This is a genomic window from Marinobacter fuscus (assembly GCF_003007675.1).
Lineage (GTDB): Bacteria > Pseudomonadota > Gammaproteobacteria > Pseudomonadales > Oleiphilaceae > Marinobacter > Marinobacter fuscus.
In genome coordinates this window covers 1-57,671 of sequence record NZ_PXNP01000053.1, presented here as the reverse complement: position 1 = coordinate 57,671, position 57,671 = coordinate 1, and the positions used below count along the sequence as shown (strand labels likewise).

The window sequence follows — 57,671 nt, the reverse complement described above, 5'->3', positions numbered from 1 at the left end:
TTGTACCCAAACCGGCGAAGTGATCGAGTTTGTGGACGAAATCATTGAAGAGCGGCAGCAGAAAATTGCAGCGGAACACGGCTACGAGATCGTGGATCACAGCCTGACGCTGTATGTGAAACCGCTGAAATCCGACAAGTAAGTTCAGAAAAGAAAAAGGGGCCAGCAGTTTGCTGGCCCGACAACTCGCTCAAGCGAGAGGGGGTTAGTGATGGGTTGCTTGGCCTTTCACAAACATTTCTCTGGCATGGGCGATTGTCTGCTCGGTCATGTCTACGCCGCCCAGCATTCTGGCCACCTCACTGATTCGACCATGGTCATCCAGTGTTTTGATGGTTGAGAAGGTGGCGTCCTCGCGGGTGAACTTGCTGACAAACAGGTGTTGATGGCATTGCGCTGCGACCTGCGGCAAGTGGGTAACGCAGAGGATCTGCCCTTGTTCACCGAGCGCTCGCAACAGTTTGCCCACCACTTCTGCGGTACCGCCTCCGATACCCACATCGACTTCATCGAACACCAGCGTTGGTGTTGTGGAGGTTTGTGCCACCACGACCTGAATAGCCAGACTGATCCGGGAAAGCTCACCACCGGAGGCCACTTTGGCCAGTGAGCGTGCCGGTTGGCCGGGGTTTGCGCTTACCAGAAATTCGATATCTTCCATGCCGTGGGGTGCGGGCTCATCGTTCCTGCCAAGGTGGCTGACAAACTGCACCGAGGGCATGCTCAGCTGGGCCAGTTCCCGGGCCACGCGCTGATCCAGCTCAATGGCGGCGGCCTGGCGTTTGTCGGTCAGTTCGGCGGCCAGTGTGTCGAAACTGGCCCGTAACTCCGCCAGTTCGGCTTCCAACTGTTCGAGGCTGCCAGCGCCGCCATCGAGTTCTGCAAGTTCGGCGCTCAGCTGTTGATGAAGCCCCGGTAGCTCTTCGGGCGAAACCCGATGCTTGCGGGCCATCTGAAAAACAGCGCTCAGTCGTTCCTCAACCTCGGCCAGCCGCGCTGGGTCTGCTTCATAGTCGTCAACGAAACGGCGAAGATTGTCGCCCGCTTCGGAAATCTGGATGTAGGCGTCGTTGAGCATGCCGAGGGTGTCGGACAATGCCGGAACTTCCGTTGGTAACTGCTCCAGTTGCTGCAGTGCCTGGCGCACCAGGCTGGCTGCCGATGTGTCGTCTTCCGTGCATAGCTGTGCCGCCAGGTGGCTGCTGTGCAATACGGTATCGGCCTGGCTCAGCTGTGCCTGTTCGGCTTCCAGTACTTCTTGTTCGCCGTCCGCCAGCCCGAGCTTGTCCAGCTCTTCTACCTGATAGCGCAGAAGTTGCAGGCGCGCTTCGGTTTCGTCGGCGTTCTGCTGGCGTTGCTCCAGCTTCTTCTTTGCCTGGCTCCAAGCGCGCCAAGCCTGAGCGGTCGACTCCGCCAGGGGCAGTGCGCCGGCAAACTCGTCCAGCAGTTTTCTGTGGGTGTCTTTGTGCAATAACGACTGGTGTTGATGTTGGCTGTGAATGTCCATCAGCATGCCGCCCAGTTCTTTCAGTTGGGAAAGCGGGCAGGGCTGGCCGTTAATGAAGGCTTTGGAGCGGCCGTCTTTACGAATAGTGCGGCGCAGAATGCAGTCGGCTTTTTCGTCCAGTTCGCGGGCCTCCAACCAGGCCCTGGCTTCCGGAATGCGGGCAATATCGAAACTGGCGGTAATATCAGCGCGGGGTGCGCCATGGCGAACAGCTCCGGCGTCTGCCCGGCCGCCCATGGCCAAGCCGAGTGCATCAAGAACAATGGACTTTCCGGCGCCGGTCTCACCGGTGAGGGCTGTCATGCCCCGATGGAAGTTAAGCTCAACCCGTTCTGCGATGGCGTAATTGGTAACAATGAGTTGTGTGAGCATGTGTTGACCTCCGCTCCGGTTCAGTGCTGCCGTTGTTCGTGACCTGTTGTTTTATACAGTGGCTGTGAATATATACAGTGTTTTTGTCAGTTGCAAATCTGGATGTAAAAAACACAAAAGAATCTGGGGTTGGTGGTTGAAACCCCCTGAGTGGTCCCCATATTTGTCGGCAAAGTGAGTGATTCGAGCCTTTGAGGAGTTGTCATGAGTGCGGACGATAAGCGCAATGAGCAGGTAGACGAGCGCAACGAAGCTTTCGAAGCGGCGGACGAGGCGATGGCGGGTGACGAGCAGGCCGCGCCGGAACAGCCCGTCGGGGAAGATTCGGAAGCCGATGCCTTGCAGGCGAAGTTGCAGGAGTATCAGGAACAGGCGCTGAGAGCTCAGGCCGAGATGCAGAACGTACGTCGCCGGGCGGAAATCGACGTTGAAAAGGCGCACAAGTTCGCGCTTGAGAAGTTTGTAAAAGAGCTGCTGCCGGTGGCTGACAGTCTGGAAAAAGCGGTTGAGAGCACCGAAGGCCAGGAGCAGGCCGGCGATGTGGTCAAGTCTATCCGTGAAGGCGTGGAAATGACCCTGAGTCTGTTTTTGAGCAGCCTTAAAAAATTCAATGTCGAGCAGTTGAACCCGGTGGGTGAGCCGTTCGATCCCCAGCATCACGAGGCGATGTCAATGGTTCCGGCGCCGGATGCCGAACCCAACAGCGTCGTGGCGGTTATTCAGAAGGGTTACTTGCTGAACAGCCGCGTTGTGCGCCCTGCCATGGTGGTGGTAGCCAAGGCAGAAGATGCACCAAAAATCGACGAGCAGGCTTGAAAAGCTGGCCAAAGCGCCAATATAGCGAGTAAACAGCGACCGCCGGAATAACCGGCTTCCGGAACAGAATTCAGCAAGATTGGAGTGAATCGATGAGCAAAATTATTGGTATCGACCTGGGAACAACAAACTCTTGTGTGGCCATCATGGATGGCGACAAGGTGAAAGTGATCGAGAACGCCGAGGGTGATCGCACCACCCCGTCGATCATCGCGTACACCGACGACAACGAAACTCTGGTTGGCCCCTCGGCCAAGCGCCAGGCGGTCACCAACCCGAGCAACACCCTGTACGCCATCAAGCGTCTGATTGGTCGTCGCTTTGAAGACGATGTTGTTCAGAAAGACATCAAGATGGTGCCCTACAAGATCGCCAAAGCAGATAACGGTGACGCCTGGGTAGAAGTCAAAGGCCAGAAGATGGCACCGCCGCAGGTGTCTGCAGAAGTTCTGAAGAAAATGAAGAAGACTGCAGAAGATTACCTGGGCGAGAAAGTGACCGAAGCGGTTATCACTGTTCCGGCCTACTTCAACGACTCCCAGCGTCAGGCCACCAAGGATGCGGGCCGCATCGCAGGCCTGGAAGTGAAGCGGATCATCAACGAGCCGACCGCCGCTGCCCTGGCTTATGGCCTGGACAAGAAGAGCGGTGACCGCACCGTAGCGGTATACGACTTGGGTGGTGGTACCTTCGACCTGTCCATCATCGAGATTGCTGACGTTGACGGCGAGCACCAGTTTGAAGTTCTGGCCACCAACGGTGACACCTTCCTGGGTGGTGAAGACTTCGACCTGAAAGTGATCGAATACCTGGCGGACCAGTTCAAGAAAGACAGCGGCATCGACCTGCGTGGCGACTCCCTGGCGATGCAGCGTCTGAAAGAGGCCGGAGAGAAGGCCAAGATTGAACTGTCCAGCAGCCAGCAGACCGACGTTAACCTGCCGTACATCACGGCCGACGCGTCTGGCCCCAAGCATATGAACGTGAAGCTGACCCGCGCCAAGCTGGAGTCACTGGTAGAGGATCTGGTTCAGCGCAGCCTCGAGCCCTGTAAAGTGGCGTTGCAGGATGCCGGTATGAAGGCCAGTGAAATCGATGAGGTGATTCTGGTCGGTGGTCAGACCCGTATGCCGCTGGTACAGGAAAAGGTAAAAGAGTTCTTCGGCAAAGAGGCCCGTAAGGACGTAAACCCGGACGAAGCTGTGGCCATGGGTGCGGCTATTCAGGCAGCGGTTCTGTCGGGCGACGTGAAAGACGTTCTGCTGCTGGACGTAACCCCGCTGACCCTGGGTATCGAAACCATGGGTGGCGTGGCAACGCCGCTGATCGAGAAGAACACCACGATTCCGACCAAAAAGTCGCAAACCTTCTCTACCGCGGAAGATAACCAGACAGCGGTCACCATTCACGTGGTGCAGGGTGAGCGCAAACAGGCGACACAGAACAAGTCTCTGGGGCGTTTCGATCTGGCCGATATTCCGCCGGCGCCGCGTGGTGTGCCGCAGGTTGAAGTGACCTTCGACATCGACGCCAACGGTATTCTGAACGTGTCGGCCAAAGACAAGGCGACCGGTAAAGAGCAGTCGATCGTTATCAAGGCGTCTTCCGGCCTGAACGACGATGAAATCGAGAAGATGGTGCGCGACGCCGAGGCTAACGCTGAGGAAGATCGCAAGTTCGAAGAGCTGGTGCAGGCTCGTAACCAGGGCGATGCCATGGTTCACGCGGTACGCAAGACTCTGACTGAGGCCGGTGACAAGGTTACCGACAGCGAGAAAGAGTCCATCGAAGCGGCCATCAAAGACCTGGAAGAGGCGTTGGAAGGTTCCGACAAGGAAGCCATCGAAGCCAAAACCCAGAAGCTGACCGAAGTGTCGTCCGAGCTGGCTCAGAAGATGTATGCCGACCAGGCAGACGCCCAGCAGGCCGGTGGCCAGGACGATGCTCAGGCGCAGAGTGCTGACGACGCCGTTGATGCCGAGTTTGAAGAAGTCAAAGACGACGACAAGAAGTAATTCTCAGTAACTCAAGCAGTTGGGAAAACGCGGGCCGGTCTCGCGTTTTCCTTGTTATACCAACAGGGTTTTGAAGCATGGCCAAGCGCGATTATTACGAAGTGCTCGGGGTATCCCGGGAAGCGGACGAGAAGGAAATAAAGCGAGCTTATCGGAAGCTTGCGATGAAGTACCACCCGGACCGTAACCCGGACGATAAAGACGCCGACAGCAAGTTCAAAGAAGCCACTGAAGCCTACGAGATTCTGGCGGACTCCAGCAAGCGCGCGGCCTACGACCAGTTCGGCCATGCCGGTGTGGATGGCCAGGCCGGTGGTGGCTTTGGCGGTGGAGGCAGCTTCTCCGACATCTTCGGTGACGTGTTTGGCGACATCTTCGGCGGTGGCGGTGGCCGGGGGCGCAATACCCGCGGAGCCGACCTCCGTTATACCCTGGAGCTCGACCTGGAAGAGGCGGTCAAAGGCAAAACCGTCAAGATCAATATCCCTGGCCACAAAGAGTGTGACACCTGCGAAGGCAGCGGCGCTGAAAAAGGCTCCCGGCCCGAAACCTGTGGCACGTGCCAGGGTATGGGCCAGGTGCGCATGCAGCAGGGCTTCTTCACCGTACAGCAGGCCTGCCCGACCTGTCGTGGCTCGGGCCAGATCATCAAGAATCCCTGTAAATCCTGCCACGGCCAGGGCAGGGTAAGGCAGGAAAAAACCCTGTCGGTGAAAGTCCCGCCTGGAGTGGATACCGGCGACCGCATCCGTTTGTCCGGAGAGGGCGAAATGGGCGTCGACGGAGGGCCTCCCGGCGACCTGTACGTGCAGATTGCGGTGCGAGAGCATTCCATCTTCACCCGGGACGGTCGCAACCTGTACTGCGAAGTGCCCATCAGCATCGTTGATGCCACCCTGGGCGGCGAGCTGGAAGTGCCGACCCTCGATGGCCGCGTTAAACTCAAGATCCCGCCGGAAACCCAGACCGGCAAACTGTTCCGACTGCGCAACAAAGGCGTAAGCCCGGTGCGCGGCGGTGCCGCGGGCGATTTATTGTGCCGTGCCATTGTTGAAACGCCGGTTAACCTGACCAAGCGCCAGAAAGAGTTGCTGGAAGAGTTCCAGAAAACCCTCGACGGCAACAACGGCACCCATCACGCCCCCAAGAAAACCTCCTGGTTTGAGGGTGTGAAGAGCTTCTTCGACGAAATGAAATTCTGATCAGCCGCGCCAGACACGGGAATGAGAACATGAGAGTAGCAATCATCGGCGCCGCCGGGCGCATGGGCAAAGTGCTGATCGAAGCCGTCGACGGCACCGAAGGCTTGGAATTGGGCGCCGCCATAGTCGAGCCGGGCAGCAGCCTGATCGGCGCCGATGCCGGAGAAATGAGCTCGGTCGGGAAAACCGGCGTGCTCATGGCTGGCAGTCTGGAGGACGTAACAGATGATTTCGACGTACTCGTCGACTTCACCTTCCCTGATCTCACCCTCGAAAACGCACGCTTTTGCGCCGCCAACGGCAAAATGCTGGTGGTGGGTACCACCGGCCTGACCGACGCCGAAAAAGAGCAGCTGGCACTGGCGGCTGAATCCACGCCCGTCGTGTTTGCGCCCAACATGAGCGTTGGCGTCAACGTCGTCCTCAACCTGCTCCGCACGGCGGCAGCAACCCTGGGTGACGACTACGACGTGGAAATCATCGAAGCCCACCACCGCCACAAAAAAGACGCGCCCTCCGGCACTGCCCTGCGCATGGGCGAGGTTGTCGCCGATGCCCTGGGTCGCGATCTGAAAGAATGCGCGGTCTACGGCCGAGAAGGCTTCACCGGTGAACGTACCCGCAAAGAAATCGGCTTCGAAACCATCCGCGCCGGCGACGTGGTGGGTGACCACACCGTACTGTTCGCCACCGAAGGCGAGCGCATTGAAGTCACCCACAAGGCCAGCAGCCGAATGACCTTCGCCAAAGGCGCGATGCGTGCAGCCTTATGGCTGAAGGGCAAGCCCGCCGGTTTGTATGATATGCAGGATGTGTTAGGGCTGAAAAGCTGATCTTTTTTGTGGAGGGGCGCGGAAAGTCAAAGGGCTGCTTTTTCGTGATGGGTAATTTTGCGGTTAGCTCGTAGGGCGAAGGCATGGGTTCCCCTTCCGAAAATTTTGAAGGCCATGGATGGCCTGAAAGAAGCGCACATGGATGTGCTCGTAGCGGTTTTCGGAAGGGGAACCCATGCCTTCGGCCGGACTATAGGCTTAGCTCAACCTTGAATTCCTCGTGGACAAAAATCGCCGAAATAGTTTACAATATGGCGATTTGACTGCACCAAGCGTACCTTTGAAAAGTTTATAAAAGCGGGACCGGGTTTTACCTCGTCTCGCTTTTTTGCAACCTGAGATTATGCGCTTGCGTTCCTGTTCGTGACGAACTTACGCCACTCGATGAGGATACAAGCCTTGAGCACACCAGCAATCCTTGCACTCGCAGACGGAAGCCTCTTCCACGGCACCGCCATCGGCGCAGACGGAGAAACCAGCGGCGAGGTGGTCTTCAACACCGCCATGACCGGCTATCAGGAAATCCTGACCGACCCGTCCTACTCGCGCCAGATCGTCACCCTGACATACCCGCACATCGGAAACACCGGAATCAACGAAGAAGACATTGAATCCGACCGCGTGCACGCCGCTGGCCTGATCATCCGCGACCTCCCCCTGCTGGCCTCAAACTGGCGAAGCAAAGGTAGTTTGAGTGACTACCTGAAGAACAACAACATCGTTGGCATTGCCGACATTGATACCCGTCGGCTCACCCGCATCTTGCGCGACAAAGGCTCCCAGAACGGCGCCATCGTAACCGGCGAAAACGCAACCCCGGAACGCGCTCTCGAACTGGCAAAAGCCTTTCCCGGCCTGAAGGGCATGGACCTGGCAAAAGTTGTCAGCTGCGAAAAGCCTTACCAGTGGAGCCAGGCCGAGTGGGATCTCGACAGTGGCTACGCGGAGCGCAGCGACGCCCGCTTCAAGGTTGTCGCCTGGGATTACGGCGTCAAGTACAACATCCTTCGGATGCTGGCTGCCCGTGGTTGCGACATCACCGTCGTGCCGGCTCAGACACCGGCTGCCGAGGTGCTGGCGATGAACCCGGATGGCATCTTCCTGTCTAACGGCCCTGGTGATCCCGAGCCCTGTGACTACGCCATCAAAGCCATCCAGGACGTTCTGGAAACCGACATCCCGGTGTTCGGCATCTGCCTCGGCCACCAGTTGCTGGCGCTGGCCAGCGGTGCTAAAACCATGAAAATGGGCCATGGCCACCACGGCGCCAACCATCCGGTGCAGGATATCGGCAAAGGCACCGTGATGATTACCAGTCAGAACCACGGATTTGCCGTGGACGAGGCGACCTTGCCCGCCAATGTTCAGGCCACCCACAAGTCCCTGTTCGATGGCACGCTCCAGGGCCTGCGGCGCACCGACAAATCCGCCTACAGTTTCCAGGGCCACCCTGAAGCCAGCCCGGGCCCGCACGATGTGGCACCACTGTTTGACGAGTTTATCCAGTTGATGGAAGCGCGCTCCGCCTGAAGCAGAGCCCGCCACGGATAACTCACCGGCGCCCAGAGTGCGCTGCCAGAATTCAAAAGTTGCTGACAGGTTTACCAAGACATGCCAAAACGTACAGACATCAAAAGCATCCTGATCCTGGGCGCAGGCCCGATTGTGATCGGGCAGGCGTGCGAATTCGACTACTCCGGCGCCCAGGCCTGTAAAGCCCTGCGCGAAGAGGGTTACCGGGTAATCCTGGTGAACTCGAACCCCGCGACCATCATGACCGACCCGGTGATGGCCGATGCCACCTACATCGAGCCGATCACCTGGAAGACCGTTGAAAAGATCATCGAGAAAGAAAAGCCCGACGCCCTGTTGCCCACCATGGGTGGTCAGACCGCACTGAACTGCGCGTTGGACCTGGAAAAGCACGGCGTGCTGGAAAAGCACGGCGTTGAAATGATCGGCGCGAATGCCGATACCATCGACAAAGCCGAAGACCGTGACCGTTTCGACAAGGCGATGAAGAAAATCGGCCTGGAGTGCCCCCGCGCCGCCATCGCCCATTCCATGGACGAAGCCTGGAAAATCTCCGAAGACATCGGCTTTCCCTGCATCATCCGTCCGTCGTTCACGATGGGCGGCTCCGGTGGCGGTATCGCCTACAACAAGGACGAGTTCGAAGAGATCTGCACCCGGGGGCTGGACCTGTCGCCCACCAACGAGCTGTTGATTGACGAATCTCTGATCGGCTGGAAAGAGTACGAGATGGAAGTGGTGCGCGACAAAGCGGACAACTGCATCATCGTCTGTGCCATCGAAAACTTCGACGCCATGGGCGTGCATACCGGTGACTCCATCACCGTGGCACCGGCCCAGACCCTCACCGACAAGGAATACCAGATCATGCGCAACGCCTCGCTGGCGGTGCTGCGTGAAATCGGTGTGGAAACCGGCGGATCCAACGTCCAGTTCGGCATCAACCCGGACACCGGCCGCATGGTTGTCATCGAAATGAACCCGCGGGTGTCCCGTTCCTCGGCGCTGGCCTCCAAAGCCACCGGCTTCCCGATCGCCAAAGTGGCCGCCAAGCTGGCGGTGGGCTACACGCTGGATGAACTGCAGAACGAAATCACCGGTGGTGTTACCCCGGCCTCGTTCGAGCCTTCCATCGACTACGTGGTCACCAAGATTCCCCGTTTCACCTTCGAGAAGTTCCCCCAGGCTGACGCCCGCCTGACCACCCAGATGAAATCCGTGGGTGAGGTCATGGCCATCGGCCGCACCTTCCAGGAATCGGTGCAGAAAGCGCTGCGCGGCCTGGAAGTGGGTTCCGACGGTTTTGACGAGAAGCTCGAAGAGTTTGAATCGGAGAACGCCCGGGAAACCCTGACCCGCGAGCTCAACGTGCCGGGTGCCGAGCGCATCTGGTACATCGGCGACGCCTTCCGGGCTGGCCTGTCGGTTGAAGACGTGTTCCGGCACACCAAAGTGGACCCCTGGTACCTGGTGCAGATTGAAGACCTGATTCGTGAAGAGCAGGCGCTGAAGTCCGCAGGTAAAGCCGACATCGACAAAGCCACACTGTTCCGCCTCAAGCGCAAAGGCTTCTCGGACACCCGCCTGGCCAAGCTGCTGGGCATCTCTGAAGTCAGCCTGCGCAAACTGCGCCACGACCTGGGCATCCGCCCGGTCTACAAGCGCGTGGACACCTGCGCCGCCGAGTTTGCCTCTGATACCGCCTACATGTACTCCACCTACGAGGAAGAGTGTGAGACCGAGCCGTCGGATCGCGATAAGATTGTGGTGATCGGTGGCGGCCCCAACCGCATCGGGCAGGGCATCGAGTTTGATTACTGCTGTGTGCATGCGGCCCTGGCCATGCGTGAAGACGGCTATGAAACCATCATGATCAACTGCAACCCGGAAACCGTGTCGACCGACTACGACACCTCCGACCGGTTGTACTTCGAACCGATTACCCTGGAAGACGTGCTGGAAATCATCAACGTCGAGAAACCCAAAGGCGTGATTGTTCAGTACGGCGGCCAGACGCCGCTGAAGCTGGCCCGTGGCCTGGAGGCGGCTGGCGTACCCATCATCGGCACCAGCCCGGACGCCATCGACCGCGCCGAAGACCGTGAGCGGTTCCAGCAGATGATCCAGCGCCTGGGCCTGAAACAGCCGGAAAACGCCACCGTGCGCAGCCATGAAGAAGGCATTCTGGCGGCCCGTGACATCGGCTATCCGCTGGTGGTGCGCCCGTCTTATGTGTTGGGTGGTCGGGCCATGGAAATCGTCTATGACGAAACCGAACTGACCCGCTACATGCGCAATGCCGTGCTGGTCTCCAACGACAGCCCGGTGTTGCTGGATCACTTCCTCAACGCCGCCATCGAGGTGGACATTGATGCCATTTGCGACGGCACAGACGTGGTCATCGGCGGCATCATGCAGCACATTGAACAGGCCGGTGTGCATTCCGGTGACTCCGCCTGCTCGCTGCCGCCGTACAGCTTGCCCAGACAGGTGCAGGACGACATGCGCGAGGCGGTCAAGAAAATGGCCATCGAGCTGGATGTGGTCGGCCTGATGAACGTCCAGCTGGCCTACCAGGACGGCGAGATCTACGTGATCGAAGTGAACCCGCGCGCCTCCCGCACGGTGCCGTTCGTGTCCAAGGCCATCGGTGTATCGCTGGCGGCGGTGGCCGCCCGGGTGATGTCGGGCAAGAGCCTTAAGGAGCTTAACTTCCTCGAAGAGATTGTGCCGACTTACTACGCCGTGAAGGAGTCTGTGTTCCCGTTCAACAAGTTCCCGGCGGTAGACCCAATTCTGGGGCCGGAAATGAAATCGACCGGCGAAGTGATGGGCGTGGGTGATAGCTTTGACGAAGCGTTTGCCAAGGCGTCGCTGGCCATTGGTGAGCGTTTGCCAGCCAAGGGTACCGCCTTCATGTCGGTTCGGGATGTTGACAAGCCTGGTGCCGCCAGTGTCGCCCGCGACCTGATTGAAGCCGGTTTCCGCATCATTGCCACCACCGGCACTGCCAAGGCGCTGGAAGCGGAAGGGCTGAAAGTGGAGCTGGTAAATAAGGTGCGTGAGGGGCGTCCACACATTGTCGACGCCATCAAGAACGGACAGGTACAGTTGGTCATCAACACCACAGAAGGCCGCAAGGCCATTTCTGATTCGGCGCAGATTCGTCAGTCGGCGATTCAGACCAAAGTAACCTATACCACCACGCTGGCAGGGGGTGAAGCCTTCTGTCGGGCCATCAAGTTTGGCCCGGAGCGTACCGTTCGCCGTTTACAGGATTTGCACTCAGGAAAATAAGATCATGTCCGAAAGAGTACCAATGACCAAGGTAGGCGAGGAGCGCCTGCGCGAGGAGCTGAAAAAGCTGAAATCGGAAGATCGGCCGCGGGTGATTGCGGCCATTGCCGATGCCCGTGAACATGGCGATCTCAAGGAGAACGCGGAATATCACGCCGCCCGTGAACAGCAGAGCTTCATTGAAGGTCGCATTCAGGAAATTGAAGGCAAGCTGTCTGCGGCTCAGGTGATTGATGTCACCACCATGGAGAACACCGGCAAGGTGATCTTCGGCACCACGGTTCACCTGATCAACGTCGAGACCGACGAAGAAGTCTGTTACCAGATCGTGGGTGAGGATGAGGCAGACATCAAGGCGGGCAAACTGTCGGTGTCGTCTCCGATTGCCCGGGCGTTGGTGGGCAAGCACGTCGACGATGTGGTGGCGGTGCGCATACCATCCGGTACCGTTGAGTACGAAATTGCCGAGGTGGAATACATTTAAGCCGCAGACAAACAAAAAAAGCCAGCCAGGGTTACCCCGGGCCGGCTTTTTTGTCGCCTGGGACTAGCGGTTGCGAAGCAGGTTGGAGAGTTTCGGGTTCGGCTGCTTGGCCCGGCGCAGAATCACGGCAATCTTGCCGATGGTTTGTACCAGTTCCGCGCCAGAGCTCTCGCAAACGGCCTTAATCGCGGCCTGGCGTGCTTCGCGGTCCGGGTTGGCTACCTTGATCTTGATCAGCTCGTGATCGTTCAGCGCTCGCTCAAGCTCGCCCTGTAGGCCCTCGGACAGGCCGTTGTCACCGATAATGACGACGGGCTTCAGGTTGTGGGCGATGGCCCGGAATTCTCGGCGCTGCTCCGCGGAAAGGCTCATGATGCAATCTCTTAATAAGTGCGATTAACAAAAGGTCAGCGGCATAGCGCTGAGAACATCGTATAATCGCGCTAGTGTAACAGATACCTGCTTGCGACGAATGGCTGTATTCACTTACTGGATGGCTGCCGTTGTAATTTCAGATATCGCGCCCATCATAGTGTTAGCGCCCGCATTCTGTGGCTGTTACGGTTAGGCCGTTTCTGGTGGGCAGACGTATATTTGGTGTAAGGTGTCAAGAAAGGGCTGGTGATACGTGGCCAGCACTGCAATTCACAGGTGATGATCCTTGAACGATATGGCAAAAAATCTGGTTCTCTGGCTGATTATAGCCGCCGTGCTGCTGATGGTGTTTCAGAATTTCTCTCCCACCACCACAGGACAGCAAGTTAATTATTCGCAGTTTGTCGAAATGGTCCAGCAGGGTCAGGTGCGGCAAGTAACCATCGATGGTCTGCAGGTTCAGGGTGTTCGCAATGACGGCTCCCAGTTCCAGAGCATCCGGCCTCAGGTGTCCGATAACAAGCTCATGGACGACCTTCTCGCCAACAAGGTTGAGGTGATCGGCAAGGAGCCGGAGCGTCAGAGCCTGTGGACTCAGCTTTTGGTTGCAGCGTTCCCGATTCTGATCATCATAGCGCTGTTTGTGTTCTTCATGCGGCAAATGCAGGGCGGCGGTGGCGGCAAGGGCCCCATGTCGTTCGGCAAGAGCAAAGCCCGACTGATGAGTGAAGATCAGATCAAGACGACGTTTGCTGACGTTGCCGGGGTCGACGAAGCCAAGGAAGATGTAAAGGAGTTGGTGGATTTCCTGCGGGATCCCAGCAAATTTCAGCGCCTGGGCGGCCGCATTCCTCGCGGTGTTCTGATGGTCGGTCCTCCGGGTACGGGTAAAACGCTGCTGGCCAAAGCCATTGCCGGTGAGGCGAAGGTGCCGTTCTTCTCAATCTCGGGTTCCGATTTCGTGGAAATGTTTGTGGGTGTGGGCGCGTCCCGTGTTCGCGATATGTTCGAACAGGCGAAAAAGCAGAGCCCGTGTATTATCTTCATCGACGAAATTGACGCGGTCGGTCGCCATCGTGGCGCTGGCATGGGCGGTGGCCACGACGAGCGGGAGCAGACGCTGAACCAGTTGCTGGTTGAGATGGACGGTTTTGAGGGTAACGAAGGCGTTATCGTCATTGCTGCCACTAACCGGCCCGACGTGTTGGATCCGGCGCTGCTGCGCCCGGGGCGCTTCGACCGTCAGGTGGTCGTCAGCCTGCCGGATATCATTGGCCGGGAGCAGATCCTGAAGGTACATATGAAGAAGGTGCCCCTGGCTGAGGGCATTGATCCGGCCTTGATTGCCCGTGGTACCCCTGGTTTCTCAGGCGCTGATCTGGCGAACCTGGTGAACGAGGCTGCGCTGTTTGCAGCCCGCCGCAACCAGCGCCTGGTCTCTATGGAAGAGTTGGAGTTGGCCAAGGACAAGATCATGATGGGCGCTGAACGCAAATCTATGGTCATGAACGAGAAAGAAAAGCGCAACACGGCGTACCACGAATCCGGGCATGCCATTGTAGGTCGCCTGATGCCGGAGCATGATCCGGTTTACAAGGTGAGTATTATTCCCCGTGGCCGGGCACTGGGCGTGACCATGTTCCTGCCGGAAGAAGATAAGTACAGCCACTCCAAGCGCTACCTGATCAGCTCGATCTGCAGTCTGTTTGGTGGTCGTATTGCTGAAGAGCTGACCCTCGGTTTTGACGGTGTCACCACCGGTGCCTCCAACGACATCGAACGTGCCACCAGCATCGCCCGCAACATGGTGGCGCGCTGGGGTCTCTCCGAGAAGCTGGGGCCTTTGCAGTACGATACCGACAGTGAGGAGCCGTTCCTTGGCCGTTCCGCCGGTCAGTCGCACACGGTGTATTCGCCAGAGACCGCTCAGCGGATTGATGAGGAAGTGCGCAACATCATCGATGAGTGCTACGAGAAGGCCAAGCAGTTGCTGATCGATAATCGCGACAAGCTTGACCTGATGGCTGAAGCACTCATGAAGTATGAGACCATCGATCGCCACCAGATTGACGATATCATGGCGGGTCGCGAGCCACGGGCGCCGAAGAACTGGGGCGACAGCGGGCCGACTGGTGGTGCAACTGTTGGCAATCCGGAATCGGATCCGGAGGCTGGGCGGCCTGATGATGGTCATCAGCCGGATGTAGGCAGGCCAGCAGGCGAGCACTGATCCGGAAACCCGGAACCAGCGTGAACGCCGCCCGATACCGGGCGGCGTTTGTTTTTGTGGAGAATAAATCAGGTTGGGCTGTTGATGAAATTAATGGACTTCGCCGGTCGGCAAGTGGATCTTTCGCGGTGCAGGGTGATGGGGATACTTAACGTTACCCCCGACTCCTTTTCTGATGGCGGGCAGTTCAACTCCCGTGATGCGGCACTGTGGCGCGCGCGGCAAATGGTTGAAGCCGGTGCCGACTTCATTGATGTTGGCGGCGAGTCTACGCGGCCGGGTGCTGTTGCGGTGTCTACCCAGGAAGAGTTGGATCGGGTGTGCCCGGTGGTTGAATCCATTGCCCGTGAGCTTGATGTGGTGATTTCGGTTGATACCAGTAACCCGGTGGTTATGGCAGAAGCGGTAAAGCTGGGGGCGGGCCTGATTAACGATGTCCGAGCCCTGCAGCGTGAAGGCGCGCCGGAAGCAGCTGCCGCCGCGGACGTGCCTGTGTGTCTTATGCACATTCAGGGTGAGCCTGATACCATGCAGAAAGATCCGCGCTACAGTCATCTAGGGCGGGATGTCAGCGCGTTTTTGTCCGGGCGAATGGCCTGTGCGGAGCAGGCCGGTGTCAGCCTGGCCAATATCATTCTCGATCCGGGGTTCGGCTTCGGTAAGACCGTGGCTCACAACTTCCGCTTGCTTGCAGCTCTGGAGCAGTTCCAGTTATTCGGTTGTCCGTTGCTGGTAGGAGTCTCCCGGAAGTCGATGCTCGGTGCGGTCACCGGCCGAGAGGTGAGTGAGCGGTTGCCAGCCAGCCTGGCTGCCGCGACAATAGCAGCCATGAAGGGGGCGGGCATTCTGCGGGTGCACGACGTACAGGAAACAGTAGATGCCGTGAAAGTGGTTGCGGCTGTAAGAGAGGCAATCTGATGGGGCAGCGCAAGTATTTTGGTACAGACGGCATTCGCGGTCGGGTGGGTGATGCTCCGATCACACCGGAATTTATGTTGCACCTTGGCTGGGCTGCAGGTCAGGCGTTCAAAAAGGCGGGGCAGCGTAACAGTGTGCTGATTGGCAAAGACACCCGTCTTTCCGGGTATATGTTTGAATCCGCTCTTGAGGCAGGTTTGTCTGCGGCCGGGGTGGATGTGAAGCTTCTGGGCCCTATGCCCACCCCTGCCATTGCCTATCTGACTCGAACCTTCCGGGCATCTGCAGGTATTGTGATCAGTGCCTCCCACAATCCTCACCATGATAACGGCATCAAGTTTTTCTCTGCGGCAGGCACCAAGCTTGATGATGCCCTGGAGGCAGAGATCGAACGTTGGCTGGATTGTCCGATTAGGGTTTGCGAGCCGGGAGAGCTGGGAAAAGCCAGCCGGGTGGATGATGCGCCAGGCCGTTACATCGAGTTCTGCAAGAGCACGGTTCCCAACGAATTCAGTCTTGAGGGTATGCACCTGGTGCTGGATTGCGCCCATGGCGCCACTTACCATGTCGCCCCCAAGGTATTTCGGGAGCTGGGTGCCCGGGTTACGGTGATTGGTGCCGAGCCTGACGGCCTTAACATCAATCTTGGCGTGGGCTCCACGCATCTGGAGTTGCTCCGGCAGACGGTCGCCGACAAATCGGCCGATCTCGGTATTGCGTTTGATGGCGACGGTGACCGGGTGTTGATGGTTGACCGCGACGGCTCCGAAGTGGATGGCGATGAGTTGCTGTACATTCTTGCCTCCCAGCGCCAGATGGAAGGGCGCCTGAAAGGGGGTGTGGTCGGCACGCTGATGACGAACCTGGGTGTTGAGCTCGCTCTGAAAGAGCTGGATATCAAATTTGAGCGGGCCAAAGTCGGTGACCGGTTCGTTATGGAGCGCCTGGTGTCTAATGGCTGGCTGGTCGGTGGCGAGGGCTCCGGGCACCTGGTCATCCGCGACTGTACCAGCACGGGTGATGGAATCGTTTCGGCGCTGCAGGTGCTGCTGGCGGTTCGTCGTTCCGGCAAGACCATGACTGAGTTGAGAGCCGGTATGAGTAAGCTGCCCCAGGAAATGATCAACGTACGGGTGTCTGAACGCTTTGATCCGCTCTCCCGGGACGATATCGCAGGGGCGGTTGCCCGGGCTGAAGCTGCCTTGGGCAGCGAAGGCCGCATCCTGCTCAGGGCCTCGGGAACCGAGCCTCTGATTCGGGTAATGGCGGAAGGGCATGATGCCGAACGTATTCGTGCAGTGGCCCGGCAGCTGGCTGAAGTGGTTGAGGCTTCGCAGCCCTGAAGCTCTGGTGGCGGGTGGTTGTGTGCCTGCATTGACTGCTGTATAGTTCGCGCTCTCTTTTGTTCAGGGTTGTCGAGAGCAGAGATGCGCCGCAAGATTGTTGCCGGAAACTGGAAAATGCACGGGTCGAAAGGCCTGGTCAGAGATCTTGTTGGTGCAATTTCCGGGCAGGTCGGATCTGGCAGCCTGGATGTTGTTATATTTCCGCCTGCGCCGTATGTTAGCTACGTCGCCAAAATGTCAGGCGGCGCTGTCAGGCTGGGGCTTCAGAATGTGTCCGAGCATGATGCCGGCGCCTACACGGGTGAAGTGTCGGCGTCGATGGCGCGGGATGTCGGTTGTGATTTTGTGCTGGTCGGCCACTCTGAACGTCGCCAGATGTTTGCCGAAACCGACGACCTGGTTGCCCGTAAGGTAGAGAAAGTTATCGCTTCCGGAATGACTGCCGTGCTGTGCGTGGGTGAAGTCGAGTCGGAGCGCGAAAGCGGCGAGGCCGAAGCCGTTGTCGAGAGGCAGGTGCGTCAGGGTTTGGCAGACGTACCCACAGATCGGTGGGGCTCCGTTGTTGTTGCTTATGAGCCGGTTTGGGCCATAGGCACCGGAAAAACTGCCACCGCAGAGGATGCCCAGGCAATGCATGCGGCGATTCGTCGGGTGCTTTCGGAGATGGGCGCGCCAGCCAATTCGATTTCAGTACTTTACGGCGGCAGTGTAAAAGCGGATAATGCTGCCGCGTTGTTTGCAGGGCCTGATGTTGATGGTGGTCTTGTTGGTGGCGCATCCTTGAATGCGGAAGAGTTTCTCAGTATTTGCCGATGCCTTTCGGCAGGTGCTTAATCCGAAACAGTCAGGTTTACGAGAGTTTGTATGGATTGGTTAGAAACACTGGTAGTGGTTGTACACGTCGTGATCGCCGTGGCGCTGGTGGGTCTGGTTCTGATCCAGCAGGGTAAGGGTGCAGACGCCGGAGCGGCTTTTGGTGGTGGTGCATCTCAGACTGTGTTCGGTAGTCAGGGTAGCGGCAGCTTCCTAACCAAGGTGACCACTCTGATGGCGGTCGTCTTTTTTGTAACCAGTTTTTCGTTGGCTGTATTTGCCAAGCAGCGCGCGGAAGTGGCCGGTGAGGCCGGTATTCCGGTGGTTCAGGAGTCCTCGAATGGGGCAGCTGAATCCCAGCAGGTGCCGTCGATTGACGAAGGTGCAGCCAGCAACGAAGCCGAGGGTGGGGAGTCTGGTCTCCCTGAGCTCGAGTAAGAATTGTTGCCCGGGTGGTGAAATTGGTAGACACGCCATCTTGAGGGGGTGGTGACGAAAGTCGTGCCGGTTCGAGTCCGGCCCCGGGCACCATATTGAAAGAACGGCTTGGTATTCCCAGGCCGTTTTTTTTGGTCAGTCCTTGACCAGTCCGTTTGGCGTCTCTATACTGCCGCGGATATTGGAGTTAGCGGTTGTCCGCTGGCTTCCAGGCAGGCCAGGTGTCTGTCGGTAGAGAGCGCGTAAGGGTTGGCTCTCTGCGAATTCTTGCAACAAAAGGCCCCATCATCAGGGGCTTTTTGATTAAGGGGCCTGGCGCAACGGGCCCTGGTGCATAAAAAGGGCTGATATACAGCCCTTTTTTTGTTTTTGTACTTTGAAAATTCCGAACACGGAGGCGGCGACACTTGTCAGCCAAACTGAAACAACTGGAAGACATCCTTCGCCCGGTGGTTGAAGGCCTGGGTTATGAATTCTGGGGCATCGAATATCGCTCCCAGGGGCAACATTCAATGCTCAGGGTATTCATAGATGATGCCGAAAACGGCATTGGTATTGATGACTGTGAAAAAGTCAGCCGCCAGATCAGCGGTGTGATGGATGTGGAAGATCCTATTCAGGTTGAGTACACGCTGGAAGTGTCTTCGCCAGGCATGGATCGGCCGCTGTTTACCCTGGCTCAGTACCAGAGTTTTGTTGGTCACCAGGTTCAGATCCGTTTGCGCATGGCCTTTGAAGGGCGCCGCAAATTCCAAGGGCTGATCAAGGGCGTGGAAGGTGATGAGGTAGTCATCGTGGTGGATGACCACGAGTATCTGTTGCCGTTCGACAGTATCGAGAAAGCCAACATTATGCCGGTTTTCGAATAAGCCATTTTCATATATCTACAGATGTATCTTTTTGAGGGCAGGGCAAACCCATGAGTAAAGAGATCTTGCTGGTAGTGGAATCCGTCTCGAACGAGAAAGGTGTCGAGAAGGATGTGATTTTCGAGGCGATTGAACTCGCGCTCGCCACCGCTGCCAAAAAACGCTACGAAGACGAAGAGGCGGATATCCGGGTTGCCATTGATCGCCGCACCGGAGAATACGAAACCTTCCGCCGCTGGTTGGTGGTCGATAACGATGCGGTTCCTGCTCTGGGTACAGAGCTGACTATGCAGGAAGCGGAAGAAATTGATACCGATCTCAAGCCTGGCGACATGCATGAAGAGAAGGTTGAGTCGGTTGCTTTCGGCCGAATCGGCGCTCAGGCGGCAAAGCAGATTATTTTCCAGAAAGTGCGTGAAGCCGAGCGCACCAAAATCGTCGACAGTTACCGCGATCGTATCAGTGAGTTGGTATCCGGTACGGTTAAAAAAGTGACCCGTGACAACGTTATTGTTGATCTGGGTAGCAACGCTGAAGCCTTGTTGCCGCGCGAGCACCTGATTCCCCGCGAAACCTTCCGTATGGGAGATCGGGTTCGGGCCTTGTTGCTGGAAATTCGCACCGATCATCGTGGGCCTCAGCTTATTCTGAGCCGCACCGATGCGCAGATGCTGGTTGAGCTTTTCCGGATTGAAGTGCCCGAGATTGCGGAAGAGTTGATCGAAATTCGCGGCGCAGCCCGGGATCCGGGTTCCAGAGCAAAGATTGCGGTAAAGACCAATGATCGCCGGATTGATCCGGTAGGTGCCTGTGTTGGTATGCGCGGCTCCCGCGTTCAGGCGGTCTCTAACGAGCTGGGTGGCGAAAGAGTCGATATTGTTCTGTACGACGACAACCCCGCCCAGTTGGTGATTAACGCCATGGCGCCAGCCGAAGTTGCCTCCATTGTAATGGACGAAGATCGCCACACCATGGATGTGGCCGTGGCCGAAGACAACCTGGCCCAGGCCATTGGCCGTAACGGCCAAAACGTGCGCTTGGCGACGGAGCTTACCGGCTGGACCCTGAACGTGATGACCGAGGAAGAAGCCGGTGAGCGTCAGGAGCAGGAATATAACCGCCTGCTTGAGCACTTTACGCAGTACCTTGATGTCGATGAGGAATTTGCCGGTGTGCTCATTGAAGAAGGCTTTACCTCTATCGAAGAGGTGGCCTACGTTCCGATGGAAGAGATGCTGGCAATCGACGGTTTTGATGAAGACACCGTTTCGGAACTGCGTCGCCGGGCCAAGGATGTCTTGCTGAACCAGGCGATCGCCAGTGAAGAAGCTCTGGAAGGTGCAGAACCTGAAGAAGATCTTCTGAATATGGATGGTATGGATCGCGCGCTGGCGTTCAAGCTCGCGGGCCTTGGTGTTCGGACAATGGAAGATCTGGCAGAACAGTCAATCGACGAACTGCTGGAAATTGAAGGTATGGATGAAGAGCGTGCCGGTCAGCTAATCATGACCGCACGTGCCCCCTGGTTTGAAGACCAGGCCTGATTCGGGAGAGGAGGTCCAGTATGACTGAAGTAACGGTAAAACAACTGGCCGCAGATGTAGGCGCTCCCGTGGATCGTTTGCTGAAGCAGATTGTCGAGGCCGGCTTGTCGGCCCGCAGTGAAAACGATGCTGTTACCAGCGATGAGAAGCAGCAGCTGCTGAGTTATCTGAGAAAGACCCACGGTGATGCAGCGGAAGAGCCGCGCAAGATCACACTCAAGCGCAAAACAACGACGACGTTGAAAGCGGGCAAGGCCAAGACGGTCAATGTAGAGGTTCGCAAGCGTCGCACTTACATCAAGCGTGCGGAGCTGCAGCCAGAGGCCGAAGCCGAAGTGCCGCAGGTAGAAGAAACTGTTGCGCAGCCGGTGGCAGAGCAGGCAACGGTAGAAGAGCCGGTGAAGACTGAAGCCGAAGCACCGGTAGCGGAGCCGAAAGCCGAAGAGCAACCGGCTACCGAAGAAGTAAAAGCTGAAGAGCAGCCTGCGGCGGAAACGCCGGAGCCTGTCACCGCGCCGGAGGATATGCCTATGCCTCCGCCGGAAGACGAAGGCCGGGATCGCAAGCCCAAGAAGAAAAAAGAGAAGGTGCGTGAGCGCGGTGATGATAGTGAAGAAGGCAAGCCTAAGAAGAAACAGGCTGGCCATCGCGGCCCACGCAGCCGTCCGGTAGAAGAGCCTCTGGTTATTTCAGAGGATGACGAGGACAAGGCTCCTCGCAAACAGCTGCGGGCCAAAAAGAAACCGAAAGAAAAGCGTCATGCTTTCGAGAGGCCCACAAAGCCAATGGTAAGAGAAGTACAGATTCCCGAAACCATCACTGTTGGTGACCTTGCACAGCGCATGGCCGTCAAGGCAGCGGATGTAATCAAGACCCTGATGGGCATGGGCGTGATGGCTACCATCAACCAGGCTCTGGATCAGGAAACCGCCGTACTGGTCACCGAAGAGTTGGGGCATACCCCCAAAGCCGTGAGCGAGGACGCTTTCGAAGAAGAAGTGTTGAGCGAAATTACCGGTTATGACGAGGGCAAAGAGCGCACCAAGCGGGCGCCTGTTGTCAGCGTGATGGGTCACGTAGACCACGGTAAGACCTCATTGCTGGACTACATTCGCCGTACCAAGGTTGCGTCTGGCGAGTCTGGTGGTATTACCCAGCATATCGGTGCTTACCACGTTCAGACCGATCACGGCATGGTGTCCTTCCTGGATACCCCGGGCCATGCGGCGTTTACTGCCATGCGTGCCCGCGGAGCCCAGTGTACGGATATTGTTATCCTGGTAGTGGCGGCCGACGATGGCGTAATGCCGCAAACCAAGGAAGCGATTCAGCACGCGCGCTCTGCCGGTGTTCCGCTGGTGGTTGCGATCACCAAAATTGACAAGGAAGAAGCCGATCCCGACCGCATCAAGAACGAGCTGTCGGCGCTGGAAGTGATTCCGGAAGACTGGGGCGGCGACGTGCAGTTTGTGCCTGTTTCTGCCAAATCCGGCGCCGGTATCGACGAACTGCTCGAGGCGGTTCTCCTGCAGGCTGAAATTCTGGAATTGGAAGCGTCTCCCGATGCCGCCGCGAAAGGCGTTGTGGTGGAATCCAGTCTGGAACGTGGTCGCGGTTCGGTCGCCACCGTGCTGGTTCAGAACGGTACCCTGCGCCAGGGTGAAATGGTGGTGGCTGGTTCCTTCTTCGGTAAGGTTCGAGCCATGACCGACGAGGCTGGCAACCAGGTTAAAGAAGCTGGCCCATCTATTCCGGTCGAGATTCTTGGTTTGAACGGTACGCCCGATGCAGGCGACGAGTTCCTCGCGGTTGCCAACGAGAAGAAGGCCAAAGAGCTGGCTGAGTTCCGTCAGGTGCGTGAGCGTGAGCAGCGCTTGCAGCGTCAGCAGGCCGCCAAGCTCGAAAACATGTTCGAGAACATGGGCAAAGACGAGGTCAAGACCCTCAACGTGGTGCTCAAGACCGACGTGCGTGGTTCTCTCGAGGCGATCACCAAGTCGTTGCAGGATCTGGGTAACGATGAAGTTCAGGTGAAGATCGTGTCGTCTGGTGTGGGCGGTATCGCTGAAACCGACGTCAGCCTGGCGATGGCAACCAACGCCGTCATCTTTGGCTTCAACGTGCGTGCGGATACAGCGTCCAAGCGCCTGGTTGAGCAGGAAGGCCTGGATCTGCGCTACTACAGCATCATCTACGGCCTGATCGATGATGTGAAGGCGGCCCTTACCGGCATGCTGGCGCCCGAGTTCCGTGAGGATATCGTGGGCATTGCCGATGTGCGCGATGTTTTCCGCTCACCGAAGTTTGGTCAGGTGGCTGGCTGCATGGTGACCGAAGGTACCGTATTCCGTAACAAGCCGATTCGGGTTCTGCGTGACAACGTGGTGATCTTTGAAGGCGAGCTGGAATCCCTGCGTCGTTTCAAAGATGACGTGCAGGAAGTTCGCAACGGCATGGAATGTGGTATCGGTGTTAAAGGCTACGACGTGAAAGTCGGCGACCAGATCGAAGTATTTGATCGCGTTCGCGTTGAGCGCAAGCTTGAGTCTTCGGGGGCCTGATGGCACGTGAATACAGCCGCGTAGATCGCATTGGCGATCAGATGCAGCGGGAGCTGGCGCAACTGATCCAGCGCGAGGTGAAAGATCCTCGCGTTGGTATGGTCACGGTGAACGACGTTAAGGTCAGCCGTGACCTCGGTTATGCCGATATCTATATCTCCCTGCTGTCTACCGACGAGCTGACGGAAGAGTCTCCTGAAGTTCAGGATTCTCTTTCAGTGCTCAACAAGGCCTCGGGCTTTCTGCGTGGCCAGATTGGCCGCGCTATGAAACTGAGAGTAACCCCGCATCTGCGTTTTCACTTCGACACCCTGCTAGGCCAGAGCCGCAAGATGGATCGACTGATCCGCCAGGCGGTGGGCGAACAGCCAGTGGTGCCCCGGGATGATAACGACGATCCGGTATCGGACAATCCGGAGCGTGACGCTTGAGCCGCAGACGCAAGGGCCGTGATGTAAACGGCATCCTGGTGATCGACAAGCCTCAGGGTGTGACCTCCAACGGTATCCTGCAGCAGGTCAAACGCCTGTATGGTGCGGCCAAGGCTGGCCACACAGGCGCACTGGATCCATTGGCCACCGGTGTACTGCCGCTGTGCTTTGGTGAGGCAACGAAGTTCTCCCAGAGCATGCTCGATAGCGACAAGGCCTACATCACCACCGCAAAACTCGGTGTGCGCACCGAAACCGGCGACAGTGAAGGTGCTGTGGTCGCTGAAAAGCCGGTGCCGGAGCTGACTGAGGCCACGGTTGAGGCGGTGCTGGAAGGCTTTCGCGGCAACATCCAGCAGGTGCCGTCGATGTACTCGGCTCTGAAACATCAGGGGCGGCCGCTCTACGAGTATGCTCGTGAGGGCATCGAAATCGAACGGCCAGCCCGGCCGGTCACCATTTATGAGCTTAAACTGCTGGCGGTTCGTGAAACCGAACTGGATCTGGCGGTTACCTGCACCAAAGGTACGTACATCCGCTCATTGGTGGAAGACATTGGTGAGGCGCTTGGCTGTGGGGCGCATGTGTCGGCACTCCGGCGCACGCTGGCTTCTGGCTACACCCTGGCAAATGTCCGTGATGTCAAAGACCTGGAAGCCATGCGCGAGCGTGGTGAAAGCCTGGATGGCCTGTTGCTGCCGCCAGAAACGGCGCTGACGATGTTTCCGGAGCACCGGCTCGCGGGCCCATCGCTGGTGTCGATCTTGAACGGACAACCGGTTAGAATACCGGGCCATCCCTTTGAAGGTTTTGTTCGTGTGTATGGCGAGCAGGCCTTCGTTGGGTTGGCAGAAGCAATTCCGGAAGGCGACGACACCACACTGGTGCCGCGCCGTCTGGTTAAGAGCGGCAAGGGGTAAACCCCGTTGTTGCATAGCCGGGCTGTAGAGATGCGCGGTTCGGCCGGATACTCATGCATCGCAAACAATGAGGTGAAATATGGCACTGTCAGCCAGTGAGAAAGCACAGATCGTTTCTGATTTCCAGCAAGGTGAAAGCGATACCGGTTCCCCTGAAGTTCAGGTGGCCCTGTTGACTGCCAACATCAACAAGCTGCAGGATCACTTCAAGGCCAACAAGCAGGATCACCATTCCCGCCGCGGCCTGATCCGGATGGTAAACCAGCGTCGTAAACTGCTGGACTACCTGAAGCGTAAAAACGCTGACCGTTACCTGGAACTTATCCAGCGTCTGGGTCTGCGTCGCTAATCCGGGTCTGACGATCTGATGGCTGGCCCGGGTGTACCCCGGGTTCAGCCGTGCTTCTCTCCCGCTTTCTGTCTTGTCCGCAGTCAGGGCTTGCAGGTGGCGATTTTGCTGCAGTTGATTTGTCCGTGAAACCGAAGGTTTTTCCCTGTCACAATGGAAAGCCGCTATTGATAGCAGGTTGTTGAAAGCCCGGGGCATGGCCGGGGTTTTACAACAGCCTGTTAGCTTTCAGACGGGTTGCCTTTCGGTTCACAGATCAGACTGCTGCAGTTGTTGGACACCGGCCGGTGAATGGGTCATTGGTCGAATTCGATAATTGATGAAAATGCAGGAGATGATTGTGGATCTGCAACCACGTATTAAGACATTTGAACTGGGTGGTGAAACCTACACTCTGGAAACGGGCCGTATTGCCCGCCAGGCTACTGGTGCTGTTTTGGTCACTTCCGGCGATACCGCGGTACTGGGTACCGTAGTCGGTGCCAAAGAGCCCAAGCCGGGCCAGGGCTTTTTCCCGCTGACCGTGAACTATCAGGAAAAAACCTACGCTGCCGGTAAAATCCCCGGTGGTTTCTTCAAGCGCGAAGGTCGTCCTTCTGAAAAAGAGACTCTGACTTCGCGCCTGATCGACCGGCCGATTCGTCCGTTGTTCCCGAACGGCTACATGAACGAAGTTCAGGTTGTGCTGACGGTTATGTCGGCCAGCAAGAACCACGATCCGGACATCGCGGCCATGTTGGCAGCGTCTGCGGCGCTGGCGATCTCCGGTATTCCGTTCGATGGCCCGATTGGTGCGGCGCGCGTAGCCTACACCAACGAAAAAGGCTACTTCCTGAACCCGACCTTCGAAGAGCTGAAAAGCTCACTGCTCGACATGGTTGTGGCAGGTACCGATGACGCGGTGCTGATGGTTGAGTCCGAGGCCAAAGGCCTGACTGAAGACCAGATGCTGGGCGCCGTGCTGTTTGGTCACCAGGAAATGCAGACCGCGATTACCGCGATCAAGGAATTTGCTGCAGAAAACGGTAAGCCGCGCTGGGAGTGGCAGCCTGAGGCTGAGAATACCGAGCTGCTCAATGTCATCAAGGCCGAGTTTGGTGGCGCCATCGAGGAAGCCTACGCGATCCGCGACAAGATGGCCCGTTACGAGCGCCTGGGTGAAATCAAGTCTGCGGCGGTTGAGAAACTGGCCGGTGACGAGGAAGGCCAGCCTTCCGAAGACGAAGTGAAGAAATACTTCGGCAAGGTTGAGAAATCCGTGGTTCGCCAGCAAGTGATTGACGGCAAGCCCCGTATCGACGGTCGTGACAACAAAACCGTTCGCCCGATCGACGTAAAAGTGGGTGTGCTGCCGTCTGTGCACGGTTCTGCACTGTTCACCCGTGGTGAGACCCAGGCCATTGTTACCGCGACGCTGGGCACCACCCGCGATGTTCAGATCATTGATGCCCTGGAAGGTGAGCGCAAAGACCCGTTCCTGTTCCACTACAACTTCCCTCCGTACTCCGTAGGTGAAGCGGGCCGCATGGGTTCACCGGGCCGTCGTGAAATCGGTCACGGTCGCTTGGCCAAGCGTGGTGTGGCGGCGGTTATGCCCACCATTGAAGAATTCCCGTACGCCATTCGCGCAGTTTCGGAAATCACAGAATCCAACGGTTCCAGCTCCATGGCCTCTGTCTGTGGTTCCTCACTGGCGCTGATGGACGCAGGTGTACCTTTGAAGGCGCCGGTTGCCGGTATTGCCATGGGTCTGGTTAAAGAAGGCGACAAGTTTGCCGTTCTGACCGACATCCTGGGTGACGAAGACCACCTGGGCGATATGGACTTCAAGGTTGCCGGTACCAAAGATGGCGTTACCGCCCTGCAGATGGACATCAAGATTCAGGGCATCACCGACGAGATCATGGAAATCGCCCTGGAGCAGGCCAACGCCGCGCGTTTGCACATTCTGGGTGAGATGAACAAGGTGATCGCTGAGTCCCGTTCAGAGTTGTCTGATCGTGCGCCGAGCATCACCACCATCAAGATCCATCCGGACAAGATCCGTGACGTGATCGGTAAGGGTGGTGCCACCATCCGTGGCATTTGCGACGAGACCGGTGCCTCCATCGACCTGGATGACGACGGCAATGTGAAGATCTACGCCGATAACGCCGCTGCTGCTCAGGCTGCTGTGAATCGTGTGAAGGAAATCACCGCCGAGATCGAGGTGGGCGCTATCTACAAAGGCCGCGTTGAGCGTATCGTCGACTTTGGTGCCTTCGTAAACATCCTGCCGGGTAAGGACGGTCTGGTGCATATCTCCCAGATTTCCGATCGCCGCATCGAGAACGTGACTGACGAGCTGAGCGAAGGTCAGGAAGTTCTGGTGAAGGTTCTGGATGTAGACAACCGTGGCCGCGTAAAGCTGTCCATGAAGGAAGTAAAGGAAGGCGAGCAGCCGACCGATTTTTCTGACTGATTCTTCGGATTTCAGTTGAGCAAAAAAACCGCCGAATGGCGGTTTTTTTGTGCCTTAGAAACAGAACCTGTCCTTGATTGCGACTCTCGGGTTTGGCGATTACACTTAGCGTTGATCGGTTTGGACTGTTCTGCCCATGCTTCGATCAGAAACAGAGGCGGGTGCCTCTTCAACTTGTGTGATCAGGGATTGTGATATGAAATTCGTCAAATTCGCCATTTTGTTTATGGCTACGGCTATTCTGGCGTCGGGCTGTACAACTGTTTCCAGGCAACTGGGCAGTATTACAGCTAATAAGTACGCCGAAGCTCGCAGTGGGACAGTCTGGGTGGTGCCGCCACCCCAGCTTGAGCCGCCTTCAGGAAACGATCGGACAGTCTATATTTCCTATCGGAATATTTCTGATAGCGACATTGACCTTCGCGAACTGCTGAGAGAGTCAGCTCGGGAGCAAGGCTGGACGATTCTGAACAATCCGGATCTTGCCAAGTACCGGCTTAGAGCTTCAACCCGCTTTTTCGGTGAAGTCGAGCCTGAGTCCGGTGGCGCAGGTGCGGCCCGCACTATGGGAGCGATTTCGGGGGCAGCGGTAGGCCTGGGAACAGGGTATGCAATCGCAAACATGACCGATAGCGGCGTGGCAGGTGTTGCTGGTGGTGTCGCCGCAGGCGGCCTGGTTGGAATAGGTATTTCCAATGCTTCGCGGCCCCGGGAATGGGCGTTGATCATCGATGTTGTTCTCGAAGAGCGTCAGAACAAGCAGGTAGAGTTCGAGATGGTAACGGACTCCGGTAGCCGTGCCGCAGACCGCGCGGGCGCTGGTAATGCCAGAATGGCTTCTGGTGGTGGAACCTCCCAGGGTAACACCAGCGTGGCCACCGCCAAGCGCAAGAGTAACTACTTCCCTCACGGCATCCGTTTGTCGGTCTGGGCCAACCAGATGAACATGAAAGAGGAAGAAGCCTTGCCGGAAATCGAGAAACGTACCCGCCGGGTTGTTACGCAGATGTTGCCGATGTAAACCAGGCGGCAGCACAGACAAAAAAGCCGCAGCGTGTTGCTGCGGCTTTTTAGATTCCGGTATTCGCTTGCATCAGAAGAAGAAGGTAACACCGCCAAACAGGCCAAAATCACCGTCTTGCAGATCAACTTCGGCGGTCGCACTCAGATTTTTCTGAATGAAGTAGCGACCCTGACCGGTCAGGCCGAGGTAGTCAGCATCTCCTGTAACGTAACGAGCGCTTGCACCCACTTCGATTTGCTCGTTCAGCTGGTGACGCAGGCCCCCGCGGATGGCTGGAGCGGTGTCATCAAAGGAGCCGGAGGCGCATCCGAAGAAATTGCAGTATTCGATCTCAAATTCCTGGTATTCAAGGTTAACACCTGCCCACACATCTGTTTTCGCATCAATTGGATGCCGGTAGCCAGCGCCGATGTGCCAGTTGGTATAATCATAATCGTCTGACAACAACCGGAAGCCGCCATAGGCGAAGATGTTTTCGGTGGCAAGATATGAACCACGAACGTCAAAGCCCATCAGTGTCTGGCCGCTGGGCATGAGAATAGCAGCGCCACCTTCTGCATAGGTGTAGCTTAGATCGGCGGAAGCAGCAGTAGAAAAGACGGCGGTTGCGAGCACAAGGCTCTTCATTACAGTTTTCATAAGTATTCCCTTACGGTCGTTTAAATATTGTTCTGTGAACGTTTTGTACTTCACATATTCTACGAGCCATGCCAAGCATTGCAAGATGTTAAGGAATTGTTTTCCTGCAACCATTGGCGGCTGTTCGTTGAAAGTGAGCGCGTACTAAGCGTAATCGTCAGTGTGTTTCTGGATTGCTTTTTCTGCTTTCAAGAAACTCCAGCACTGAGTTCCGGTAGGCCGGTATCACGAAAGTCGCCGCGTGGGGCGTATCGGTTTGCAGAAACTGCTTCGGCTCTTCAGCGGCCACGTAAAGCGTTGCTCCGTGCCGGAACGGAATAATGCCATCTCTTTTACTGTGGATGATCATGACCGGAACCGGTGATATTCCGGCAATTTTGTTTTTGCCTTCATATTCATCCGGAATCGTCCAGCTTAACGGAATCTGCAGAGGCCAGGTCAGCCAGAACGCGTCGAGCTTTTCCCGGGCAATTGCGCGAAAGCCGGAAAAGGTTCCGTCCAGTATCACGCCGTCGAGGTGCGGTTGTTCATTCCGCTGTGACCATTCGCTGGCCAGGGCAATACCCAAGGCACCACCAAGGCTCTGGCCCAGCAGATAGAGCGGGGCGTTAGTGCTGTGTTGCTGGTTACCCAGCCAGCGCAAACCGGTTTCTATATCGTGCAGAGCGCCTTCGATATCCGGAGCACCCGTTGACTGCCCGTACCCCCGGTAATCCAGCGTAAATACGTTGTAGCCCTTTTCAGGCAGCCAGGCTACGTTGAGCAGGTGTGCGCTGACGTTCTGTGCGTTGCCATGCAGATAATAGACGGTGCCTTTGGCGGGTTCGGCCGCTGCCGGTAGCCACCAGCCATGGAGCCTTTCGCCATCGGCGGTGTTTAAAAACACGTCTTGGTACGCAAGGTTAAGGCGATCGGGAGTAATGTAGGTTGCTTTATCCGGGTAGAAAAACAGGCTGCTGCACCCGGCTTGTGCCAAGGTAAGAAAACACAGCAGGGTGGCAGATAGCCAACGGGTGTTCAGAAATAGGCGTGGAGACCGGCTTTCCATGTACTTTGATACCTGTCGTAGTGATCTTCCCGCGTGAACCTGGCGAACAGGCTGAACTCGCGGCCAATATGCCAGTTGCCTTCAACATACAGCTGATCCTGGCGATGTTGACTGCTGACAATCCAGGCCTTGGCTTTTACCCCGGCCAGCGCACTGAAGTGATTGTTCTGATGCAACACCCCCAGGTCTGCGCCCGGTGCAAAGTCGTAGCCCCGCCGAATATCATCATCGATTTCCAAATCTGCCGTAGCAACAGCAAAGGCCTGGGTATGTGTGCCGAGGTTCCAGCTGCCGCCAGCGCCGCCTTCCAGGTAGGGGGTGAAGACCCGCCTCGTTGCAGTATCCGTTCGCCGTCCGCCAAAACCGACTTGCCAGGAGATCGGAGAAAAGAAGGCATCGCGGGGGCTTAAAGAGCGAATTTCAACACCAACGACTTGCTCGATCTGAAGTTCATTATTGGGGTGGTAGAGCCGGGCATCCAGGCGCATGAACTGGAGCTGTGCGCCGGGCCTGTAACCCGCGGGTGGGTCCAATAGGTCATGGTAGGCGGCCCGAACGGTCAGTTCGGTAAACTCTGCGCCAGCCAGCTGGCCGGCACCCAGGCTCAGGCGCAAGGTGTCGTGGCCCTGATCATCCCGGATGGTGGGCACCGGTACTTCCGGTACGGGCCCATCGTGATCAAGGGCACTGCGGGCAATCAGCAACTGGTGGGAGAGTGGCGCGGCGTGAGCCCGAGGCCAGTTTTCGGCTTCGCTCTGATAACGTACGTAATCGTAGGTTGCGTCCAGCAGCCGGGCCCTTGCGGCTTCACTTAGGGCGTTGACCTCATCCGAGTCGACTTCAACAAACCCATTGGCCATGGCGGCTGCGATATCGCGGTGCTCGGCGGGCAGGGATTCCAGGCTGTGGGCGACCGAGGTTGCCGCCGATGGCCGGTAGTGTACTTGCTCAATCAGCCCGGCATCCCGCACCCAACGTACCGTGTCTGAGGGAATAGCGTGAGTGCTTACTTCGGCGAGCAGGTCTGTGCCCGGGCGTGCGGCGTCGATAAGGGCCAGCAGGCGATAGGCGCAGTTTTCGTCAAAGAAATAGTAATCGAAATTCTTGTCCTGTATCTCCCAGGTATGGGCGAGCAGTGTATCCACTTCTTCCTGCTTCAGGTTAAGCGTATATTCCCACAAATCCCGATGCTCAATATCGTTATACAGCCGGATCATTTCGTAATAGGGCTGTATCGAGGTAATTCCCGGATAACCACCGAAGATGCCCCGGTAGGCGAACAGCAATTCACTGTCATGCTCTGCTGCATCAGCAGCGTAGGAGATAGTATTGGCCAACAGCAGATCGGTTTCGCCGGTGTTCTGCGGTGGATCTAGCCGAAGGAACGTGTGGCCAAACATCGACGACGGGCTGTTAAGGTAGGAGGCAGCAAAAACAAGTGTGACTTTTTCCGTGTTCAGCGTGCTGAACCAGTCATCGTACTCCGGGCAACTGGGCTTTTCGTCAGGCAGATCAAGCTGCTTTCTCAGCCAGGCGTCACGGGCAGGGAAGCGGCAGCGGGCGTGTTCGTTGCCTTCGCCAGGTTGCAAAATGGCGTTCAGTGTTGCCTGCAGCTCGGCCTCGGGTGATGACTTGCCCTGCTCACTCAGAAAAAATGCAGGATCATCGGCCTGGCTCAGGTAGCCGTTGCCAATGGCTTTCGGATGGTAATGCCCGAGCGTTAACCAGTCAGGGTGTTGGTGCAGGTCTTCGGGTAGCGATGGCACATCAGCCTGCGCCCAGGCGGTGCTGCAAGCAAGCCAGATAGCGGCTTGCCCGATACGAAGGGTGAAGCCCATGAAATTGGAGTTTCCGGTTTGGGTGTGCGGATGGAAATGCGCCGTCCGTGGCGCAATCTCATTCCTTTGAGCGCCTGGATCAGGCGGCGACGTACTTGCTCAGAGACTCGTTCTGCTCCAGCAGCGCAACAATTGCGTCGACTGCTTCGCCAGAAGTGGTTTCGGAGTTGGGGAAGATAGCGGCAAAGTTGTCTTGCAGGGTAGCCCGGAACTCATCGCGGTCTGCTTCGTTGATGCCCAGCAGTACGGCCAGGGTGTCCAGGTTTTCGCCAGTGCCACGGGACATGTCACGGGCAACCTTGTCGATGTTGCTGTCCATGTACATGGCCATTGACTGAACAGCCTGGTTGGTCTGGCAACCCAGAGTACCGGTCGTCATACCAAAGGTCTGGTTACCCAGAGTACCGTTGGTGGTCGCTGCCAGCACGTGAGGAGCCACGCCGGACTGTCCTTTCCAGATCATGGAGCCAACGCCACAGCCCGGTTGAGCAAAGGCCATTGTGGAAGCACCAAGAAGAACTGCACCTGCGATCAATTTTTTCATTGTCCACTCCTTTATGTGGTTTTTAGCATTCGTCGCATACCCTGCAATCATGATGTTCCTGGCGATTGCAGGTAACGGTCAACTATGAGTTACTCAATTAGTGTTGATCGTTAGTGGGAGTATAATGGAAAAAAAGTTACGGTAAACTCTTGACCGGACAATCAATTGATTTGTTAATCCATCACTCGCAACAAATTAGCATGATTAATTTGTCTGGGCTTAACCTCCCAAATAAGCCTCCCGAACCTCCGGGTTCGCCAGCAGATTCGTGCCGGTGTCGTGCAGCCGGATGCGCCCCGTTTCGAGTACATAGCCCCGGTCTGCCAGGCTCAGTGCCTGGTGCGCGTTCTGTTCCACCAGAAACACGGTGATGCCTTCCTCCCGCAACTGGCCGATAATCTCAAAGATTTGCTGGATGATGATGGGGGCAAGGCCCAGTGACGGCTCGTCGAGAATGATCATTCGGGGTTTGCTCATCAGCGCACGGCCGATGGCCAGCATTTGCTGTTCCCCGCCGGACATGGTGCCCGCCCGCTGTTGTTCCCGCTCTTTCAGGCGGGGGAACAACTCGTAAACGTGATCCTGGCTTTTGCGGATTTCGGCTTTGGTGTTGAAAAAACCGCCCATGTGCAGGTTTTCCTCCACCGTGAGGCCGGGAAAGACCCGGCGCCCCTCGGGCACGATGGCGATGCCGGAGCGCATGATGTTGGAGGTTGCTTCGTGAGTGATGTCTCGTCCTTCCAACAGAACACGCCCGGCACTGGCTTGAGGCGTGCCGCAAACCGTCATCAGCAGGGTGGTTTTACCAGCGCCGTTGGCGCCGATGAGTGAGACGATTTCGCCTTTGTTCACTTCCACTGAGACACCGTGCAAAGCCTCGATCTTGCCGTAGTGGGTGTGTACGTCTTCCAGTATCAGCATGATGGTTCCTCAGGCCTCGCCCAGATAAGCTTTGATAACATCGTCGTTGTTGCGCACTTCGTCTGGCGTGCCCGCAGCCAGCGGGCGGCCCTGGTTGATGACGGTGATCCGGTCGGAAATATCCATCACCAGGCTCATGTCGTGTTCAATCAGCAGCACCGAGACGTTGTAGTCTTCTTTCAGGCTGATAATCAGCTGGTTCAGGTCTTTGGTTTCCGCCGGGTTCAAGCCGGCGGCGGGTTCGTCAAGCATCAGCAGTTTGGGTTCGGTAACCATGCAGCGGGCAATTTCCAACCGGCGCTGCTGGCCGTAGGCCAGGTTACCGGCTTCCCGGTTGGCCAGTTCCATCAGGCCGACCCGCTCCAGCCAGTAAGCGGCCCTATCGAGGGATTTCTGCTCCCGCTCCCGGTAATCGGGGGTTTTAATCAGCCCCGCCAGCAGGTTGGTGTTCAGGTGGCGGTGTTGGGCCACCAGCAGGTTCTCCACCACGGTCATCTGCCCGAACAGCCGCACGTGCTGGAAGGTGCGCACCATGCCCAGCCGGGAAATTTTGTGGTCTGGCTTGCCCTGGATCTCGCCACCTTCGAACAGGATTTTACCGCCGGTGGGCTTGTAGAAGCCGCTGATGCAGTTGAATACCGTGGTCTTTCCGGCACCGTTGGGGCCGATAATGGAAACAATTTCGTGTTCCTGTACGTCCAGGGTTACCTGGTCGACAGCCAGCAGGCCACCGAACCGCATGGACAGGTTCTGTACTTCCAGCATGCTGTTACTCCTGCCGTCTGAGTTGGATGTGGGTACGGCGCATGGGCATCAGGCCCTGGGGGCGCCAGACCATCATCAGTACCATCGCAGCACCAAATACCAGCATCCGGAAGTCGGAAAACTCCCGGGCCAGTTCCGGCAGAATGGTGACGGCGATTGCGGCAAGTACCACGCCGAGCTGTGAGCCCATCCCCCCCAGCACAACAATGGCCAGGATGATGGCAGACTCCAGAAAGACAAAGGATTCCGGGCTGATGAAGCCCTGCTTGGAGGCGAATACGGTACCGGCAAAGCCAGCAAAGAAAGCACCAATGGTAAATGCCGATAGCTTTACTGCAGTGCGACTTAGCCCCAGTGAGCGGGCAGCAATCTCGTCTTCACGCAGCGCTTCCCAGGCTCTTCCTACCGGCATCCGCATGAAGCGTCGGATGATCAGTGCAGTAATCACCGCCAGAATCAGTGCGATCAGATACAGGAATATCACCTTGTGTTCGCTGCTGTAGGCAATGCCGAAGGTGTCATGGAACGAGGTATTGCCTTCTTCTTTCACCCGGCGGCCGAACTCCATACCGAACAGGGTCGGGTCGGGAATGCCGCCGATGCCGTTGGGGCCGCCGGTCAGCGCCGTCCAGTTGTTCAGCAGGATGCGGATGATCTCGCCGAACCCGAGGGTGACAATGGCCAGATAGTCGCCCCGCAGCCTGAGCACCGGGAACCCCAGAACCAGCCCGAACAGGGCCGCCAGGCAGGCGCCAATGGGCAGCGCCATCCAGAAGGAAACGCCAGCGTACTGCGAGAGCAGGGCAAAGGTGTAGGCGCCGACGGCGTAGAAGGCCACATAGCCAAGATCCAGCAGCCCGGCCAGACCAACCACCACGTTCAGGCCCAGGGCCAGCATGATGTAGATAAGCACCAGGGTGGCCAGGTCCACCGAGCCCCGGGACACAAAAAATGGCCAGAACAGTGCCAGCACCACGATGCCGGTCAACACCCAGGATTCCAGCCGGGCCCGCTTGCTTTCCGGCATGTGTTCGCGGTCGGCAAAGGGGTTGAGTTTGGGGAGGCCGCCCAACGATGCCATGATCCGGTCGCGGAATAGTTGGAACAGGAAGACGACGAGCGCCGCTGCGAACACCGAAATAACGGTGGTGGTATCGGCTCCTTCCACAATCACCCGGGTGCTTTCGGCCACCAGGTTCAGCCCAAGAATCGGGTAGGCGATCACGATGGTGACGATCGCGCAGAACAGTGCATGTTTGAAGTTGGGAGTCGCCATCAGATCTTCTCAACCTCCGGTTTGCCCAGCAGCCCGGTCGGCTTGAACAACAGAATAAGAATCAGCAGGCTGAACGACACCACGTCTTTGTATTCGCCACTGAGATAGCCCGAGGTCATGCTTTCTGCCACACCCAGAATGAGGCCGCCGAGCATCGCGCCGGGAATGCTGCCAATGCCACCCAGAACGGCAGCGGTAAAAGCTTTCAGGCCGGCAATAAAGCCGAACAGCGGGTCGACCGAGCCGTAATACATGCCCAGTAACAGGCCTGCAACCGCCGCCAGGGAGGCGCCGATCACGAACGTGGCGGAGATAATGCGGTTGGTATCAATTCCCAGCAGGTTGGCCATGCGCAGATCCTGGGATACGGCACGGCAGGCACGGCCAATGCGGGATCGCGAAATAAACAAAGAGAGCAAGGTCATGCAGATCAGGGTGGTAATGAAGATGGTGATCTGCATGTATGACAGCGACATCTGGAAACTGTCTGCAGAGCCGAACTGGAAACCACCATCCATCAGCGCCGGGAAGCCAATGTTTCGTGAGCCCTGGGCCAGGTGCACGTAGTTTTGCAGGAAAATCGACATGCCGATGGCGGAGATCAGGGGGATCAACCGGTGCCGCCCGCGCACCGGGCGATAGGCCACCCGTTCTACCGCCCAGCCCATGGAGCTGGAGACGATCACGGCGCAGATGAGCGCGACAATCAGTACCAGAGGAAGCCAGGCGATGCCGAAGGCGGTCAGCCCGGTGATGGCGATCAGCGCAGTATAAGCGCCAATCATATAAACCTCACCATGGGCAAAGTTGATCATGCCGATGATGCCGTAAACCATCGTGTAGCCGATGGCAATGAGCGCGTAGGCGCTTCCGATGGTCAGCCCGTTGATGAGCTGCTGGAAAAAATACAGGAGGTCTTGCATGGGAGTGGAGCTCCGAAAACCTGCTCCCTCACCATGTCTCTGCCATGAACCGGTATCGCCGGTATCAATGCAGGCAGGGTCGTCAGGAGCTCAGAGACACACCTTCCCCCGGATCGCGGTGGGAAGGTGCTCTTGTTGTTGCCTTTAGTGCTTGCGGCTGGCTCAGTTCATCGGAGTCTTGCTGCCGTCTGAGTGCCACTCGTACACCACAAACTCAAACGACTTCATGTCCCCGGCCTTGTCGTACTGCACGGTGCCGATGGGCGTCTGGAAGCTTCCGGAGCGCAGGGCCTTGGCTACGTCGTACGGGTCTTTGGATTGGGCCTGTTCAATACCGTCCGCCACCAGTTGAACGGCGGCATAGGACGTGAGAACGAAGGGGCCTGAGGGATCTTCACCTTTTTCGTTGAAGGCTTTGATCAGCTGCTGGTTCTCGGCTTTCTGGTCGAAGCTTGGGGGCAGGGTAACCAGCAGGCCTTCCGCGGCTTCACCGGCAATGGTGTTGATGTCTTTGTTGCCCACGCCTTCCGGGCCCATGAACTTGGCATCGACATCAGACTGCCGTGCCTGGCGCAGAATCAGCCCCAGTTCCGGGTGATAACCGCCGTAGTAGACGTAGTCCACATTGGCCTGTTTGATTTTGGTGACCAGCGACGAGAAGTCCTTGTCACCGGCGGTAATGCCCTCAAACATGGCGATGTCCACCCCGGCGTCTTTCAGGGTGTCGCGCACGGCGGTGGCGATGCCTTCACCGTACTGCTGCTTGTCGTGAACAATGGCAACGCGCTCCGGCTTCTGTGCAGCAATGTAGTTGCCAGCCACCGGCCCCTGCATGCTGTCCAGACCGATGGTGCGGAAAACCAGTTCGTAACCGCGACCGGTAACTTCCGGGCTGGTGGATGCTGGCGTGATCATCAGAATGCCTTCGTCTTCATAGATGTCAGACGCAGGCTGGGTGGAACTGGAGCAGAGGTGGCCCACAACATACTGGACGCCCTCGTTCACCATTCGGTTGGCGACAGTGACAGCCTGTTTCGGGTCGCACACGTCGTCCATTTCCACCGCAACGAGCTTTTCGCCCATCACCCCGCCGGCTTTGTTGATCTGGTCGATGGCCATGCGCACGCCGGAAAACTGCATGTCACCGTACTGGGCGACCGGGCCCGTCATGGGGCCGGCAATACCTACCTTGATATCAGCGGCAGCCTGGCCAGCGGACATCAGGGCAACAGATGCACCTACTGCTGTAACTATTTTTTTTACGGAGGTTTTCATCGTGTTTTTCCTGTTTATGTCAGGGTTTTTATTATGCTCTTCCCGACATAAACAAACACCACCGCCCGTTACTTGTCAAGCAGTGCCGAGGTGCCTTTCTGTTGAGGGGGGCGACACATCGGATTCTGGCTCTGTTGTGGCCAGTTTGTTTTGACCCTGGTCAGGCTTCCGGGCTTTCTTCCGAGTCGATGAATACCAGGTTGCGGAAGTTTTCGTGGTCGCGCAATTGCTCGAAACTCGGGTCGACGGAGGCGTCATCACGGTAGGCGGCGGCAATCTCGATGGCTTCTTCCAGATTGCTGATGGCGTCTTCCCAGCGGCCGATTTCGGCGTAGGCACAGGCAAGCTGGTATCGGGCATGGCCGTTGTCCGGTGCGAGTTTCAGCGCACGCTGGCACAAGCTGATGGCCCAAAGGGGCTCCTGCATCTCGAGCACCGCGTCGGCTTTGTAACTCAGCGCCTCCACATCGTCGGGCCGCAAGTCCAGAATCTGGTCGTAGGCGGCAATCTTGTTCTGGTGCGAGGTCTCCTGACTGGCTTTCAGCCACAGCGCATGAACTTCGTTGGTAAGCTCGATTTCCGCCTGGTTCTGGTGGATAATCTCGGACTTCTGCTGCAACTGCTCCTCGATTGATTTCAGCCGCTGTTCATAGACTACCACCAGTTCGTTTACCCGCTTCTCGGCCAGGCTGGTGAGCTGGCTGCGCATATCGCGAATGGAGTTCCAGCCGATGACGACGAGGATCGAGGTGGCGCCTGCGATCAGGTAAAAAAAGTAGGTAACGGTGTCGGTGGCGTACGACATGGTTTTGTCGGCAACCGAAAGTTCTTTGTCGACGACTTTTTCGATCAGTTCCGCGCGGGTGTTTTGCATTTGCTGGCGCAGGGCTTTGGTTTCTTCCAGCAGATACAGTTCGACGAACGGCGTATACATGGGCTTTTCGAGGGTCTTAATGCCGTTTTCAACGTCTTGTGCGGTCAGCTCTTTGTCCGGGCCCAGTTGTTCCTGGGCGAAGGTCTGGGTGCTGAAGGTCAGGGCGAGGATGAAAGCGAGGAAATACCTGATCATTAATCGGATCCGATAGTTAGTGAGTCCGGCTGCGACCTTAGCACAGCGGCTGGCATAAATAATGTTCGAAGGCGGGTTGAAATCAGGTTGGGTGGTGCCGGACCGGCAGTCCCTCGGGTGGTCACTGGCAGTCTGGAAGGTTTAGCGGGTGCTAGGTAAAACTGCCCACTTGCATGAAATGGTATAACGACCTCTAATAATTAGTGGTATAAATAATGGGCATTTTCTTTTCCCGAGGGCAGATGTGAACGGTTACGAACAGGTTTTGGTGGCACTGCGGCGTGTGATCCGGGCAACGGATCTTCATTCCAAGCGTTTGAGCAAGCACGCGGGTTTAACCGGCCCCCAGTTATTGATTATGCGCACCATCCGCGACCTCGGGGAAGTGACGATCGGTACCATCGCCGAAAATGTCAGCCTGAGCCAGGCCACGGTGACGACCATTCTGGATCGGCTGGAATTGCGCAAACTGGTGTACCGGGTGCGCAGTACCCGCGACAAACGCAAGGTGCATGCCCACCTGACCGAAGAAGGCGCAGAGATTCTTGCCCGCGCACCGAATCCGCTGCAGGAGGACTTCATCCAGAAGTTCCAGAGCCTGGCGGAATGGGAACAGACCATGATTCTGGCCGCCTTGCAGCGAGTGGCCAATATGATGGACGCCGATGATATCGATGCCTCACCCGTGCTGACCGTTGGCTCTGTGCTCAAAGACGACGGCTGGAAAGAGAAAGCCTGAGGGCTGTTCAGGGGGATGCCCCCTGCAGCCCCTTCGCTCAGTGGACAGAAGCCTCCTTCCGCGGCTTGTTGCCGAAGCACACCTGAAACACGTCATTAAAGTGTCCGGCAAAGTTCACCGTCAGGCCGGTTTTCAGGTACTCCGGTAGTTCCTCGTAATCTCCCCGGTTGGCCTCCGGCAGAATCAGGTTGCTGATTTTCTGGCGCCGTGCGGCGATCACCTTTTCCCGAATGCCGCCTACCGGCAGCACCTGCCCGGTCAGAGTCAGTTCGCCGGTCATCGCCAGGTTTTGCATTGGGGCTTCTTTGCGGGCGATAGATAGCAGCGCCGTGGCCATGGTGATGCCAGCGCTCGGGCCGTCTTTGGGGGTGGCGCCCTCCGGTACGTGCAGGTGCACAAACGACTTGTCGAAGAAGGTGGGATCGCCTTTGAACCGTTTCAGGTTGGACGACACAAAACTGTAGGCAATTTCTGCCGATTCCCGCATCACATCCCCCAGTTGCCCGGTCAGCTTGAAGCCGCGCTGGCTGCTGTGAATGCGCGACGCCTCGATGCTGAGGGTGGCGCCGCCCATGGCAGTCCAGGCCAGGCCGGTAACCACACCAATGCCCTTCAGAGATTTTTCTTTCTTGAATGCGGGTTGGCCAAGGTACTGCGGAATATCACTCACGCCCACTTTCACCGGCTCATCGGGGTGCTCCAGCAGTTTCACAATGCCCTTGCGAACAATCTTGTGCAGCAGCTTCTCGAGATTCCGAACCCCGGCTTCCCGGGCATAGCCTTCGATTACCTGGCGAATGGCGGCATCGGTGATGTTCAGTTGCTTCTTCAGCAGCCCGGCCCGCTTGAGCAGGCGTGGCAGCAGAAAGTGTTTGGCGATCGCCAGTTTTTCTTCACCGATGTAGCCCGACAACCGAATCACGTCCATGCGATCGAGTAGAGGCCGTGGAATGGTGTCTAACTGGTTGGCGGTGCAGATGAATAGTACCTTGGAGAGGTCCATGCGAACGTCGAGGTAGTGATCGAGAAACTCCCGGTTCTGCTCCGGATCGAGAGTTTCCAGCAAAGCCGATGCCGGGTCGCCCTGGTACGAGCTGCCAATTTTGTCGATTTCATCCAGCATGATCACCGGGTTGGCCACCTTGCTGTCTTTAAGGGCCTGCACGAACTTACCGGGCATGGCGCCAATGTAAGTACGGCGGTGGCCCTTGATTTCGGCCTCGTCGCGCATGCCACCCACGCTGAATCGATAGAACTTCCGGCCCAGGGCATCGGCTACCGAATGCCCGATCGAGGTTTTACCCACCCCCGGCGGGCCCACCAGCAGCAGTATGGAACCACTCACTTCACCCTTGAACGAGCCCTCCGCCAGGAATTCGATAATGCGATCTTTCACATCATCCAGGCCATCATGATCCCGATCCAGAATGCGGCGCGCAGCTGCCAGGTCAAAGTGATCGTCGGAATGAATGCCCCAGGGTACCTGGGTCAGCCAGTCCAGATAGTTGCGGGTAACGCCATACTCCGGCGACCCCTGCTCCAGCACCTGTAACTTCTGTATCTCGTCCCGGAAGCGCTCAAGCACACCCTCAGGCGGATTCAGTTCCGCCATCCGCGACTCGAACCGTTCCACATCGGCAGTTTTGTCGTCTTTGGCGATACCCAGTTCCCGCTGGATAACCTTCAGCTGTTCCCGCAGGAAGAACTCCCGCTGGTGCTTCTGCACCTTCTCGTTCACTTCCTCGTTGATTTCGGATTGCAGGCGGGCAACTTCCTGCTCCTTGCGCATCAGCAACAAGACTTTTTCCATGCGGCGAAGCAGTGGCACGGTATCCAGTACATCCTGGAGTTCGCCCCCGGGAGCGCTGGTCATGGAGGCGCCGAAATCAGCCAGGGGCGAGCTGTCATCCGGGCCAAACCGCGACAGATACTGTTTTACCTCTTCGCCATACAGAGGGTTGGTGCGCAGCAACTCCTTGATGGCGCTGATGATGGCCAGAGTGTAGGCCTTTAGCTCGTCTGCAGGTTCTTCCGGTTCTTGCGGGTATTCCACCTCCACCAGATAGGGTGGTTTGCGGCGAAGCCATTGCACGATCTTGAAGCGCTGCATGCCCTGGGCAATGAACTGAACCTTGCCGCCTTCACTCTGGGCATGATGGACCCGCACCGCGCAGCCCATGGTTTCCAGTTCGGAGCTGGCGGGGATGCCGGTATCGGACTCCGGATCTTCCACAAAGCAGATGCCCAGAATCTTGTGGTCAGTTTCGCCCACTCGTTTCAGGGTTTCCTGCCAGGGGTCCTGATTCACCATCACCGGCTGCACCTGCGCCGGGAAAAAAGGGCGGTTGGACACCGGCAGCACATACATGCGTTGGGGCATCATCTGTTGCGGCAGCGCCAGGCTCTTGCTGTTTTCGTCTTTACCGATGTACTCGGTAATGTCTTCTTCAAATTCTTCCAGGGAGTCTTTGCGGTTTTCGTCATTCATACCGGGCTGCTCTCCATAACGGATGGCCGTCAGGGCGTGTGAGGTTTAAGACCTATGTAACGACGACTCCGGGTATTTCAAGCTGGCTTGTTTTTTTATCTGTAGGCACCATATCCAAAAACAAATCCATTATTTGCCTCAGGTTTGCGACTCATGAGCAATTCGCCGTACATCTTCGACGCCACCGCCGACAATTTTCAGGAAAAAGTTATGGACGCCTCTGCCACCACGCCAATTCTGGTGGACGTGTGGGCAGACTGGTGCGCGCCCTGCAAGCAGCTGATGCCGATTCTGCAGAAGCTGGCGGAGGAGTATCAGGGTGGTTTTCAGCTGGCCAAAGTGAACGCGGATGAGCAGCAGGAGCTGACTGCCTCCCTGGGAGTGCGTAGCCTGCCTACGGTGATCCTGGTGAAAGACGGCCAGGCGGTGGACGGTTTCAACGGTGCCCTGCCCGAGAGTGAGATCCGCAAGGTGCTGGAGAAACATGTGGAAGCCCCGGCGGAAGACCCTTACGAAAAGGCACAGGCGCTGTGGGAAGCGGGCGACATTGAGGGAGCTCTGGCGATTCTCACTGAGATGAACCAGAAAGATCCGGAAAACCTGGACGTGCTGATTGATCTGGCCCAATTGAAAGCGGAGCAGGGTGATCTGGAAACGGCAGAGCAGGTGCTGAACAGCCTGCCGCCGGAAGAAAAGCTGCAACACAAGGCCAGGCAATTGGCAGCGCGGGTGAAATTTCTGAAGCAGTCTGGTGAGTTGCCGCCAGAGGCCGAGTTGGTGGCAAAGCTCGAAGCCAACCCGAAAGACCCGGAAGCGCTTCATCAGCTGTCCTTGCACAAGGTATTGCAGGAGCAGAATGCCGAGGCCATGGACTTGCTGATTCGCTTGATGCAGGCGGATGGCGGCTACAAAGACGGTATCGCCAAGACCACACTGGTAGAACTGTTCGAAAAGCTGGGCAACAACAATCCGGATGTGCGCACCTACCGTAGAAAACTGTATACGCTGATGCACTGAGCCGCCTGAACGGCTTTACAGGAATAACGGGCCAGCCGGTGGTGTCGCCGACTGGCTCCTGTCACTGATTAACGATGCTGAAACTCCCTCCCCAGCCTGAATGCTGTGAACTCTGCGAACGCCCCGTGGTGCAGCTCACCCGGCACCACCTGATACCCAAACACCTGCATCGCAAGAAGCGTTTTCAGAAACTGTTCAGTAAAGAAGACCTGATCACCCGAACCCTCTGGGTGTGCCGCCCCTGCCACAATGCCATTCACAAGGCCCGTTCCGAGCAGGAGCTGGGGCTGTACTACAACACCCGGGAGACGTTGCTGGAGTTGGAGGAATTGAGGGGCTTTGTGGCGTGGATTCGGGAGAAGCCCGCGGAATTTGTGCCGAAGCGGTGATCTGACCCGGTCAAGCGGGCCAGATCCTGTAGGGCGAGGGCTCAGCCATTGCCCTTCTGCATCGCCTCGTACTCTTCTTCAAAGAAGAACTTCTCTTCCCCGAAGGCGGGTTCCAGCTCGTGCAGCCAGGTGGCGGTTTCGCTGTACTTGGCGAAGAAGGGGCGTTGGAACCAGTCCGGGTTGCGACCCTGCAGGAAGCGCAGCACGAAGACCTTCTCGCCGTTGATTTCGGTGATGCCTTGGATCTCGACCTTGCCAGGGCCGGCGCTCATGCTCGGGCCGCGGGCGGTGCGGGCCAGGCCGGACACCTGCTTCATAGCTTCGCGGTAGATGCGGTAGGCCTCGGCCAGGGGCACCTCAAAGTAGTTCTTGGCACCGGTGTCCCGCTCCACAAACATGTAATAGGGGATGATGCCCAGCTTGACTTCGCGCTTCCACAGTTTGGCCCAGTCGTCGGCGTTGTCGTTCACATGCTTGATCAGGGGGCCCTGAGCGCGAATTTCGGCGCCGGTGGCGCGGATGCGGCGGATCGCCTCTTCGGCGATGTCGGTGCTGATTTCCTGCCAGTGGTTGTAGTGGGCCATGATCGCCACATGCTTGCCCGCATCCACCAGTTTGGCGAACAGTTCTATCAGCTCATCGGCGTCCTTATCGGTCACGAACCGGTAGGGCCAGAAGGTCAGGGCCTTGGTGCCGATACGGATAGTCTGGATGTGGTCGAACTCCGGCTCCAGCAGCGGTTCCAGGTACTGCACCAGGTTTCTGGTTTTCATCACCATGGGGTCGCCGCCGGTCACCAGCAGGTCGGTGACCTCGGTGTGCGCCTGCAGGTAGCCGTGCAGCTTCTCGGCATCGGTGCTGGCCATTTTCAGGTCTTTGTCACCAACAAACTGGGCCCATCGGAAGCAGAAGGTGCAGTAGCTGTGGCAGGTTTGGCCCTGGGACGGGAAAAACAGCACGGTTTCGCGGTATTTGTGCTGCACGCCATCCAGCACTTCACCGTCCAGCGTTGGCATGTTCATTTCCATCTGGCCAGCCGGGTGCGGGTTCAGTTCGTCCCGGATCACTTTGGCTGCGGCCTGAATTTCCTTTTTATCGGCACCTTCCCTGTGCAGTTTTGCCATACGCTCGTAATGTTCGTCCTTGAGCATGCCTTTCTGAGGGAAAACCAACTGGTAAATCGGGTCGTTGGGTACCTTGTCCCACTGGATCAGCTCGTTGATCACGTACTCGTTAACCCGGAATGGCAGCACGCTGGCAACCACTTTCATTTCGAACAGGGTGTCTTCCGACAGGTTCTGAATGGCGTCGATCTTGTCGAACTGGCGGTCGGTATACACCTGAAAGCGGCGTTCTTCGAATTCCTGAACAGGAATCCGGTTCGGGAAGGTGACGATGGAATTCATAAATCGCCCTCTGTTAAGTGGCTGGAAAACTAGAGGAAGGCGGAGAGCGCCTCCTCGGCTGGTTAAAAAACGGGCGGCAGAGTATACATAAATCGAAGATTATTTTCAGGTCTAACGATTAAATAAAGTTGGAAATTTCACCATTACGACGAAAACTCGCCGATTTTGGTGCGATTTTTGATCAGGTTTCAGGTTCGGCTATTGTTTTTTCAGGGTTTATTTTTAGTGTCGCAATGTAAATGGGCTGCTGGCTTGCTCAGACCTTGGTCTGAGTCCGCTTGTCGAGGCGTAGGAATCTCGCCACTATTGCGTAACTAGTCGAAATAAACCTGCGTTATTTGCGATTCAAACGGTTGTTTGTTTGTGTTTTGACGTAATTTTGTAGTAAAAGTACGAAAGTTTGAGTGGTTTTCTACGCGGGCACCGCGCCCGGCAGGAAAAACAGAAATGCTGTTCTATGCTTGAAGGAGGTCAGTCTCGCTGTTCAGCCTTTCTTCCAAGCTGATATTTCCAAAAACAAACACTGCATATCGACTATGCACCGTGTATTGGCTGCTGATCGTGGCCCACGTTGCACATTCTGTTGCCAAGGGGAGGGTTTGATGTACCAGGATGATGATCCCATTGAAACCAGCGAATGGCTGGACGCCCTGGAATCTCTGATCGAGAACGAAGGGGTAGACCGGGCCAAGTACATTCTTGAGCGGTTATCGGAGCGCGCCAGTCGCGATGGCACCGAATTGCCGTATTCCATTACCACGCCGTTCCGTAACAGCATTCCGGTAACACAGGAAGCGCGGATGCCGGGTGATCTGTTCATGGAGCGGCGCATTCGTTCGCTGATTCGCTGGAACGCCATGGCGATGGTGGTGCGGGCCAACAAGCGCCCGGGCGACCTGGGTGGGCATATTTCCACATTCTCCTCGGCGGCGACCCTGTACGACGTCGGGTTCAACTATTTCTTCCACGGTGGTGGTGAAGAGCGTGCCTCGGATCTGGTCTATTTCCAGGGCCACGCATCTCCGGGCATCTACGCCCGCTCCTTCCTGGAAGGCCGATTTACTGAAGGGCAGCTGGACAAATACCGCGAAGAAGTCGACGGCGATGGCCTGTCTTCCTACCCGCACCCCTGGCTGATGCCGGATTACTGGCAGTTCCCCACGGTGTCCATGGGGCTTGGGCCTATTCAGTCCATCTATCAGGCTCACGTGATGAAGTATATGCACAGCCGTGAGCTGATCGACATGGATGGCCGTAAGGTCTGGGCTTTTGTCGGTGACGGTGAGTGTGATGAGCCGGAAACCCTGGGCTCCATCTCCAAGGCGGGCCGCGAAAAGCTCGACAACCTGATCTGGGTGGTGAACTGCAACCTGCAGCGTCTGGATGGCCCGGTTCGGGGCAATGGCAAGATCGTCCAGGAACTGGAAGGCGTCTTCCGCGGCGCTGGCTGGAACGTGATCAAGGTCGTCTGGGGCCGCATGTGGGACCCCCTGTTTGAGAAAGACGAAGATGGCGTTATGCAAAGGGCCATGGACGAGCTTTGCGACGGTGAGCTGCAGAACCTGACGTTCAAGGGCCCCGCGTTCACCCGGAAAGAGTTTTTTGAGAAGCATCCGAAGCTGGCCAAGCTGGCTGAGAATCTTTCCGATGAGGATATTAACAAGCTGAACCGTGGTGGCCACGATCCCTATAAAGTGTATGCGGCCTATCATAGAGCTGTGAATCAGGCGAACGGCAAGCCCACGGTTATCCTGGCCCACACTATCAAAGGCTACGGCTTTGGTGCGGCTGGTGAGGCGCAAAACACCACGCACTCCCTGAAAAAGCTCGACATCGACACGTTGAAGTCATTCCGCGATCGCTTCGGCATTCCGCTGAAAGACGAAGAGCTGGAAGAAGTACCATACTATCGCCCGGCGCCGGACAGTCCGGAGCTGGTGTACATGAAGAAGCGCAGACAGGAACTGGGAGGCTTCTATCCCAAGCGCAACAAGGATTGCCAGCCGCTGCAGATTCCGGAACTGGATATCTTCAAGCAGGTGCTGGAAGGCTCCGATGGCCGTGAAATCTCTACCACCATGGCCTTTGTGCGTATTCTGAGTGCATTGGTGAAAGACAAGCGGATTGGCAAGCGGGTTGTGCCGATTGTACCGGACGAAGCGCGTACTTTTGGTATGGAAGGCATGTTCCGTCAGTTGGGTATTTACACGGCCGAAGGCCAGAAGTACGTGCCCCAGGATCGCGACCAGATCATGTACTACCGTGAAGACAAGAAAGGCCAGATCCTGCAGGAAGGTATTAACGAAGCCGGTGCCATGTCTACCTGGATGGCCGCAGCGACTTCGTACAGCACCAACAGCTTTCCGCTGATTCCGTTCTACGTGTTCTACTCCATGTTCGGCTTCCAGCGCGTTGGCGACCTGGCGTGGGCGTCTGGTGACATTCAGGCCCGGGGCTTCCTGATTGGTGGTACCGCTGGCCGCACCACGCTGAACGGTGAAGGCCTGCAGCACCAGGATGGCCACAGCCACATTCTGGCCAATACCATCCCGAACTGTAAGGCCTACGACCCGGCCTTCGGGTACGAGATGGCGGTGGTGATTCGCCAGGGTATGAAGGAAATGTTTGAGGACAACCAGAACGTCTTCTATTACCTGACCATTGAGAATGAAAACTACGCACAGCCTGCGATGCCGAAAGATTGCGAAGAAGGCATCATCAAGGGGATGTACAAGTTTGAATCGGTGGAAGTAAAAGGTAAGAAGAAGAGCCCGCGGGTTCAGTTGCTCGGTGCTGGCGCGATCATGAATGAGGTTCGGGCTGCGGCAGAGATGCTGAGAGATGACTGGGGCGTGGCATCGGATGTTTGGAGTGTCACCAGTTTCAACGAACTGGCCCGTGATGGCCAGCATGTAGAGCGCTGGAACCACCTGCACCCGGATGACAAGCCGCGCAAGGCTTATGTCACCCAGTGCCTGGAAGGTGCTCAGGGGCCGGTGGTGTCGTCGACCGACTACATCAAGCTACACTCCGAGCAGTTGCGGGCATTCATCCCGAAAACCTTTATGACGCTGGGCACCGACGGCTTTGGCCGCAGTGACACCCGCGAGAAGCTGCGTAACTTCTTCGAAGTTGATCGCTACTATGTGGCGGTGACCGCGCTGGCAGCGCTGGCCGCCGATGGCGAGGTCAAGCAGGAACAGGTTCTTGAAGCCATGCGCAAGTACGGAATCGATCGCAACAAACCGAACCCGGTGCTGAGCTAAGGAGACCGCCATGAGTGAACAGGAAATCAAGGTTCCCGATCTCGGCGGCGCTGATGAAGTCGAGATCATCGAAATCATCGCCAGCGAAGGGGACACGGTAGAAGCCGAAGATCCGATTTTGACGCTGGAAACCGACAAGGCGTCCGTGGAGCTCCCCTCTCCCGAGGCCGGGAAAATCACCAAAATTACGGTAAAAGTGGGCGACAAGGTCAAGGAAGGTGACGTTATCGGTATGCTCGATGCGGCTGGCGGCGCCAGCGGCGACGAGGCCCCGAGCGACAGCGCTCCTGAGGCTGAGCCGGAGCCGCAAGAGCAACCGGCGGCGCAAGAGAGCAAGCCTGCCCCGAAAAAGAAATCCGGCGGCTCCCGCACCGAAGTGGTGAAGGTGCCAAGCCTGGACGGCATGGAAAACATCCCGGTGATCGAGCTCAACGTGTCTGAAGGTGACACGGTTGAGCAGGAAGATGCCCTGGTGACGGTTGAATCCGACAAGGCCACCATGGAAATTCCGGCACCGGCCTCCGGCAAGATCGGCAAGCTTCTGGTGAAAGAAGGCGACACCTTGTCTGAAGGCGATGATCTGCTGGAAATGATCATCGAGGATGACGGAGACAGCGCCGACGATGAGCCGGAGGCGGAAACGTCGTCTGGCCAGGCATCCGAAACGCCTGAGGCCAAAGCCGAGAAACCGGCTGCAGAGTCTGCTTCGCAACCTCAGGGTGCTACCTATGAGCCACCTGCGCCTGGCACCAAGGTGCATGCGGGCCCGGCGGTACGCAAGCTGGCCCGTGAGCTGGGGGCGGATCTGACCCGGGTGAAAGGTTCCGGCCCGAAAGGCCGAATCACCAAAGACGACGTTCACGGTTATGTGAAGAGCCAGTTGCAGCAAGCCCAGCAGGGTGGCGGCGTGGCTACCGGTTCGGGTATTCCGGGCGTGAAACTGCCGGACTTCAGCCAGTTTGGTGAGGTTGAGCGTGAAGGCATGTCCCGTATGATGGCGGTAACGGCCGCCAACATGCAGCGCAGCTGGCTGAACGTGCCCCATGTGACCCAGTTCGACGATGCCGATATCACCGAAATGGAAGACTTCCGCAAGGCCCAGAAAGCAGCCGGCGAAAAGCGTGGCGTGAAGATGACCCCGCTGCCGTTCCTGCTCAAGGCCTGCGCCGCCGCGTTGGCGGAACTGCCTCAGTTCAACGTGTCTCTGGACATGGAACGCAAAGAGGTAGTGCGTAAGAAGTACATCCACATCGGCATTGCGGTGGATACGCCCCATGGCCTGATGGTGCCGGTGATCCGGGATGTTGACCAGAAAGGCCTGTGGGAACTGGCCGCTGAGAGCGCCGAACTGGCCCAGAAGGCGAGAGACAAGCAGCTGAAGCCGGCCGAAATGCAGGGCGCCTGCTTTACCATCACCAGCCTGGGGGGCATTGGTGGTACCGCGTTCACTCCGATCGTGAATACGCCGGAAGTGGCGATTCTGGGTGTGTCCAAAGCCTCCATGAAACCGGTGTGGGACGGCAAGGAGTTCCAGCCGCGGCTGATGCTGCCGCTGTCACTGTCTTACGACCACCGCGCGGTGAACGGAGCGGATGCTGCCCGGTTTACCAACCTGCTGACGCAGCTGCTCGGGGATATTCGTACCCTGCTGTTGTGACCTCTCAACACCGCTCCGGTCATCCTTGGCCAGAGCGGTGTTGCTTTTCAGGTTCTATCAGATTCCCAATCACTGAGGCTTCTGCCCTCACTTACCAGTTGCTTCAATAACGGAGCGGGTGCCCAGTGCGCCTCGCCGGTATGTTTCTGAAGCTTCAGAATACTGTCGTAGACATTTTTCAGGCCGCGCTGGCTGGCGTGGAACATCGGGCCACCCCGGTAAGACGGAAATCCATAGCCACACACGTATACCACATCAATATCGCTGGCCCGTTGGGCGATCCCTTCCTCCAGAATCCGGAAACCCTCATTGATCAGTGCCAACAGGTGTCGGTCCAGAATTTCCCCATCCGAAAGCTCCCGTTGCTGAACGCCGTGTTGTGCCGCCTGCGCCTGGATAATCTCCAGCACTTCCGGGTCTGATGTTCGCGCGCGGGTTTGTGGGTCGTAGCGGTAATAGCCGGCACCGGTTTTCTGTCCCAGCCGACCCTGTTCTACCAGGGCATCGGCAATGCAATAGGTTCTGGGGTCGCCCTTCTGTTCAGCTGTCAGTGCCTGGCGGGCCTTATAGCCTATATCCAGGCCTGCCAGGTCGCCAACGGCCAGAGGGCCCATGGCCATGCCAAAGCTGGTCAGTACCCGGTCAATCTGCTCTGGTGCAGCACCTTCAATCATGCACAACTGGGCTTCCCGGCCATATTGTCTGAGCATACGGTTACCAATGAAGCCATAACAGACCCCGGCCAGTACCGGCACCTTGCCAATACGCTTGCCCAGCGCCATGGCAGTGGCCAGAACGTCGTCTGCGGTTTTGTCTGCACGTACCACTTCCAGCAGGCGCATGACGTTGGCGGGGCTGAAAAAGTGCATGCCGACGACATCCTCTGGCCGGGTCGTCGTGGCGGCAATCTCGTTGACGTCCAGGTAGGAGGTGTTGGTGGCCAGGATGGCTCCCGGTTTGCAGACTTCATCCAGTTTGCTGAATACCTGGCGTTTCACATCCATGCTCTCGAACACCGCTTCGATAACCAGGTCGGCATCGGCCAGGGATTCATACTCTGTGCTGCCGGAAATCCGGGCCTGGCGAGCAGCCGCTTCCTGCTCAGACAGCTTGCCTTTGCTGACGGTGATGCCGTAGTTCTTGCCGATCAGGGCCAGGCCGCGTTGCAGCCCCTCGTCGTTCAGTTCAAGCAGGGTCACCGGTATGCCGGCGTTGGCGAAGACCATGGCGATACCGCCACCCATGGTGCCGGCACCGATAATGCCGACCCGATTGATGGGCCTGGGCTGCACGGCTGTGTCCAGGCCACGGATTTTCGGAGCCGTGCGTTCGGCGAAGAAGGTATGGCGGAGGGCTGCGGACTGTTCCGAGGCCATGCATTCGGTAAAGCGTTCACGTTCGAATGCCAGTCCTTCGTCGAAAGTCAGCCGGGTAGCCGCCTCGATGCAGTCGACGATTTTCTGCGGTGCCTGCTGGCCTCGCTTACGTTTGCCCAACTGCTCGCGGTATTCGTCGAACGCGTTCTGGTCGAAACCGGAAGCAGGCATGGAAAGGTCGCGAATCCGTCGCAGGGGCGCCCGGCCGGTAATCAGCTCACGGGCATAGGCGATGGCTGCAGGTTTCAGCTCGCCTTCCAGAACCCGGTCGATCAACCCCAGGCCGGCCGCGTCTGTCGCTGTAATTTTCTGGCCGCCCGTGATCATATCCAGGGCTACTTGGGGTCCAGTAAGCCGGGGCACTCTTTGCGTGCCTCCGGCACCCGGTAGCAGCCCCAGGTTGACTTCCGGCAGCCCCACCGCCGCCGAGGGACTGGCGCAGCGGTAGTGGCAACACAGGGCCAGTTCAAATCCGCCGCCCAGTGCTGTGCCATGAATAGCAGCGATAATCGGTTTGTTGAGGGATTCTAGTGCTTCGTTTACCTGCTGCAGGGAGGGTTGCTGCACGGGTTTGCCGAATTCAGTGATGTCAGCCCCGGCGACAAAGGTCCGGCCCGCGCAGAGCAGCAAGACCGCCTCGGAGTCATCATTCCGGGCCTGGGCAAGGGCATCGTTCAGCCCCTGGCGAACGGCATGGGACAGGGCGTTCACCGGCGGATTGTCGACTGTGATGATGCCGAGCTCTTGTTCGCGATGATAGGTAACCGTCATGTGTGGCTGCTCCTTGGTTAAAACTACGGGCCATGCCACACCCTAACAGCTGCCTCGCAATGCCACTATTATATACTTTGTATATTTGCTATACCGATACGGTATCAATTGCCTGTTACTGGATGCGGTTATGAATCCCAACCTGAAACTTGATCTGCGCCAACTGAAAACCTTCATCACCATCGCGGATAAAGGCAGCTTCAGCCGTGCCTCGGAAACGCTCTTTATCGCCCAACCAGCGCTTAGCCGGCAGATCCGGATGCTGGAAGAGGCCCTGGATGTGGAAGTATTTGTGCGCCTGGGGCGGGGTGTGCAACTGACCACAGCGGGCGAGCTCCTGTATCAGCGGGCCCGGGCGTTATTGCAGGAAGCCGAGCAGTTACAGGCGGATGTCAGCGCGGTGGCGGGGAGCGTCACCGGGCACGTTACGCTCGGCCTGTTGCCGACGGTGTCCCATGGCCTGGCAACGGCGATTATCAAGGAGTTTCGTCGTCTCTATCCGCGGGTAACGCTGGCGCTTCGCTCTGCCATGAGCGGAACGCTGCAACAGATGGTTTCGCAACAGAAACTGGACATCGCCATCACCGACGACCAGAAAAAGAACCGGCACTTGCGTTACCAGCCACTGGTAGAGGAGCGCTTTGCCCTGATTGCACCTCCGGACTCGGACCTTGCGAAACGGGAGGCGGTCGACCTGGATGAGGTGCTGAGGCTGCCGCTGATACTGCCGGAAGAAAAGCACGGCGTGCGGGCCCGGATGGAAAAAGAAGCCATGGCCCGGGGGCAGAAGATCAACATGGCCTTTGAGGTCAGTGCCTGGCCGCTTATGGCGCACATGGTGAACCAGAATCTCGGCTATACCATTCTATCGTCGGTTTCGGTGGAGGAAATGGCCGCCCGGGGCGAGGTGGCAGTGGTGCCGATTATCAGCCCGGAAATCAGGCGTACCCTGGCGATTGCAACGCCCGGCAATATTCCCCCGTCCATCGCAACCATGAAACTGACGGAGGTGATTCTGCAGGAAGTCGCAGCGCAAGTGCATGACCAGCGCTGGGTGGGTGAGCTGCTGTTTTGACAGGGAATATCGGTCTGCCAGGGTATTCATTTCGGTTATGGGTTTTATGCTAAATATATAATTGTGGCATTTCTTTCAGGCTGATAGCTTTGGTCAGGGCGTTTGGATGGCTGACCCCTTCCGACCGGTTCGATCACATCCACAGAGGTTTTCCCCATGCGTGAGGTTTTTATCTGTCACCCGCGTCGTACCGCTATCGGCCGTTTCGGCGGTTCTCTGTCGACAGTGCGTCCGGATGATCTCGCGGCCCACGTCATCCGCTCTGTCGTTGGCCAGGCACCGAAGCTGGCTCTGGAGGCGATTGATGAAGTCATGCTCGGCTGCGCCAATCAGGCGGGGGAAGACAACCGCAACGTGGCCCGGATGTCGGCGCTCCTGGCGGGCCTTCCGGTCTCAGTGCCGGGAGTTACTCTGAACCGGCTCTGCGGCTCAGGCATGGATGCCGTGGGCTCCGCATTCAGAGCTATTGCCGCCGGTGAGATGGAGTTGGTCGTCGCTGGCGGTGTGGAGTCTATGTCCCGGGCGCCTTATGTCATGGGCAAGGCCGATACCGCCTTCTCCCGGGCCCAGATGCTGGAAGATACCACCATTGGCTGGCGCCTGGTAAACCCGCTGATGAAGCAGCAGTACGGTATTGAATCCATGCCGGAGACGGCCGAGAACGTGGCGAAACGCTACGGGATTTCCCGCGAGGACCAGGACCGGTTTGCGCTGCGTTCACAGCAAAAGGCTGAGGCCGCCCAGAATTCGGGCATCTTCAAGGATGAGATCGTCCCGGTAGAGATTCCACGCCGCAAACAAGAGCCACTGGTGGTAGCGGTTGATGAGCACCCCCGGAGTACGACGTTTGAAAAGCTGGCGGCTTTACCCGCGCCTTTTCGGGAAGGTGGCAGTGTCACCGCTGGCAATGCCTCCGGCGTGAATGACGGTGCGGCCGCCATGTTGGTCGCCAGCCGTGAGGCGGTGGAGGGCCATGGGCTTGTGCCGGTGGCGCGCATTGTGGGTATGGCCACGGCGGGTGTAGAGCCGTCGGTGATGGGCATTGGCCCGGTCCCTGCCACTGAGAAACTCCTGAGGCGCCTGGGGATCGGCCTTGAAGATATCGATGTTATTGAGCTGAACGAGGCATTTGCCGCCCAGGGGCTGGCGGTGCTCAGAGAGCTTGGTGTGGCTGATGACGACCCGAGGGTAAACCCCAATGGCGGAGCCATCGCGCTGGGGCACCCACTGGGCATGTCCGGTGCCCGCCTGGTGATGACGGCGGCGCTTCAACTGCAGCGTCAACAGGGTCGGTACGGTCTCTGTACCATGTGTGTCGGCGTCGGCCAGGGTATTGCCCTGCTGATCGAGCGCTGTTAAGCCGCTGGCGTGTCGTCTTCGCCGGCGAGGGAGACATTGATCAGATCCTGCTGCAGCTTCTTGAGCAAGTGCAGCAGGCTGACACCATCATCAAAGCTCATGCCCTGTAAGGCCTGCTGGTAGAAGTTGGTGATGGTGTCCTGCAGTTGGTTCCAGTACTCGCGGCCAGCGCTGGTCAGAACCACCAGTCTTGCCCGGCGATCCTCCGGGTCTGGCATTCGTATCACGTGGCCGTCTTTTTCCATGCGTTTGAGCACGCCATCAAGGTTCTGGCGACTGACAAACAGGTAGCCTTTGAGTTGGTTGAAGGAGGTGCCGGATTCAAAACCCTCCCGGGAAAGTGCCCCCAGCACCGCCCACTGGACGGCGCTGATGCCCATTTCGTTCTGTACCTGGCGTTGCAGAATGTTTCCGGTCTGGAACAGTCGGAAGAAAAGCCGGTTAGGTATGCCGCCGGATTCGTTTACGAACATGTGCTGTCCTGTCGGAGATGGTGCATCGGCCGGATGCCTGAATTTATGAATCATGGCTATCTTCACACAGATTCAGGGCCACTTTCCCCATTTTCTTGCCAGATTCCAGATGATTCAAGGCATTATGAATCTGTTTCAGAGAGAAGACGCTGTCAATGACGGGCTGAATACGATGGTGCTGGACGAACGAAAGAAGATCCCGGAACTCTGCGAGCGTGCCGCCGGTGGAACCGAAGATCTGTAGCTGACGCACGAACAGGCGCTGCAAATCCGCGCCCGGCTGAGCTCCGGAGGTGGCCCCACAGGTGACCAGCCGTCCACCCCGAACCAGGGATTTCATGGCCTGGGACCAGACTGCTTCGCCGATGTTTTCAATCACCACATCCACTCCGCGTCCGTTCGTGTATTCCAGCGCTGCTTTCGCCACATCCTGTTGCTGACTGTTGATGGCGGCATCGGCCCCCATGGCCAGGGCGCGGTCGAGTTTGTCTGTGTCCCGTGAGGTTACAATTACCCTGGCGCCTGCCGCTTTAGCCAGTTGCATCGCGGCCAGAGAGACCCCACCGCCCACGCCAAACACCAGAACGGTTTCCCAGGGTTTCAGTTGGGCCTTGGTGAACAGCATCCGCCAGGCGGTCAGGAAGTTAACCCCCAGAGCGGCACCTTCGGCGAAAGTGAGATGTCCTGGCATTGGAAAAACATTGGCCGCCGGCACGCTGATCCACTCTGCGAAGGTGCCGTCTGTCTGCTCTCCCAGGAACTGAATCCTCCGGCAAAGGCTCTGATCACCTTGTTGGCAGAATTCGCACTCACCACAACTGAGGGCCGGAAACAGCACCACGGATTGCCCGTTGGCATAATAGCTGCAGGTTTCATCGGTTTCCGCGACAACGCCGGCACCGTCCACCCCCATAATCTGAGGCAACTGGTGAGTAATACCAGCGCCACTGTTGCGCATGTACAGGTCGACCTGGTTGAGAGTGGCGGCCTTGATCTGAATCAGAATGTCATCGGGCTGGCGCTGAGGCTTTTCACAGTGCCGGACTTCGACCACTTCGTTGCCGCCGTGGCCGGTAATAAAAGCAGCTTTCATCATTGGTTCTCCTGCTTGCGCCAGTTTTGCTGGATTATCGGAAGTTGCGTTTCACCAGGGTCTGAATTGCCCCCACAATCCCGCTGCGGAAGGCCAGTACCGTCAGCACAAAAATGCCGCCGAGGATCGGGTCTACCCAGTCGCGCAGGGGCCCCTGGGACAGCTGGTATTCAATGTTCACCACAAAGGTGGCGCCCACCACCGGCCCAAGCAGCGTACCCATGCCGCCCACCAGGGTCATCAGGATGACCTCGCCCGACATATGCCAGTGGGCATCGTTGAGGGACGCCAGCTGGAACACCACGGATTTCATGGAGCCGGCCAGGCCCGCCAGCGCGGCGGAGATCACAAAGGCCAGGATCTTGTAGCGATCCACGTTATAACCCAGCGAGACGGCTCTGGGTTCGTTCTGTTTGATGGCTTTCAGGATCTGCCCGTACGGGCTGCTGACAATGCGCTGTACCAGCAGGTAACAGGCGATGAACACCACCAGCACGAAGTAGTACATGTTGAGGTTGTCTTCGAGGTTAATCAGACCAAACAGCTCGCCCCGGGGGATGCCGTGCATGCCGTCTTCGCCGCCGGTGAATTCCGACTGCACAAAGAAGAAGAACACCAACTGTGCCAGCGCCAGGGTCACCATGGCAAAGTAGATGCCTTGCCGGCGGATCGACAATAACGCAAAGGCCAGTCCCAACAAGGTGGCCGTGGCGGTACCGGCAATGATGCCCATCTCGGTGGTCAGGCCGGAGAAGTTACTGAGCAGGTAGCCCGTGGTGTAACCTCCGGTGGCCAGGAAGGCCGCATGGCCGAAGGACAGCAGGCCGGTAAAGCCGAATAGCAGGTTAAAGGCCACCGCAAACAAGGCAAAACACAGGATCTTCATCAGGAAGACCGGGTACATCACGAAGGGCGCGGCCAGCAGCAACAGCAGCAGCACGCCGTTCACCATCAGTTTCTTGCGGTCCTGGATCTTTTGCTGCTCGACAATGGCTTTGTGAATATCGGCAGGATTAACAGGCTGGTTCATGATTATGCCTCCTTACCGAACAGGCCGGTGGGTCGGATCATCAGCACCAGGACCATCACCAGGAAGATAACGGCCGAAGACGCTGGCGGGTAAAACGTTTTGGTGAGGCCTTCGATTACGCCCATCAGGATGCCTGTGATTATGGCCCCGCCAATGGAGCCCATGCCCCCGATCACCACCACCGCAAAGACCACGATGAGAATGTTGGACCCCATCACCGGAGTTACCGAATAAATGGGTGCCGCCAGCACACCGGCGAAAGCCGCCAGCATGACGCCGAATCCGTAGGTCAGGCTCACCAGCAAGGGTACGTTAATGCCGAAGCCCTGCATGAGCTGTGAGTCTTCTGTGCCTGCCCGGAGGTAGGAGCCCAGTTTGGTTTTCTCGATGATGAACCAGGTGCCGAAACACACCAGCAGGGCCACTACGATGACCCAGGCCCGGTAGTACGGCAGGAACATGAAGCCGAGGTTGATGCCGCCTTTGAACAAATCCGGCATGGAATATCGAAGCCCGGACACGCCGTAGATATTGGTGAGCACGCCCTGGATGATCAGGGCCACCCCGAAGGTGAGCAGCAGGCTGTAGATATGATCCTGGCCGGCAATGCGCCGGAGCAGGAAGTATTCGATGAGCATACCGAAAGCGCCAACCAGTACGGGAGCGACGAAGAGCGCGACCCAGTAATTGACGCCCAGCAGGTCAAACAGAACCACGGTGACCAGGGCACCGAGCATGTACATGGCGCCATGGGCGAAGTTGATGATCTTCAGCAGACCGAAGATAACCGCGAGGCCAAGGCTTAACAGAGCGTAGAAGGCGCCGTTGATAATCCCGATCAGCAGCTGGCCAGACAGCACAGCAAGGGGGACGCCGAAAATCATGGTCATGTTGCT

Annotated in this window: 47 protein-coding genes and 1 tRNA gene (1 of these 48 running past the window's edge); 29 read left to right on the top strand and 19 right to left on the bottom strand. The window is 57.5% G+C overall.

What is annotated here, in order from left to right; genetic code table 11:
- Positions 1-142: the final stretch of a ferric iron uptake transcriptional regulator gene (gene fur / locus C7H09_RS08460; RefSeq protein ID WP_106762121.1), read on the top strand. Its footprint begins 275 nt before the window's first position; only the last 142 of its 417 coding nucleotides appear in the window; its start codon lies off the left edge, out of view; the stop codon is at positions 140-142.
- A gap of 63 nt (positions 143-205) precedes the next feature.
- Here fur and recN read toward each other — a convergent pair whose 3' ends face one another.
- The gene (recN, locus tag C7H09_RS08455) at positions 206-1,879 is read right to left on the bottom strand and encodes a DNA repair protein RecN (RefSeq protein WP_106762120.1); all 1,674 of its coding nucleotides are present in this window, start codon (positions 1,877-1,879) and stop codon (positions 206-208) included.
- 204 nt (positions 1,880-2,083) lie between these two features.
- Here recN and grpE point away from each other — a divergent pair, with 204 nt between their 5' ends.
- The 7 genes from grpE to greA all read left to right on the top strand — a co-directional run bounded on the left by grpE (position 2,084) and on the right by greA (position 12,059).
- The gene (gene grpE / locus C7H09_RS08450) at positions 2,084-2,695 is read left to right on the top strand and encodes a nucleotide exchange factor GrpE (protein WP_106762119.1); all 612 of its coding nucleotides are present in this window, start codon (positions 2,084-2,086) and stop codon (positions 2,693-2,695) included.
- Positions 2,696-2,787: 92 nt separating this feature from the next.
- The gene (dnaK, locus tag C7H09_RS08445; RefSeq protein WP_106762118.1) at positions 2,788-4,710 is read left to right on the top strand and encodes a molecular chaperone DnaK; all 1,923 of its coding nucleotides are present in this window, start codon (positions 2,788-2,790) and stop codon (positions 4,708-4,710) included.
- Positions 4,711-4,787: 77 nt separating this feature from the next.
- On the top strand, positions 4,788-5,912 hold the full coding sequence (gene dnaJ, locus C7H09_RS08440; RefSeq protein WP_106762117.1) for a molecular chaperone DnaJ: 1,125 nt from the start codon (positions 4,788-4,790) through the stop codon (positions 5,910-5,912).
- Between the two features lie 29 nt (positions 5,913-5,941).
- On the top strand, positions 5,942-6,745 hold the full coding sequence (gene dapB, locus C7H09_RS08435; RefSeq protein ID WP_106762116.1) for a 4-hydroxy-tetrahydrodipicolinate reductase: 804 nt from the start codon (positions 5,942-5,944) through the stop codon (positions 6,743-6,745).
- A 399-nt stretch (positions 6,746-7,144) separates the two neighbouring features.
- Complete coding sequence (gene carA, locus C7H09_RS08430) at positions 7,145-8,275, top strand: glutamine-hydrolyzing carbamoyl-phosphate synthase small subunit (protein ID WP_206074296.1); 1,131 nt, start codon at positions 7,145-7,147, stop codon at positions 8,273-8,275.
- 81 nt (positions 8,276-8,356) lie between these two features.
- Entirely contained in the window at positions 8,357-11,575 is a 3,219-nt protein-coding gene (gene carB / locus C7H09_RS08425) for a carbamoyl-phosphate synthase large subunit (protein ID WP_106762114.1), read from the top strand.
- A 4-nt stretch (positions 11,576-11,579) separates the two neighbouring features.
- Complete coding sequence (greA, locus tag C7H09_RS08420; RefSeq protein WP_106762113.1) at positions 11,580-12,059, top strand: transcription elongation factor GreA; 480 nt, start codon at positions 11,580-11,582, stop codon at positions 12,057-12,059.
- A 63-nt stretch (positions 12,060-12,122) separates the two neighbouring features.
- On the opposite strand, the gene yhbY is transcribed toward greA, so the two are convergent.
- Positions 12,123-12,431, bottom strand: a complete 309-nt coding sequence (yhbY, locus tag C7H09_RS08415; RefSeq protein WP_106762112.1) for a ribosome assembly RNA-binding protein YhbY — start codon at positions 12,429-12,431, stop codon at positions 12,123-12,125.
- Positions 12,432-12,720: 289 nt separating this feature from the next.
- Between yhbY and ftsH the strand changes: the two genes are divergently transcribed.
- The 14 genes from ftsH (at position 12,721) to traT (ending at position 28,335) form a co-directional block, all read left to right on the top strand.
- Positions 12,721-14,664, top strand: coding sequence for an ATP-dependent zinc metalloprotease FtsH (gene ftsH / locus C7H09_RS08410; protein ID WP_240616538.1), 1,944 nt, complete (start codon positions 12,721-12,723; stop codon positions 14,662-14,664).
- A gap of 93 nt (positions 14,665-14,757) precedes the next feature.
- Positions 14,758-15,582, top strand: a complete 825-nt coding sequence (gene folP / locus C7H09_RS08405) for a dihydropteroate synthase (protein ID WP_420844187.1) — start codon at positions 14,758-14,760, stop codon at positions 15,580-15,582.
- Positions 15,582-16,925 carry a phosphoglucosamine mutase gene (gene glmM / locus C7H09_RS08400; RefSeq protein ID WP_106762110.1) on the top strand — a complete coding sequence of 448 codons (1,344 nt, stop codon included), beginning with the start codon at positions 15,582-15,584 and terminating at the stop codon, positions 16,923-16,925. The genes folP and glmM overlap by 1 nt, the downstream gene beginning before the upstream one ends.
- Before the next feature lie 84 nt (positions 16,926-17,009).
- The gene (tpiA, locus tag C7H09_RS08395; RefSeq protein ID WP_106762109.1) at positions 17,010-17,762 is read left to right on the top strand and encodes a triose-phosphate isomerase; all 753 of its coding nucleotides are present in this window, start codon (positions 17,010-17,012) and stop codon (positions 17,760-17,762) included.
- Between the two features lie 30 nt (positions 17,763-17,792).
- Entirely contained in the window at positions 17,793-18,179 is a 387-nt protein-coding gene (secG, locus tag C7H09_RS08390; RefSeq protein WP_106762108.1) for a preprotein translocase subunit SecG, read from the top strand.
- Positions 18,180-18,187: 8 nt separating this feature from the next.
- A tRNA-Leu gene (locus C7H09_RS08385) sits at positions 18,188-18,272 on the top strand.
- Between the two features lie 314 nt (positions 18,273-18,586).
- The gene (gene rimP, locus C7H09_RS08380; RefSeq protein WP_106762107.1) at positions 18,587-19,048 is read left to right on the top strand and encodes a ribosome maturation factor RimP; all 462 of its coding nucleotides are present in this window, start codon (positions 18,587-18,589) and stop codon (positions 19,046-19,048) included.
- Between the two features lie 50 nt (positions 19,049-19,098).
- Complete coding sequence (nusA, locus tag C7H09_RS08375) at positions 19,099-20,592, top strand: transcription termination factor NusA (RefSeq protein WP_106762106.1); 1,494 nt, start codon at positions 19,099-19,101, stop codon at positions 20,590-20,592.
- A 20-nt stretch (positions 20,593-20,612) separates the two neighbouring features.
- Positions 20,613-23,153 (top strand): translation initiation factor IF-2, encoded by a 2,541-nt coding sequence (gene infB / locus C7H09_RS08370; protein ID WP_106762105.1) that lies wholly within the window; start codon positions 20,613-20,615, stop codon positions 23,151-23,153.
- Positions 23,153-23,584: a 30S ribosome-binding factor RbfA gene (gene rbfA / locus C7H09_RS08365; protein WP_106762104.1), complete on the top strand. Its 432-nt coding sequence runs from the start codon at positions 23,153-23,155 to the stop codon at positions 23,582-23,584. Before infB ends, rbfA begins: the two co-directional genes overlap by 1 nt.
- On the top strand, positions 23,581-24,504 hold the full coding sequence (truB, locus tag C7H09_RS08360; protein WP_106762103.1) for a tRNA pseudouridine(55) synthase TruB: 924 nt from the start codon (positions 23,581-23,583) through the stop codon (positions 24,502-24,504). Before rbfA ends, truB begins: the two co-directional genes overlap by 4 nt.
- 79 nt (positions 24,505-24,583) lie before the next feature.
- Entirely contained in the window at positions 24,584-24,853 is a 270-nt protein-coding gene (gene rpsO / locus C7H09_RS08355) for a 30S ribosomal protein S15 (protein ID WP_106762102.1), read from the top strand.
- Between the two features lie 346 nt (positions 24,854-25,199).
- Positions 25,200-27,314 (top strand): polyribonucleotide nucleotidyltransferase, encoded by a 2,115-nt coding sequence (pnp, locus tag C7H09_RS08350; RefSeq protein ID WP_240616542.1) that lies wholly within the window; start codon positions 25,200-25,202, stop codon positions 27,312-27,314.
- 196 nt (positions 27,315-27,510) lie between these two features.
- On the top strand, positions 27,511-28,335 hold the full coding sequence (traT, locus tag C7H09_RS08345) for a complement resistance protein TraT (protein WP_165794806.1): 825 nt from the start codon (positions 27,511-27,513) through the stop codon (positions 28,333-28,335).
- A 72-nt stretch (positions 28,336-28,407) separates the two neighbouring features.
- Here traT and C7H09_RS08340 read toward each other — a convergent pair whose 3' ends face one another.
- From C7H09_RS08340 to C7H09_RS08295, 10 genes are all read right to left on the bottom strand, one after another.
- Complete coding sequence (locus tag C7H09_RS08340; RefSeq protein WP_106762100.1) at positions 28,408-28,977, bottom strand: outer membrane beta-barrel protein; 570 nt, start codon at positions 28,975-28,977, stop codon at positions 28,408-28,410.
- Positions 28,978-29,134: 157 nt separating this feature from the next.
- Complete coding sequence (locus C7H09_RS08335) at positions 29,135-30,025, bottom strand: alpha/beta hydrolase (RefSeq protein WP_106762099.1); 891 nt, start codon at positions 30,023-30,025, stop codon at positions 29,135-29,137.
- Positions 29,995-31,863 carry an Lnb N-terminal periplasmic domain-containing protein gene (locus tag C7H09_RS08330; protein WP_106762098.1) on the bottom strand — a complete coding sequence of 623 codons (1,869 nt, stop codon included), beginning with the start codon at positions 31,861-31,863 and terminating at the stop codon, positions 29,995-29,997. The genes C7H09_RS08335 and C7H09_RS08330 overlap by 31 nt, the downstream gene beginning before the upstream one ends.
- Positions 31,864-31,942: 79 nt before the next feature.
- Positions 31,943-32,407, bottom strand: coding sequence for a DUF3015 family protein (locus tag C7H09_RS08325; protein ID WP_106762097.1), 465 nt, complete (start codon positions 32,405-32,407; stop codon positions 31,943-31,945).
- 219 nt (positions 32,408-32,626) lie between these two features.
- Entirely contained in the window at positions 32,627-33,328 is a 702-nt protein-coding gene (locus C7H09_RS08320; protein WP_106762096.1) for an ABC transporter ATP-binding protein, read from the bottom strand.
- Positions 33,329-33,337: 9 nt separating this feature from the next.
- A complete protein-coding gene (livG, locus tag C7H09_RS08315; RefSeq protein ID WP_106762095.1) occupies positions 33,338-34,093 on the bottom strand; it encodes a high-affinity branched-chain amino acid ABC transporter ATP-binding protein LivG in 756 nt (251 codons plus the stop codon).
- A gap of 4 nt (positions 34,094-34,097) precedes the next feature.
- A complete protein-coding gene (locus C7H09_RS08310) occupies positions 34,098-35,369 on the bottom strand; it encodes a high-affinity branched-chain amino acid ABC transporter permease LivM (protein ID WP_106762094.1) in 1,272 nt (423 codons plus the stop codon).
- Positions 35,369-36,292, bottom strand: coding sequence for a high-affinity branched-chain amino acid ABC transporter permease LivH (gene livH / locus C7H09_RS08305; protein ID WP_106762093.1), 924 nt, complete (start codon positions 36,290-36,292; stop codon positions 35,369-35,371). The genes C7H09_RS08310 and livH overlap by 1 nt, the downstream gene beginning before the upstream one ends.
- A 162-nt stretch (positions 36,293-36,454) precedes the next feature.
- Positions 36,455-37,567: a branched-chain amino acid ABC transporter substrate-binding protein gene (locus tag C7H09_RS08300; protein WP_106762092.1), complete on the bottom strand. Its 1,113-nt coding sequence runs from the start codon at positions 37,565-37,567 to the stop codon at positions 36,455-36,457.
- A 160-nt stretch (positions 37,568-37,727) separates the two neighbouring features.
- Positions 37,728-38,636, bottom strand: a complete 909-nt coding sequence (locus C7H09_RS08295) for a tetratricopeptide repeat protein (protein ID WP_106762091.1) — start codon at positions 38,634-38,636, stop codon at positions 37,728-37,730.
- Positions 38,637-38,880: 244 nt separating this feature from the next.
- Between C7H09_RS08295 and C7H09_RS08290 the strand changes: the two genes are divergently transcribed.
- Positions 38,881-39,375, top strand: coding sequence for a MarR family winged helix-turn-helix transcriptional regulator (locus C7H09_RS08290; protein WP_106762090.1), 495 nt, complete (start codon positions 38,881-38,883; stop codon positions 39,373-39,375).
- A gap of 37 nt (positions 39,376-39,412) precedes the next feature.
- On the opposite strand, the gene lon is transcribed toward C7H09_RS08290, so the two are convergent.
- Entirely contained in the window at positions 39,413-41,863 is a 2,451-nt protein-coding gene (lon, locus tag C7H09_RS08285) for an endopeptidase La (protein WP_106762089.1), read from the bottom strand.
- A 153-nt stretch (positions 41,864-42,016) separates the two neighbouring features.
- Here lon and trxA point away from each other — a divergent pair, with 153 nt between their 5' ends.
- Both trxA and C7H09_RS08275 read left to right on the top strand, forming a co-directional pair.
- Positions 42,017-42,880, top strand: a complete 864-nt coding sequence (gene trxA / locus C7H09_RS08280; protein WP_106762088.1) for a thioredoxin — start codon at positions 42,017-42,019, stop codon at positions 42,878-42,880.
- 74 nt (positions 42,881-42,954) lie between these two features.
- The gene (locus C7H09_RS08275; RefSeq protein WP_106762087.1) at positions 42,955-43,269 is read left to right on the top strand and encodes a hypothetical protein; all 315 of its coding nucleotides are present in this window, start codon (positions 42,955-42,957) and stop codon (positions 43,267-43,269) included.
- A 41-nt stretch (positions 43,270-43,310) separates the two neighbouring features.
- Here C7H09_RS08275 and C7H09_RS08270 read toward each other — a convergent pair whose 3' ends face one another.
- Positions 43,311-44,675: a KamA family radical SAM protein gene (locus C7H09_RS08270; protein ID WP_106762086.1), complete on the bottom strand. Its 1,365-nt coding sequence runs from the start codon at positions 44,673-44,675 to the stop codon at positions 43,311-43,313.
- A gap of 602 nt (positions 44,676-45,277) precedes the next feature.
- Here C7H09_RS08270 and aceE point away from each other — a divergent pair.
- Both aceE and aceF read left to right on the top strand, forming a co-directional pair.
- Positions 45,278-47,941, top strand: a complete 2,664-nt coding sequence (gene aceE / locus C7H09_RS08265; protein ID WP_106762085.1) for a pyruvate dehydrogenase (acetyl-transferring), homodimeric type — start codon at positions 45,278-45,280, stop codon at positions 47,939-47,941.
- 10 nt (positions 47,942-47,951) lie between these two features.
- Positions 47,952-49,598, top strand: coding sequence for a dihydrolipoyllysine-residue acetyltransferase (gene aceF / locus C7H09_RS08260; protein ID WP_106762084.1), 1,647 nt, complete (start codon positions 47,952-47,954; stop codon positions 49,596-49,598).
- A 47-nt stretch (positions 49,599-49,645) separates the two neighbouring features.
- On the opposite strand, the gene C7H09_RS08255 is transcribed toward aceF, so the two are convergent.
- Positions 49,646-51,745 (bottom strand): 3-hydroxyacyl-CoA dehydrogenase NAD-binding domain-containing protein, encoded by a 2,100-nt coding sequence (locus tag C7H09_RS08255; RefSeq protein ID WP_106762083.1) that lies wholly within the window; start codon positions 51,743-51,745, stop codon positions 49,646-49,648.
- A gap of 130 nt (positions 51,746-51,875) precedes the next feature.
- Between C7H09_RS08255 and C7H09_RS08250 the strand changes: the two genes are divergently transcribed.
- Both C7H09_RS08250 and pcaF read left to right on the top strand, forming a co-directional pair.
- Positions 51,876-52,820 (top strand): LysR family transcriptional regulator, encoded by a 945-nt coding sequence (locus C7H09_RS08250; RefSeq protein WP_106762082.1) that lies wholly within the window; start codon positions 51,876-51,878, stop codon positions 52,818-52,820.
- A 156-nt stretch (positions 52,821-52,976) separates the two neighbouring features.
- Positions 52,977-54,179, top strand: coding sequence for a 3-oxoadipyl-CoA thiolase (gene pcaF / locus C7H09_RS08245; RefSeq protein WP_106762081.1), 1,203 nt, complete (start codon positions 52,977-52,979; stop codon positions 54,177-54,179).
- Here the strand turns inward: pcaF and C7H09_RS08240 are convergent.
- Genes C7H09_RS08240 through C7H09_RS08225 form a run of 4 tightly spaced genes read right to left on the bottom strand, consistent with a single transcriptional unit; the run spans position 54,176 to position 57,665 of the window.
- Entirely contained in the window at positions 54,176-54,652 is a 477-nt protein-coding gene (locus C7H09_RS08240) for a MarR family winged helix-turn-helix transcriptional regulator (RefSeq protein ID WP_106762080.1), read from the bottom strand. The two genes, pcaF and C7H09_RS08240, sit on opposite strands and share 4 nt — an antisense overlap.
- Positions 54,653-54,695: 43 nt before the next feature.
- Complete coding sequence (locus C7H09_RS08235; protein ID WP_206074294.1) at positions 54,696-55,748, bottom strand: zinc-binding dehydrogenase; 1,053 nt, start codon at positions 55,746-55,748, stop codon at positions 54,696-54,698.
- Positions 55,749-55,779: 31 nt separating this feature from the next.
- Positions 55,780-56,775 (bottom strand): branched-chain amino acid ABC transporter permease, encoded by a 996-nt coding sequence (locus C7H09_RS08230; RefSeq protein WP_106762079.1) that lies wholly within the window; start codon positions 56,773-56,775, stop codon positions 55,780-55,782.
- A 2-nt stretch (positions 56,776-56,777) separates the two neighbouring features.
- Entirely contained in the window at positions 56,778-57,665 is an 888-nt protein-coding gene (locus C7H09_RS08225) for a branched-chain amino acid ABC transporter permease (RefSeq protein WP_106762237.1), read from the bottom strand.
- Between the last annotated feature and the right edge of the window lie 6 nt (positions 57,666-57,671).

Excerpts from the sequence above, each read along its gene's own strand:
- nusA (WP_106762106.1), top strand. The coding sequence starts at position 19,099 with ATGAGTAAAGAGATCTTGCTGGTAGTGGAATCCGTCTCGAACGAGAAA.
- livH (WP_106762093.1), bottom strand. The coding sequence starts at position 36,292 with ATGCAAGACCTCCTGTATTTTTTCCAGCAGCTCATCAACGGGCTGACC.
- C7H09_RS08225 (WP_106762237.1), bottom strand. The coding sequence starts at position 57,665 with ATGACCATGATTTTCGGCGTCCCCCTTGCTGTGCTGTCTGGCCAGCTG.
- dnaK (WP_106762118.1), top strand. The coding sequence starts at position 2,788 with ATGAGCAAAATTATTGGTATCGACCTGGGAACAACAAACTCTTGTGTG.
- infB (WP_106762105.1), top strand. The coding sequence starts at position 20,613 with ATGACTGAAGTAACGGTAAAACAACTGGCCGCAGATGTAGGCGCTCCC.
- C7H09_RS08335 (WP_106762099.1), bottom strand. The coding sequence starts at position 30,025 with ATGGAAAGCCGGTCTCCACGCCTATTTCTGAACACCCGTTGGCTATCT.
- dnaJ (WP_106762117.1), top strand. The coding sequence starts at position 4,788 with ATGGCCAAGCGCGATTATTACGAAGTGCTCGGGGTATCCCGGGAAGCG.
- C7H09_RS08235 (WP_206074294.1), bottom strand. The coding sequence starts at position 55,748 with ATGATGAAAGCTGCTTTTATTACCGGCCACGGCGGCAACGAAGTGGTC.
- traT (WP_165794806.1), top strand. The coding sequence starts at position 27,511 with ATGAAATTCGTCAAATTCGCCATTTTGTTTATGGCTACGGCTATTCTG.
- C7H09_RS08300 (WP_106762092.1), bottom strand. The coding sequence starts at position 37,567 with ATGAAAACCTCCGTAAAAAAAATAGTTACAGCAGTAGGTGCATCTGTT.
- C7H09_RS08230 (WP_106762079.1), bottom strand. The coding sequence starts at position 56,775 with ATGAACCAGCCTGTTAATCCTGCCGATATTCACAAAGCCATTGTCGAG.
- rpsO (WP_106762102.1), top strand. The coding sequence starts at position 24,584 with ATGGCACTGTCAGCCAGTGAGAAAGCACAGATCGTTTCTGATTTCCAG.
- folP (WP_420844187.1), top strand. The coding sequence starts at position 14,758 with ATGGACTTCGCCGGTCGGCAAGTGGATCTTTCGCGGTGCAGGGTGATG.
- C7H09_RS08275 (WP_106762087.1), top strand. The coding sequence starts at position 42,955 with ATGCTGAAACTCCCTCCCCAGCCTGAATGCTGTGAACTCTGCGAACGC.
- aceE (WP_106762085.1), top strand. The coding sequence starts at position 45,278 with ATGTACCAGGATGATGATCCCATTGAAACCAGCGAATGGCTGGACGCC.
- lon (WP_106762089.1), bottom strand. The coding sequence starts at position 41,863 with ATGAATGACGAAAACCGCAAAGACTCCCTGGAAGAATTTGAAGAAGAC.
- dapB (WP_106762116.1), top strand. The coding sequence starts at position 5,942 with ATGAGAGTAGCAATCATCGGCGCCGCCGGGCGCATGGGCAAAGTGCTG.
- C7H09_RS08320 (WP_106762096.1), bottom strand. The coding sequence starts at position 33,328 with ATGCTGATACTGGAAGACGTACACACCCACTACGGCAAGATCGAGGCT.
- carB (WP_106762114.1), top strand. The coding sequence starts at position 8,357 with ATGCCAAAACGTACAGACATCAAAAGCATCCTGATCCTGGGCGCAGGC.
- C7H09_RS08330 (WP_106762098.1), bottom strand. The coding sequence starts at position 31,863 with ATGGGCTTCACCCTTCGTATCGGGCAAGCCGCTATCTGGCTTGCTTGC.
- pcaF (WP_106762081.1), top strand. The coding sequence starts at position 52,977 with ATGCGTGAGGTTTTTATCTGTCACCCGCGTCGTACCGCTATCGGCCGT.
- C7H09_RS08340 (WP_106762100.1), bottom strand. The coding sequence starts at position 28,977 with ATGAAAACTGTAATGAAGAGCCTTGTGCTCGCAACCGCCGTCTTTTCT.
- C7H09_RS08270 (WP_106762086.1), bottom strand. The coding sequence starts at position 44,675 with ATGAATTCCATCGTCACCTTCCCGAACCGGATTCCTGTTCAGGAATTC.
- trxA (WP_106762088.1), top strand. The coding sequence starts at position 42,017 with ATGAGCAATTCGCCGTACATCTTCGACGCCACCGCCGACAATTTTCAG.
- C7H09_RS08310 (WP_106762094.1), bottom strand. The coding sequence starts at position 35,369 with ATGGCGACTCCCAACTTCAAACATGCACTGTTCTGCGCGATCGTCACC.
- grpE (WP_106762119.1), top strand. The coding sequence starts at position 2,084 with ATGAGTGCGGACGATAAGCGCAATGAGCAGGTAGACGAGCGCAACGAA.
- yhbY (WP_106762112.1), bottom strand. The coding sequence starts at position 12,431 with ATGAGCCTTTCCGCGGAGCAGCGCCGAGAATTCCGGGCCATCGCCCAC.
- C7H09_RS08250 (WP_106762082.1), top strand. The coding sequence starts at position 51,876 with ATGAATCCCAACCTGAAACTTGATCTGCGCCAACTGAAAACCTTCATC.
- C7H09_RS08240 (WP_106762080.1), bottom strand. The coding sequence starts at position 54,652 with ATGTTCGTAAACGAATCCGGCGGCATACCTAACCGGCTTTTCTTCCGA.
- secG (WP_106762108.1), top strand. The coding sequence starts at position 17,793 with ATGGATTGGTTAGAAACACTGGTAGTGGTTGTACACGTCGTGATCGCC.
- aceF (WP_106762084.1), top strand. The coding sequence starts at position 47,952 with ATGAGTGAACAGGAAATCAAGGTTCCCGATCTCGGCGGCGCTGATGAA.
- glmM (WP_106762110.1), top strand. The coding sequence starts at position 15,582 with ATGGGGCAGCGCAAGTATTTTGGTACAGACGGCATTCGCGGTCGGGTG.
- C7H09_RS08325 (WP_106762097.1), bottom strand. The coding sequence starts at position 32,407 with ATGAAAAAATTGATCGCAGGTGCAGTTCTTCTTGGTGCTTCCACAATG.
- livG (WP_106762095.1), bottom strand. The coding sequence starts at position 34,093 with ATGCTGGAAGTACAGAACCTGTCCATGCGGTTCGGTGGCCTGCTGGCT.
- tpiA (WP_106762109.1), top strand. The coding sequence starts at position 17,010 with ATGCGCCGCAAGATTGTTGCCGGAAACTGGAAAATGCACGGGTCGAAA.
- recN (WP_106762120.1), bottom strand. The coding sequence starts at position 1,879 with ATGCTCACACAACTCATTGTTACCAATTACGCCATCGCAGAACGGGTT.
- greA (WP_106762113.1), top strand. The coding sequence starts at position 11,580 with ATGTCCGAAAGAGTACCAATGACCAAGGTAGGCGAGGAGCGCCTGCGC.
- C7H09_RS08255 (WP_106762083.1), bottom strand. The coding sequence starts at position 51,745 with ATGACGGTTACCTATCATCGCGAACAAGAGCTCGGCATCATCACAGTC.
- C7H09_RS08295 (WP_106762091.1), bottom strand. The coding sequence starts at position 38,636 with ATGATCAGGTATTTCCTCGCTTTCATCCTCGCCCTGACCTTCAGCACC.
- rbfA (WP_106762104.1), top strand. The coding sequence starts at position 23,153 with ATGGCACGTGAATACAGCCGCGTAGATCGCATTGGCGATCAGATGCAG.